Raw genomic sequence first — 57,671 nt, forward strand, 5'->3', positions numbered from 1 at the left:
CCGCATTCTGTTCAAAGGCCCGACTCTGACGTTCGAAGGAAAATCCTTTAATATGAATCTTCTGCTTCAGCACAAAACAGATCGACGTGATCCCGCTAAGACGTTTGGATAATTGGTACGTCTCTTCCTGGTACACATTCCAAATGGACTCTTTGTCATAAACCACATCTGCGATCATCGTACTTCCTTCTTCATCCGGCATACCTTCCCAGATCTGAATGAAGTAGTCCTCAGTGGATAGCGTGAAAATAGGAATCGTTATGGTATCGGAGCCGTACGGTCCGAAGTCAATATTACGGAAGCCTACATGCGTCTCTCCATCCCGACTTGTCGCTACCCCGCGCTCATTACCGTTACCTACCTCACCTTTGGTGTAATCGTACAGTCCGCCCGTGATGAAGCCGTATGGATCTTTGTAGGCTGTGCCGAGACCGTCCGCCTTGAACTCCAGCTGGGAGATGAGTTTCGTTTTATCCGTACCATTGGTACTGGTTGCGCGAAGCCGGAACTCCCCGTCACCTATAGCCGATACCTTCACCGCATGTTGATGCTCACCGTTATCGCCCGTTTCTGCTTGAACAGCTTCCACTTTGGCAATGTTGGATTCAATTCCTGCATCGTTCACAACAGCCCACTCTATGTCGCGGTAGGAGGTGTTCTCCGGATACAGCTTGGCGGTTACGACCAGCTCCGGGTTGGACGGATCGAGCAACTGTCCTGCACTACTGATGATCTCGATTTTCCGCAAAGGAATCTCCTGAGCATTTCCCGTAAGCACCGGACGTTCTTCATTGTTCATGAAGACAGGTTGTACTTGTTTCACGTCATTAAGTTCAGCCGTCACAACTAGAGATTCAAATTCAGCCGTTGCTCCTTCCAACCCTTCGGAAGAAACTTCAATCCGTACCGTTCCAGCTTCATTTGTCGCTCCGATGATGGCCATCAGTTTACCGCTGAACAGTCTTCTGCTCAATCCTTTGTATGGATCATAGTCCGTGCTGTCCCCGTTATCCAGACCCAGCAATCTTCCTGCACCCGTCACCTGAACTTGTACGCGGTTGTTTGCATTGTGAACTGGATTACCCGTTTCATCTTCAACATCAATTTCTACAAAAATCAGGTCTGTGCCATTCGCTTGTAACTGCTCCCGATCCGCTTGAAGACGAATTTTCTTCGCATCCGTATAGGATCTTTGTGCATCGGTTGCAATGATTTGACCGTTCTCATCGTAAGCGATCGCTTTCAGCTCGCCCTCTTCATAAGGCACTTTCCACCAGCCCGACAACTGTGTTCCATTGGCATGATCAATATCGTACGTACCAATGGTTTTACCATTAAGTTGCAGCTCAATCTTCGGCGCGTTGCTGCACACGCGTACATCAATGATTTGCCCCGGGCTGAAATCCCAGTAAGGGAACAGGTGAACCATCGGACTTTTCTTATAATCCGTCCAAGCCGCTTGGTAGATATAATAAGAGTCTTTCGGGAACGTTGCCGTATCCAACTGTCCAAAATACGAATTCTTCGTATGATACGGTGTCGGTTCTCCAATATAATCGAATCCAGTCCACAGGAACTGTCCCAGTGAATACGGTGTATCCCGTTCTGCCAAGATGCAGTATTCTGCCGACTTCGCGCCCCAGCTGGTCGTACTGTTACCCAAAGCCGAGCACTGCTCGTCGTCATCTGCCAGAATCGGCTGTTCGAACGGGAAGTGATAAATGCCCCGACTCTGCACCACAGAAGACGTCTCACTACCATAGATGATCCAGTCCGGATGTTCTTCATGATGTTTGTCGTAATATTTTTCCGCGTAGTTGTAACCTGCCAGTTTCACGATATCTGCGCATTTTTGTGCATTTTCCCAAGGCATATAGTTCGAACCAATCGTCACGCCAGCATTACCTTTTGGATCAAATTCCAGCACATAGTCCATTAACATGCGAGTTACTTCCTGTCCACGCTCATCCGCATGGGTATCGTAAATTTCGTTCCCGATACTCCACATGATCAGACTGGCATGGTTACGGTCACGCTTCACCCAACTCTTCACATCCGTATGCACCCACTCCGGGAAAAATCTCGCATAATCGTATGGCGTTTTGGCACGTTCCCACATATCAAAGGCTTCAGACACAACCAGCATACCCATCTCATCCGCGAGTTCCATGAACTCTTTGGCAGGCATATTATGCGCGGTGCGGATAGCGTTAACGCCCATTTCTTTGAGCAAAACGAATCTTCTGCGCAGTGCCGTCAGGTTAAACGCAGCCCCCAGCGCCCCGAGATCATGGTGTTCACACACACCGTTCAGCTTCATCTTGACCCCGTTCAGGTGGAACCCTTCATTGGCATCCAGCTTGATATCCCGGAATCCAATACCCTGTGATACCGATTCAACTGTCCTATGTTCCTGATCATCCGAGATCAATCGCAACTCTGTCACCAGTTCATACAGATGCGGTGCATCTGGGCTCCACAGGTTTGGATTCTCCACTATGATCTGTTGGCTATCTGTCGATGCGGCCGCATTCTCATCCACCGAAGCCGTAACATTCGCTTGGCTGGATGCCACCACCTGACCTTCATACCGGATCGTATGCATCAGTTCTGCTTGCTGATTCTGTTCCAGGTTCAGCTCCGTATCCACTTCCACCTGCCAGCCATCCGTCTGTTGCTTGATGGATACATAGATCCCATCCGTAACAATATGGTTGCGGTCTCTTTTTTTCAGCCACACATGGCGATAGATTCCGGCCCCGGAATACCATCTGCTGTTCGGGCTCTGATGCACCACTTTGACCACAATCTCATTGTCGCCTTCCACCAGTGCATTCGTGATCTCATGTTCAAAAGCAGAATATCCATACTTCCACTCCCCAACCAGCTGCCCGTTCACATACACCGAAGAGTCCATGTATACGCCATCAAAACAAAGCAAAAGTTGCTGCTCATCCTTCGTGTAATGGAACGTCTTGCGGTACCATCCAATGCTGTCCTCATACAGTTCAAGCGTATTATATATCAGCCAATCATGGGGAAGCTCCACAGGTTCATACACCAGACCCTCAGGTTCCGTAACGTCCAGCTTGCTTTTCGCAAATTGCCATCCATCATTAAATAGTCTCTTCTGATTCATGTTAGTTTCTCACTTTCTTGAAGTAAATTATGATTGCGATTACAACAGTAAATGTCGCTTTCTCCGAAAACCTTTTCGGTAATACACAAGTATGACTATAACACATAACCCGATTATACCATCAGTCTCTTTCCTGTAACTCCTTTTCATAAGATTTTTAGCCATAATGATGAACGTTTTATTCCCTCCAAGCATTGTAACTTTCGATGACAACAAGCCAAAAAGGCAACCCGTCAACCGGGTCACCTTCTCTGTTCTATAAAGGCCAATATATCTTCTTTAGGGGCATTAATGATTTAGCCTCTGAATCAAATGCATCATAATGCTGATTAATCAGCTCTACCAGAAGATCTGCATCTACCAAAGAAACTGGAATGTTAGAACGTTCTGCTTCATACTTAGCCTCTCTGGTGAATCCCCCAGTTGAAACATAAACTCCTTGATCACCGGGTCTTAACCCTCCGATAAAACTTCGAATCTCATTGGATCCCATCGCGTTTTTCCTATGTTTAACTTCCACCATAATTCTAGGCTGTTGCAGCCCCAAACCATCTGGTGATGCAATAATATCTCTTCCGCGATCAGGTCCTTTTACAGATATTCTTGTTTTGTATCCCATGCCTCTTAAGACACCAGCTACCAGACTCTGCATTTCTTCCCAATCTAAATGATTGAATTTGTCCTTTATAAATTCATGTGCTCTCTCAATTACATCCTCTTTAATCGCGTCTAGTTCCGCCTGCTCTTTTTCTGTTTCTTCTGGATGTAGATCAAGGGGTTCAGATCTTTTGGATTTCAAAAAGTGAGTAAGTTCCTTCACTGTTTCAGGCTGTAATGCAAAAAGTGTAATCTTCGATCCTAAGGTACTGCGTGTATTTGCAGTTAAAACATCCCGATCTACTTGTCCCGTCCACGTCACCTTTCTATAATGTTTTTTGTCTGAGATCATACCTTCACCGTACTGATAATCGGAAATGATTTCTCCAATTAGATACTCGCGTGTTTGAGGGTCATATGTAACTACCAGATCTCCTACTTTCATATCATTAGCAAATCTGAATAACTGACCTGCTGTAATATTTACTTTACCATCCTTATAATCAGGATACTCGTTACGAAGTCTTTTCTTTACATCGTCGGTATGTCTTACTTGTGTCAATGAACCTACTTCATTCCAACCAATAGCTATCACTTGTGTTTCTTTAAACTCTTCAAAGAGGTAGGCACTCTCACCGGCTCTAATGAACCAATTATTTTTACTCATAAGTTCCTCCATAACTTGCTTATTTCTAACTTAATTAGAAGTTTCGGCATGGAAATGACATTCCCTGCATGAAGACTGTATATAGTTCAGTAATTTATTACACTTCGAACTGCATGATTATTGTTAACCAAATCTAAAAGGTGACTTGAATTATCTCAAGTCACCTCTTCTTTGAATATGTCTTATGCACCTTTAAACTCACCTAAATCTCTATCCCTTGTAAAAAGGGTTCCACCCTATGCCTTTGCCCGATGGCATCGCGCCAGGCACTCCGTCTGCTTCAAGCAGCGGACGGACAACTAACTTCACGGGCCACTCCCTGCTCTCGAATATCGCATGAGCGAGCGCGGCCCGGTCGGATTCGGGAAGCTGCACATGTTGCAGCGCTTCCTTCCAAGCCTGCTCCGTGATCTCCCATAACTTCGTTTCGGGAATGTGATACACCTCGCTAAGTGCATCCATGATCGCAGCCAGATTCACCTGCGTCCCCAAAGACTGCACATAAAAGATCAGCTTCTGGATCGTCTCGTTATACAGGCTGTTCGAGTAGCCAGGTCGAATCTGGTAGGCAGGGTCTGCAATGCCATGTTTGTCCAGATAAGGCTGATGCAAACGCACCGAATCATGATCGCGGAACAATAGACCTTTTACCTCATTATCCTTCAACACCAGACAGCAGTTCTGACCATGAATCTCGGGTACAACGCCCACCTTGAACAGACGCATCACGATGTCATAAAACGTCGTAGCTATGCCGGCATAAAAGTCGAGAACATTCGTGCTGCTCAGATGATCCCCCAGAATGTCCTTTAATAGATGATGCCCTTCCAGATTCACACCGAGTGCGGCCATTGGAATGACTCTGTAGGCTTCATTAAGCAATTCAGTGGGATACACACGAATCTGTGCAGCCAGATGGCGGGGATGATCATCGAACAGTCCCATGGATTCCGGCATGAAGCCCCACCAGTTCTGCTCTTCGCACATATACACCTTGTCCTTCAACGTCTCGTCACAAGCAACGGCCTGTCGTAGCATCCGTTCACCAGCAAGACCATTCAGAAGTTTGACCACCGGAAGATAACGAGCAGCCCCCAACGACAGCACACTAACCGGTAGCTTGAGCATTAGGGTGGATTCAGTTGACGGAGCCATCGAGCGCAGAGAGGATGTGGCCTGTACGTCGCCCACTTCTATGTCCAATACGATAATGCTACCCTCTTCGATCTCTCCCGTGAAGCGAGGCAGAATCACATGCTGCAATTGCCATGGATGAACAGGCATCGGCAGATATTCGTACAACGTAATCCCTTTTCGGGCAAACTCGGCTTCCATCACTCCGCGCTGAACATCGTCTAACACATCCAAAATGGACAATCCATCTTCACACCCTTGCTGCACGGCATCCAGCCGTATAGCCACCCAGCGCAGCGAAATCGCCTTCCCGAATTCTGCTGCATACCGAGTTACATCTTCTGCGTTGAATCCCACCTTGGCTTTGGACGATGGGTGAAATGGACGATCCCGCAATGCCGCAACGCGCTCACCTTTGATAAACCATTCATACGCAGAAGCCGGGACATTAGCGGACAGATACTGGACTTGTTCCCAGCCCAAAGCATACTGCTCCACAGCAATGTCCAGACTAACCAGGAATTCCGCCACCCCAGGCTGCGCATAGGCCTTATCCGACAAAGCCCTCTGTAACACCGCACGTCCAACTTCTGTCGGAGTATCAAGGAGAACCCAGCTTCCATCAGTTTTCTCCTCGTAGATCGGTGAACCCTGAACCCACTGAGTCCCCTGTCTTACTCCTGTTTCAACCAGACACAGCACGCCTTGAGTGTGCAATCTATAGCGAGAAGCTACATTCTGATTATGCTCTTCGCTGTCATATCCCTTGTACAATCGACGGAACGGTGCAGGTGCTTCGGCAAAATCAATGAATGGGTGATCCTTCATTGGAAGCAATTGCTCCGCCAAGAAAGAATTCATCAGATCCGCCATAATCCGGCGTTCAGCGGCTTGCAGACTGGAACGCTTCATCATTGTTGACATGATTATTGTCCTCCGTTAGATAATGGAATGCCGGGTGCGGATGCCCCAGAAAATCATGATGCGAGATGGTCCAGCAATAAGCCCCTGACTTTTCAAACAAAACAATATCTCCCACGCGCAGCAGTGCTACCTCCGCATCAGAATGCATGCGATCCTTGGGTGTGCATAGCTCACCTACGATATGGACTCGACGATCTCTTACCTCTGGCCGGGCAAACGAGTGTTTCCAACGATCCGTTGCCATAATCTGAAACGGGTGGTTATGCCCCCATGAAGCAGGCAGACGATTGTGGTGCGTACCTCCCCTTAACACGGCAAAATACTGATCATGAGAAGTTTTGATATCCGTAACCTCTGCTGCGTAATACCCGTGGTCTGCCACCAGCAGTCGACCCGATTCAAAATACAGCTGGCCTCCGCGTGAAACAAGGCGCTGTCTGGCTTCACTTTGCTCCAACAGGGAAGTGAATAATGGCCAGTCAAATCCGGGGCTGCCATCATACGTAACACCGAACCCACCTCCTGCATTCACCACTTCCACAGGAAGATCATACTGTTGCTGCCACTGTTCCACCTTTTGCAAATACAACTCGATCATCTCGGCGTGCAGCCTTGCATCCATATTGTTGGACAAGGAGTGAAAATGGAACCCGCTTAACCGAACCACACCCGCGCCTTCCACACGAATGAGTTCAATGGCTTCTTCCACCACCTCTTCATCGATTCCAAAAGGACTCGGCCCACCGCCCATGACAATCTTCGTCCGAGGTAACGTACTGCTCCGCAGATTGATTCGAAGAAGAATGCGAACCTCCTGCGCTAGACCCTGTTGTTGTTTATGTTTCGGCTCATGTTCCTGCTTCTGTCCTTGATCCTGTTTTTGCTTCTGCTCTTGCATCAGTTCCTCGCCGTATGCTTGCGTATATCTCTGCTCCGGCTTCAGTTCCCACTCTTGCTTCTGCCTGCTCCCCTGCACCTGCTCCTGCTCCATCGCTCTCTCTTTCGCAATCGCAATAATGCGCCGCAGCTCCAGCAAACTTTCCACATGAATGTAACTCACGCCATTCTCGATGGCTAGCCTCAGTTCGCTCTCCTTTTTACCCGGACCTCCAAACAGAATCGGAACCTCGCGACTTACCGCTCTAACCTTGAGTAGCTCTCCAATCGAAGCCACTTCAAATCCCTTCACCAATGGAAGCAACGCCTCAATGATGCGCAGATCTGGATTCGCCTTGATGGCGTAGAACAATCCTGTGTTTCCGGGCATACAGCCTAACATCTGACGTACCTGTTGCTGAATGCCAGCCAGATCGTATACATACGCACATACCGGATCTTCCATCCCTCGTTGCAGTTCATCTATCGCATGCCATACACTAGCTTTCATATCTGCCCACCCGCATTCTTGTAGTCATTCCGTTTTTGGGCAAATGCTCGAAACGCCGTATTCCGATCATCACCAAGCACGTATATATGTACTCCCCGCTCAGCCCAGAGCGACATATCATCCACACCTCTGGTGACCGTTGCATAAGGTACTTCGCACTGTTGGGCGGTAGCATGTAATTCATCCAGCGCACGTCTCACATCCGGGTGCTCCGTCTGCCATGGCACACCGAGGGATTGCGACAGATCCGCCGCGCCTTCCAATACAAAGCTCACCTGAGCGTGAGACAGAATCTGTGCACTTTGCCGCACGCCCTCCGCACTTTCGATCATGGGTACAACCATCACTTGTTCATTAGCTTCCTCGATATATCCCGTGAGCGGATATTTTCCGAATACACCGGGACGACCACTATTCAAGCTCCGCATACCAACCGGATGATAGTAGGCGTGACGAACCGCTTCCTCCACCTGCTCCAGTTGCTCGACATGCGGAATGACGATGCCTTGAGCGCCACAGTCCAGCACTTTAAGAATCTCCGCTCGCTCTACCTTCGAAATTCGAACCAACGGGGTTAGGCCGACCAGTTCCGCCGCCCTGATCAACTCTTCCACCGATTCCATCGATGTTGCGGCATGTTCCAGATCAATAATGACAAAATCATATTCCGCATGTCCGATCATCTCGACGATCACCGGGTGTGGTATGGATACAAAAAGGCCGTATACGGGCTGTTTGCGTGCAATTTTTTCCTTCAGCGTGTTAATCCTCATTCGACGATTCCCTTTAATTCGGGTGTTCCATTTGATTCAAGTACATCCTTTGATATCTTGAGCGGATTGCTCGCTTTGCGGAAATATAACTCTCCATCCCCATACAGACGGCGCTTGGTCATCTCTTCGATCAGTGCATCTTCGGCAAAAAGGTCAAATGCAACGAACCGTTCCGTGTACTCCGGGTGCTGCTTCTGATAATCCACAATTACACCTGCGCACAGCTGCCAGAGCGCTTCCTCCGACAGACCAAACTTCTCCAAAGCCAGCGCAATATCCGTCATACAGATAAAAAAGAATGCGTCATACGTATAGTCACGAACTTCCGACACATCTCCCGCATAGATGAAGGAATACCGATTGAACTTGCGATGGGTTTCAGGCTCGGGGTTCAGCTTCGGTGCCCGTTCCGGATACATCAGTTGATCCGGTACGTAGCGGACACCATCATGCAGATCCTTGATAATGATTCGTTTGGGCAGATCATCTTCCAGTACCAAAATGATATTCTGGGCATGAGATTCCAGCGCAATCCCGTGTGCATAGAGCAGATGGATAATCGGCAATGTAACTGTGCGAACAAGGGCCTCACTCCACTTTTCCACACCATGTCGCTCTACAGCATCTTGGATAAATGGAACACCATCCGGCTGCACCAACATCAATGCATTCAGAGGCCATGCGGTCTCGCCTTCCTTAAGATGAACCGATACATTCTCCCGCCAGATGGCACCGAGTGTACCGTAGGCACGTCCATACTGGGTTGCAGGCAACTGCTCATAACGGAACGACAATCCCATGATTTCTTTTAAAATGCCAAACTGCGCCTGCTGCAACAGCTCATCTTCACGAACAAGTTCATCCAGCCAATCGCTGATCAGCGGTGCGTTCTGGGTCGTATGCTGTGCCAGAATACGTGTGCTCGACGTGTTGGTGATGCTAAGGGCCAGCTTGATGTAAGGGGCTTCCGGATTCACCCGATTCGACAGCGAACGGATCGACTGCTGCGCACGATAGGGCGAAGACGATGGACCAAGATACACGATGTCTCCATCCATCAGTTGACGGGCATATACCGATTCCAACTGGTGCTCCCACTGCCACGGATGAACCGGAATGAACACATATGAATCATCAGTGCCAGAACCTATTCCTATGCCAACCTTGCTGTCTTCCCTACCCGAGCTACGGACTGTTTCGCCTTTTTCACGAACTCCCCCATGAAGCTTCGCTTGGATTGTCTCTCCAACGCTCTCACCAACCTCGGCACTGCTCCCAAGCTGATCTGCACTCGCCACATATGCGTTAAGGTTCTCACCCATGTCCGTTCGACCTTGTTGTTGCAGAATCTGTTGAAATCGCTGCATATCCTCTGCGGTCAGATGTTGCCCTACCAGTTTTTCAGAGCTATACCCTGCGGATACAGCGGTCTGAGCAAATTCTTTTTTCACAGCAACCCAGACTAATGCAACCTTTGAGTTAAATTCAGGGCCATAAGCCAGATTGTCTTTCAAAGAAAATCCCAGCCTCGACTTATAGCTCGGGTGGTACAGATGACCGTCGGTCATGTGACTTTCGAGCGCATCATAATGCCGATCTTCATTCGGAATGTTCAAGGGTAATATTGCCCGGCACTGGCTGTCCTTTGCCATCGTTTCGAGTAGTTCCTGGATAAAAGCCGTCACATTTGCACACTTCAAAGCGTTCAGCACAATTTCCTCCAAAAACAGATCCAGATCGGTGCACGGTACGCCTTCTCTTTGGATCGAACCCTTCTTCACTTTCACCCGGCCAAATGAAAACTTTCGCTCCGCTTCACATGTGTACGCCACAGAATGACCGGAAGATGTAAGTCCCTCGGTTCGCCATTCGCTCCCACTTACATGACTGTCCAGAATGCCTTCGAACCACATTGCCTCCAGTGTCTGCCGCATGATCCGTTCCTGTACACCCACGTAGACTGCTTCTGTCCTGCCGCCTGCTTCAGCCCTGTATCCCACGACTCCCATGCACTTCACTCCCTATTCGTTTCATTACATTGCTCACCGGCACGTAATCCGGGGTCTGGCTAATCCCTCTTACACAACTCACCAAGTTTTGTTTGGCCAGAAATGCATCCGTCATCAGCAGATGTTGCACATATGCATTGCCCGTTCGTTCCAGTTCCTCCACAAGTACCCCACGTACCTGCTTCCAGAAATGCTCCTCCGGGACGTTCACATCTCGCGCCATGGCATGAATCAAAGACCCCAGATGATTGACGATAAAATAGTACGATGTCCGCGCCCAGGCTTTCTCTCGCGAATAAAATAATAAATCCGACGCAGCACGATCCTGCTCACTTATAAGTTCCTCATCCACACTGACCCCTTCCAGATCGCGGACGATAAAATCAACAGGCAACCCATCCTTTAAGGTCACAAGGGTATTCTGCAAATGAGCTTCAAAATGAATACCTTTCTCTCCCGCAGCCCGTACAATCGGCAGCAGCGAACATTTCAGATAACGTTCCAGCCAACGCTCGGCAATGTCACGTCCACCACCCAGCATCGCCATCAGTCTCGACCGCATCCCGGGAAGCGGTGCTTCAACCAGACTGGATAAGACATACGTATTCTCAACATCAAACTCAATGGGCCGATAAGCTATCGTAAACAGACTGGTTAACTCTTCATCTTCAAAAGCACAAGTCGCTACGCCTGTCTCATACGCAATATGCGTGTTCGGTTCAGCACCGAAGCAGTCATGCTGCCTGACGTACTTGGAGGCATCCAGTGTTCTGCGCATCTGCTCAGCACTGTTAGTGCGAATCATGTTGGTGATCTGCATATTCAGTGACAGCTTGATATTGCAGTTCCATCCGGGAACATAGACCGTACGGACCGAAGAAGTTGGATAGACGATAGGCCCCGCACTACCGAGTAGGATTAATTTTTCATCTCGAATATAGTGCTGTACCTCGGACAATCGTGATATGTATGCGTATTGCCATGGATGGACAGGCAGCAGCCCATACATTTCACTCTTTTCTTTTAAAATAGGCTCCACATGGCTCCACAGGAGGTCCTGCAAATCCATTGCCGCCTCGTCATCGACCCATTCCTGCACGTAGACATCCTGCCTCACGGCGATATAACAGAGTTGAAATGATGTCCGTAACTCCGGACTGTACTTCTGCACATCATCCTCGCTGAAGCCTTTGGAGTTCTTCGGAAACGGATGGAACGGATGACCATACAACAGTGACTGTTCAGATGTGCGATAGTCATGGATGTCGAGACCGGCCGCTTGTTCGATATACAACGTAAGGTTACCGACACTGTTATCTACCTTTTGTGCAAAATCTTTGGCATACGTCGCATCTACACGATTCGTATTCTCGCCCTTTGGATGTGCACTATCCACCTCAAGTGAACGCTTCATTTCCATCACACTTTTCATCATTCCATGTTGAACCGAACTCGCTCCCTGTTCCCCATTCCCGCTTAGCTCAGATGTGATCCAGCGAACCAGGTCGCGATAATGCACGGTTTCCCCGCCAGATTCCATGCTGATGTATTCATGCTCCCCCATGGCAGAGTAATAAGACAAGCGTCCTGTCACCTTCACCCTACTAGCTTGAAAAGTAACAGTGTACGACAGCGTGTTCGGATTGATCCGAATATCGCTTTCCTTCTCTAGCGCAAGCTCACGGATGTAACAGTTCAACAGCAGTTTGCACGAATGTTCATGGGCCTGCTGCTCAGCCTCAGACCGGAGCTTGTTTTCCATCTCGAACAATGATGCCAACCTTCTTTCGGGTTATAAGTAAGACCAGGGGAAGTGTAAGCAGTATGGCGCAGCCAAGTCCGATACAGATCTCTTTGAGTGCTCCCCATTTTGCCATCTCCATGGACGTTCCTGCCCCGGCAAGCCATTGCCAACGCATATCGTAATACAGGGTCAAGCCCATCACCGCAAACGAAGAAGCCAGACGCTCAATCGTGGTTGATAACACCGACCCTTCGTGCATGTCTTCGTCTGCTAATGCTTGCAGACCAATCGCAGAGATGCTCATACCTGACAGGCCAACGCCAATTCCCCGGCATGCCATGAGCATCCCTATGATCCAGATCGATGCTCCCAGGGGCAGAACCGCAAACGACAAGATCGATATCGACACCAGCAACGTCCCCCATGCGATAAAATGTATGGACCGACCGCGATCCAGCAAGCTGCCGCCAATCCACATGAACAGACTTGTACAGATCGATAAGGGAATGAACAGTGCACCGGACAGGGCCGGTGACAGGTGGAAGACGTCCTGGAACAATAGTGGCAATGCAAAGATCACGCCAAACATGACACAATCCTGAATGGTCGAGATCAGCACGGTCAGCGGAAAGACGGCATTACGCCGCAGCAACTGGTACCGGATCAGCGGTTCCTTGCGACCGTTCTCTGTCTGGACAAAACGAATGAGCAGCACCACACCGAGCGCAATCAGCATCCATGGTACCCATACTGCCACGACAGGACTTGCGTACAACTGTACCCCCAGACTAAGGGCACCTACAGCGCAGATCAGCATCATGACACTGGTTGGATGCCATTTTTTCCTACGAGCAGGGATATAGGTCTGAATGACTCGACCGCACCCGATCAACGAGAATATAGCCAGTGGCACGTTAAGCCAGAACAACATTTCAAGCCGTCCATACTGAATGATGAAGCCCCCCAGTGTTGGTCCGGCAGCCGGAGCGAGCATAAGCAGCAAGCCCCACGCTCCGGTAATTCGCCCTCGTACCTCCGGTCCGTATACATCAAACAACAGCACAAGTGATAACGGAATCATCAGCCCCGCGGCAACGCCATGCATGAAACGAACCAGCAAGAGTACTTCAATAGAGTGATAAAACAACGCACCTGCCACCGAGAACAGTCCATAGATGCTGATGCCCAACATATACGTCTGCTTACGCCCCAGTCGGTCTACAATCAGGGAAGCCAGCGGCATTGTTAACGTCATAGCCAGCATGTACAAGGCAATGATCCATCCGCCTGCTGTCGTAGAGATCTGATAATATTGCACAAAATAAGGCAGCAGCAGGTTAAATGCACTGTTGGTCAGTACCAGCGAAAAGGCACCGATCAGAATCGCGAGTAATACTGCATGCCTCTTCATCAGGGAAAGCTTCAGCATGCGGCTGTTGCTAAGGCAATCGCTTCAGCTACCGATTTCTCAAAGATCGCAAGGATTGCACCCGATTCTTGCTCCGTAATATTCAGCGGCGGCAGAAAACGAACAACAGCTGAATGACGCCCGCCCAGTTCTACAATTAATCCATTCTTGAAACATTCGCGCTGAATAGACTCAGCCAGCGCACCATTAGGCAGATAATGTCCCAGACGATCCTTCCGTCCTGTTGGATCCACCACTTCAACGCCGATCATCAGTCCTCTGCCTCGCACGTCACCAATCTCTGCATACCGCTCTTTCATTGCATTCAGTTGATTCATGAACTGCTCACTGCGCAGATGTACGTTGTGTAAAACATCCTGTTCCCGAATATAACGAAGTGTCGCAAGTCCCGCTGCCATGGCGAGCTGATTGCCACGGAACGTGCCTGTATGTGCACCAGGTTGCCATTTGTCCAGCTCTTCTTTGTAGATGACAACAGACATCGGCAAACTTCCGCCAACTGCTTTGGAGCAGACAATTGCATCGGGTATGATTCCGGCATGTTCAAATGAAAACATCCGGCCTGTCCGTCCAATGCCTGTCTGCACTTCGTCGATGATGAGCGGAATATTTCGCTCTGCTGTGATTCGACGCAGCTCCCTCAGCCATTCAATGTCTGCCGGAATCGCCCCGCCTTCGCCCTGAACCGTCTCCACAATGACTCCGCACGGTGCGGCAATCCCACTCTCGCAATCATCGAGCAAGTTCTCGATATACTGTGCACTTAACCGGGCCGTCATGCCTTCACCAACACCAAATGGGCAGCGGTATTCATAAGGAAACGGCAGGAAATGTACATCGGGCAGCAGGCTTTGCAGATGTTGTTTCTTGCTCAGGTTGCCACTCATCGACATCGTCGCTTGGGTCGAACCGTGATAACCTCCCTGAAAGGCAAGAATAGACTTGCCACCTGTTGCATGTTTGACCAGCTTAATGGCTGCTTCTACGGCATCCGCTCCGGTTGGACCACAGAACTGGATTTTGGCTTTGTCTCGCATCTCTGCCGGAAGAATGGAGAATAGTTCTTGCATATATGAAAGCTTCAGCGGTGTTGCCAGATCCAGTGTATGAAGAGGAATCTGCTGATCCAGAACATCGCGAATGGCGTTGACCACCGTGTCATGGTTATGCCCCAGCGCCAATGTTCCTGCCCCAGCCAGGCAGTCGTAGAATACGCGGCCTTCCGTATCGGTAATCTTCACCCCATGGGCCTTGTTAATGACAAGCGGGAAATGTCTCGGGTACGATCTTGCATTGGATTCCTTCTCATTTTGCATCTTCAGATATTCCGTCTGCACCTCTACTGACATAGCCCTCTAACGCTCCTTATAATCGATTCAGGCTGAACCTGCTGCCTGTGATTCTTGTTCTACTTTTGCATATGACATGGTATTGGTTCAAAATCATGGTGAGGTCCGAATTAAATGATGGTATCCGTTATCTGTTATCCGTTATCCGTCATATATTGTCATCTATACGTTGTTATAAGCTATATTTATTTATATTCAAGTTGCTCCTGACACAGGTATTCCAGGTATAACCGAACCACATCACGAGTTGTTCCACCATGGGGAAAGACGTGGTGTGTCAGATCTGGCAAGGCGTTCACTTCCAGGATGCCTCCCTGATCTCTGGAGATGGGGGTGCGGATATCACGACAACGAACATCGACTCCTGCTACATCGATCTGAAGAGTCTTTGCCGCCTGAATGATCATCCGGGCATTTTCGGGATGAATGATTTCGGTACAATCCTTGTAGAATTCACTGATTTTTCCGGCGGCAGAATTGCGGAGATTGTATAACTCGATTTCTTTTCCCACGGCAGGAACTTCATCCAGTGTTGTCCCTTGTGCATGTAATACCTCCAGCAGTCGTTCCGTTTCTGCATTAACCTGGGGAAACGCTTCATACTCCCCAATGTGCGTCATCTCGATTCGTTCCTGATTCAACTGCTCAATTAACGCCCGAACGGTTGAAGTTCCGTCTCCCTCGACATAGACAGGCCGATACTGGTTCACAGCCGCCACTTCTCCGTTGATGATCAGCACTCTGTAATCAATCCCGGTCACATATTGCTGTAACATAATGCTGCTGCCGTGGACACTCGCAAGCTGAATGGCTGTCTCCAGTTCTTCTTCAGTACGCACATCCAGCGTCACGCCCATACTGCTGCTCGCATCCAGCGGTTTCACTACAATGGAGCCATGCCTTTCCAGAAAATCTGCTGCTTCGCTTCCCATCTCCGGGATCACGATAAATGACGGTACAGGCATGCCCTGTTCATGCAATAACATATTACATGCCTGCTTGTTCTTCGCGAGCAGTCCAGCGATTAACGGCAGACGATGAGATCTGGTTTTGTTAATGATGATCTCTTGGTCCCCTACAGACAGCTTCAGGAAATCTTCGCATCCCTCAAGAAGTGGCTCACAGGTGATGCCCATTTCTCTCGCTTTGCTTATAATGAGTCGGTTTTGCAGATTATGAATCCCTTTCGGAAACACTGAAAATCCTCCTCGATCGAATGAAGGTACTCGCTCCTATATAAGTTGAATTAAAGATTATTTACGCTGACACTACGATGACAGAACAACCTTCCAATCGCTGTTATCCCCAGATTTTTTTTAATTCCTTATACAAAGGGAAAATCCGGTGATAGCGTATGCTTTCGATGCCAGCTTTCTTTTAGAAAGCTTGTAGGCGCAGCTTATGCTTACGAAGCAGCTTTCTTTCGGAAAGCTTTTAGGCAAGTGTATTCTTTCGTGGTAGCTTTCTTGCAGAAAGCTTATAGCTCCGATTTTTCAGGTTTTTTCTGTCCTCTCCGTTGTATGTAAATGATTAATTCAACTTATATTGCTCATACGTTCATCAATTTTTATTGTAATTCAATATTGATAATGATTATCAATATCATATAAAATCTATTTTATGGCAATTCGAGCTATATTGTCAATAATAAACTTTTAAGGAAAAATAAGATCGAATTTAGTGTGGGTTTAAGTCGATGCAGGTATGCTTTTATCGAATAATAGGCACAACAAACCGGGCAAGCCTGGGACATGGTTTTACCAACGGCTTGCCTAATTTGTCATCTGCATGATCATACAATGGAGTTGATGTGGAGTTTTGAATAACTATTAATCGAATCAAAAGCGGACTTGTTGATCCTCAAGCCAGTTGTGTATAACGCTGTTCTCCCTTCAGCTTCCTTCCTCTTCCATGTGGGATGCAGGTTGGTGTGCCAAACAGTGGATCGACCGCAATCTCACACTCCATCTGGAAAACCTTACGAACCATCTCCTGTGTAACAATATCTTCCGGTTTGCCTTCTGCGTAGATCGACTTGTTGTGAACAGCCACAATGTGATGCGCATAACGACATGCCAGATTCAGATCATGAAGTACCATAACAATCGTGCGTCCTTCCCGTTCGTTCAACTCAAACATCAGATCGAGGATATCAATCTGATGTGTCATATCCAGATAGGTTGTAGGTTCATCCAATAGTAGCGTTTCGGTACCCTGCGCAAGTGTCATCGCAATCCAGGCACGCTGACGCTGTCCACCGGACAATGCATCCACAGGTCGATCCGCGAGTTCTGTCAGATGTGTTGATTCCAGTGCCAGCTTGACCATGCGCTCATCCTCTCGTGACCATTGCTTCAGCCATGTTTGATGTGGATAACGTCCTTGCTTCACCAGTTGGTTCACCGTCAGGCCCTCCGGAGCGGTGGGACCTTGCGGCAGGATGGACATGCGTCTTGAAATCTCCTTGGTCGGCAGCTTTGCAATCTCTTCGCCATCCAGCAGCACCGAACCAGAGCTCGATTTCAGCAACCGGGCCATCGTACGCAGTAGCGTAGATTTACCACAGCCGTTGCTGCCAATCAGGACAGTAATCTGGCCCTTGGGAATGGTCAGGTTTAAATTTTCAATAATGGGATCTGCTCCATAGGAGATCGTAAGCTCCTTGGCTTCCAGAATACTCACAGCTCTCTCCTCCTCAAAACTGATTTCGATTCTTGAACAACAAATACAGGAAAAATGGTGCGCCTACGCCTGCGGTGAATACCCCTGCGGGAACATCCAGCGGTAGAAAGGCAGTGCGGGCAATCAGATCTGCCGCAAATACAAGCAGAGCACCAACCAGTCCAGACACAATCAGCATACTGCCAAACATCCGTCCAACCAGCTTTCGGGCAATATGTGGAGCGATAAGGCCTACAAAACCAATGGTTCCGGCAACCGCAACGGCGATTCCCGCCAGCAGTACACTGCATAACAACAACGCTGAACGATGCCGCTGTACAGTTACACCCAGCCCTGTGGCCAGATCATCCCCGAACTCCTGTGCATTCAGGCTGCGAGCGAACCAAATCGCCAGCGGTATAACAATTACGATAACCGGTAAAATCGTTCGGACATCGGTCCACGATGCTCCGTATACACTTCCTGTCAGCCAGATATAGGCTTGACCTGCCGTGTAGAACGGACTCAGGATCAGCATAAAGGTCGTCCCGGCTCCGGTAATGGCCGATACCCCAATGCCGATCAGCACCAGACGGATCGGACTGACTCCCTTTTTCCAGGCAAGCACATAGATGATCAAAGCCGTCACAATTGCGCCAGCGATGGCGAACAATGGCAACAACTTGATACTTACCGCTCCACCTAACAGCGTAACAAAACCTACAGCTGCAACGGCCGCGCCGCCGGTGATGCCGATGACATCCGGTGAGGCCAGCGGATTACGGATAATGCCTTGCAGAAGTGCGCCTGACATACCGAGGGCTGCTCCTACGAGCAGAGATAATAACACCCGTGGCAGTCTTAAGGTCAGCACGACGAAGTCATGCTCTCCTGCATTCAGACCAAATATCGTTCTGAGCACATCCAGCGGAGAAATAAAGTCACTGCCTACACTGGTACCGACCACTCCTGCCATCAGGAACAAGAGGATACATACACCGATGACAACCAATGATTTTCGTTCCATTTGCACCGAAACGGTGTCTTTTTTGTTGCGGAAAGTCAACAGTTTCCTCATATCTTCGTCACCCCCTTACGGGCAATGTACACGAAGAAGGGTCCGCCAATCAGTGCAGTCATGACACCAAGTGGAACTTCCTGCGGCATAATCACCAGCCTTGCCACCACATCCGCAGACAACAGCAGAATCGCTCCCCCCACAATAGAGTAAGGAACGAGCCAGCGGTAATCGTTTCCTACAAGTGCACGCATGATATGCGGGACAACCAGACCGACGAGACCGATCGAACCGGCTACGGCAACCGAACCACCCGCCAGCAATACCGTAACAATTCCCATGAGCACCTTGACCAGAAGTACATTCTGTCCCATGCCTTTGGCGATATCATCACCCGTCAAGAGCAGATTGATGGCTCTGCCCATGAACAAAGAGACAATAGCTGCGGCTGTCATGTACGGCAGAACAGGATATAACATATCCAATGTCCGACCACTTACTGAACCGGCAAGCCAGAACAGTACATCCTGCAATCCGGTTCCATCCAGCACCAGAATGGCCTGTGTGAACGAGGCAAATAACGCGGAAATTGCCGTCCCCGCCAGTACAATCTTGATCGGTGTCAGGCCATCACGACCGAGGGAACCTAGCCCATATACAATTGCCGCGGCTACAGCAGCCCCTGCAAAACCAAACCACATCATGGTGGTGAGCGAAGATACGGACAATACAACAATGGCAATAACAATAAAAAAGATCGCACCTGCATTGATTCCGAACACACTTGGTGATGCCAGCGGGTTACGTGTCAATGCCTGCATCAGCCCACCCGCCACGGCCAAACTTGCTCCTACAACAGCAGCAATAACTGTACGTGGCAACCGTTCCGTCAGCAGAACCACATGTTCCACAGAACTCTCGTCATAGAATTGCAGTGCTTCCCATGCCATCTGAAACGTGATATGCGTACGTCCCAGAATCATACTGGCTAGGCAAGCAAGTAGAAGTAATATGAATAAACCAACCAGTCCATAGATCTTGGCGCTTGCCTTTGTAAAAAGGGGAAACATACTCTCACTCTTTCATCTGTAAAATGATAAAAGACCTGCCTGCCCATACACTTCGTTAACGAATGTTCTGGTGCATGGCAGGTCCTGCTCCTGTTAGTTAGTTCAGGTTGAACTGCTTATATAGATCGTCCAGCATCATGTTGGCCGATGTGTATCCACCTGCCATGTTCCAGGCCACTTCATCGACCTGAACCAGTTGGTTGTTCTTGACTGCATCAAGGTTTTTCCACAGTGGACTGCTGGTCCAATCATCATAATTTTTCTGAATGGCATCTGTTTCTGTGCCTGAATTGAAGTTGAAGATCATGTCTGCATTCATATCTGGAATGTTTTCTTTGGAAGTCAATTCAACTCCCCATGTGTCTGCGTCATGTCCGGCAGGTCTGGTGAACCCAAGTTCATTCAGAATCTTACCTGCATATCCCATGTAGAAAATACGAACCTGATCGGCTCTAAAGTTCGTGATGGTTGCTTCAATTGGCAGACGATCCCCCATTTTCTCTTTGAAATCAGCTACACGGCCATCCCAATCAGACAACAATTTATCCGATTGCTCAACCCTATTCATCGCTTCCCCAACAGTTTTCACCGTTTCTTTCCAGTCAAAAAGCGTCTCCGTCACTACCGTTGGTGCGATCTGCGACAGTTGCTCATAGATCTCTTCATGTCTGATCTTCGTAGCAATAATCAAGTCGGGTTTCAACTTGTTGATCTCTTCCAGATTGGGTTGCGATTCCTGTCCTACTTGTGGAACTCCGTCCAGATCTGCTCTCAGATATTCATAGACTGGCTGCTGAACCCAGGATTCCACCACGCCTGTCGGTTTCACGCCAAGTGCAACAACGACATCATTCGCACCCTGGAACAGTGTCACGATCTTTTGCGGGGTTCCCTTGATTGTGGTTTCGCCCATGGCATGTTTGATCACTCGGGTCTGATCTTCAGTCGCACTGGCAGTTGTATCACTTTCATTATTGCTCTCATTGCTGCTTGCAGCTTGGCTGGACGTATTTGTTGTCTCGGCACTTCCACCCGAAGCACAACCAGCAAGTAGTGAAATCATCAGAATAAGTGCTGCATAAATGTATAGATTTTTCTTTACTTTATACATGAAATCCGTCTCCCCTTTTTTATCTAAATGATATTGAATCTCATTATCAATTGTATTGTAATGGAGATGAAATCATTATACAAGCATTTTATTTGGAAAAACTTCTCACTCCCTGTCGAACTCTGTAACTTCATAAAACAACAGTAAATAAAGATAAATTAACTAAACCAATACAATATATATCGATACAATACGCCTCCACATAAACCATATATGTAATTTTTTTCTTACCTGCTAAATATACAAATCTCTCTTCTTACTTTTAGCTTCATCTAATACATGTCCTTTTTGCTAGTGACTCATTATTCATTCATATGCGTTTGACTGATGAATTTACTGTAAAACAATTCCTGTAATTTCTTGTTGTACTATGTTAGATTATCCATTGGAATAAAATCACATCTATAGATAGGGGATATTAACACGTGAAGAAATCATGGGTACTATCAATCATTATGAGTTTTGTCTTGCTCGGCGGGGTGTTCGCACCTGTAGGGTCCTATGCCGCTGCTGCGGATGACTCAACCAATACATATTCGGAAGACGAATACTATGAAGAAATTGACACGTCAGAACAAGAACCGATCCCTACAGTCGAAGAAGAAGATTTCCTGGGCTACCTTGATCAGTTGGATATGGCATCGGTATATGAGGAGAGAGCCTTCAATGCTTTGGGAGGTGGATTTTACATCACATCATCCAATCGCAAGTCCGTTTTCCTGAAACTGACCAATACAGCGATTCCTAACTACACCAAATATGTATCAAAGCTGAAGATGATCAAACCGCAAAATGCGGAATTGCAAAAAATCCATGCCAACTTGATCAAAGGTAGCTATACACAGCTGGAAGGATTCCAACTCGCTAAAAAATCTGTCTCCAAAACAACGGTAAACAGCGCTGTCCTGAAACAAGCCAATGCCAAAATTGCTACCGGCAAGAAAAATATCGAGAAATTTCACAAAGAATTCTCTGCATACGCCAATAAACTTGGATTTGATTTATAAAAAAAAGTAATTGCAGATATGCGTCCTACATTTCGAATAAAACAATTTGAAATTTAAGGAAAAAAAGTGTTTTCTTTTGCTGAGTTAGTTCGTATAATAGCACTATAATCAAAAGGCTATGCTGCCGAAAGGTACAACCTCGTGAACAATTGAGGTTGTGCCTTTTTTTGCGTTTAATGGCCACTTTTATCTGAATTTCATCATCTGACGAGGAGTGATTTACATGATTCTTGAAGCCGTTTACCATCGCCCCAAACTCAATTGGTCCTATGCGTATGACCGCTCGACCATGCACCTCCGACTTCGGTCCAAACGTGGGGACCTGGATGCGGTGATTGCGATTACGGGAGACAAATATGCCTGGGATCGGACGATCACACACATCCCCATGCACATCTTTGCCCGGGATGAAATGTTCGATTATTGGGAAGCTGAGACTTCACCTCCCTATCGCCGATTACGGTATGGTTTCCAACTGATTCAAGGAGAGGTATCGGTCTGGATGACGGAGCGCGGATTCGAGCAGGCGCTGCCTGATCATCCGCTCGAATTCTTTGATTTTCCATTTATGAATCCAGTCGACATTTTTGAACCGCCTGCCTGGGTTAAGGACGCTGTGTTTTATCAGATTTTCCCTGAACGTTATGCCAATGGCGATCCATCCCTCAGTCCCAAAAATGCTGAACCCTGGGGAGGAGAGCCTACACCGGTGAACTTCTTCGGCGGCGATCTCCAAGGTGTGCTGGATCATCTGGATCATATAAGTCAGCTCGGCATCAATGCCATTTACTTCTGTCCGCTGTTCGAAGCCACGACGAATCACAAATACAATACAGGCGATTACATGAAGGTTGATCCTCACTTTGGTACCAATGAACAGTTCAAAGCGTTCGTGGACGCCTGTCATCAGCGCGGTATACGCGTTGTTCTGGATGCGGTATTCAATCATTCCGGTAGAGAGTTCCCTCCTTTTGTCGATGTCATGAAGAATGGTCCCTCTTCCCCCTACGCAGATTGGTTCTATATCAAGGACTGGCCGCCACGTGTGGAGAATGGCATACCGACTTATGACACCTTTGCCTTTGAACCGCTCATGCCGAAACTGAACACGGAACACCCTGAAGTGAAGGCATACCTGCTAGAGGTAGGTCGTTTCTGGATTGAGGAGATGGACATTGACGGCTGGAGGCTTGATGTAGCCAACGAGGTAGATCATCAGTTCTGGCGCGAATTCCGTCAGACGGTAAAAGCCATTAAACCTGACGCCTATCTGCTCGGTGAGATCTGGCATGATTCGCTCATGTGGCTTCAGGGAGACCAGTTCGATGCCGTGATGAATTATCCGTTTACCAATTCGGTATTGGACTATACGGTGCATGGCAAGCTCGATGGACTTGGATTCGCAAATGAGATCGGCAAACTGCTCGCAGCCTATTCACAACCTGTGACCGAAGCGGCCTTCAATCTGCTCGGAAGTCATGATACACCCAGACTGCTGACCTTGTGTGATGGAGACGAACGCAAGATGAAACTTGCCGTTACGTTGCTGCTTACGTATCCAGGTGTCCCATGTATCTATTATGGAGACGAAGTGGGACTTGATGGGGGATATGATCCGGGTTGCCGCAAGTGTATGGAGTGGGATGAGAGCAAGCAGAATCGCGAGCTTCTGGAATTTTTCACCCGTACGATTGCCCTTCGCAAACAGCACCCTGCCCTGCGCAGCACAGAACTGAAGATTGTATATGCAAAAGCCGGAGACCCTTGTCTTGCCATCGAACGATTGGATTCGCATACGGGAGAGCGCATGCTTCTTGTTCTTAATGCTGGTGATGAACCATGCACCCTTGAACTCCCCTTGGGAGATCGTAACATCTGGCGAAATCTATTCACATCCAACACCGTGGAAGCACGGCAAAATAAACTGACCCTCGATCTGGAAGCATACGGATTCTCCCTGATGCAACTTGAGGTTAAACAACCAGCTGAGGCCTGAGATAAATACAGCTAACAAGGGAAAATAACTTCAAAGGGCTGTCCTCCAGGTCATATTTACGACCAAGGACAGCCTCTTCTGCATCTTGTACGTCATATTCTAACGAACCCAGCACACCTTATTCGCTTCATTATACGCGGGTTAAATGCCTAACGAATCAGAGAGACCTTATTTCGTCCAATACGTCGATTTTCGAGACCCGAAGCCGTATTTTTGAAGCAATAACGTTACTGAGATTCGTTAGGTTTTACTTTTCTTGATTATCCCCTCAATACGATGTTTGAGGTTCGTTAGCGATACCGATTCAAGCAAGGTGAAACTCTTCGAGGCAGCGACCTATTTCCCAGCCGAGGCGAAGGGTGTCGAAGTCATTGGTTTTCGTATTTTCTTCATTCTTGAACTTACGAGCGCTCCCTGTGTAATTACGATTTTCTGCGGAATCTTGTATGAAGGCAGCTTGTCCTGACAATATTCCCAGATGGATCGCCGCAGATCGGTGAGAGTACATTCTGTAGCCAGCCGGATCGTCACCTTCACCCTCTGACCCGTGATACCACTCTGTTCTCCCGAAACTACGGCCGCTTCAATACATTCCATCTCTTCCAGAACACCCTCGACCTCGGCAGGATACACTTTCCGTCCCCCTACGTTAATGATCTCGGAACGACGTCCCAGAATACGAATGTAACCCTGCTCCAGCACAACTTCATCCCCAGTACGTAGCCACCCGTCCTCTGTAAAAGGTGAAGGTGCATTCAAATATCCGATCATCGCAGTTTCGGTATGGATCTGTAATTCTCCTTCCACCACCCGGCACTTGACCCCTTCATCTTGAATGGAAAACAGCAGCGAGCCTGGCTCTTTGGAGCGGGTTGGCAGAATGCCAAGTTCAGACATGCCATAGGCTTGTATCGTCCTTAGTTGTGGAAATCTCCGGTTCCAGGCTGCCAGTACGGATTCAGGCATCACTTCCGATCCGTATGACACAACTTCGAGACTCGACAGATCATACCCCTCATCATTTCTACCCAGCAGCAACAGATTCATAAATGTTGGAGAGACCGGAAGAGCCTGCACACGAAACTTCTCAATCGTTCGGCACACTTCTTCGGGAGATCGATCTGCAATGATACAGAGACAGCCCCCACTGGACAGGGATTGCAGCATTGTATTCACACCGCCGATATGATCAAACATCATGAATGGAATCGTTCGCAAAGGCCGAACCTGCCGCCGAAAACCATGTAACAGCCGATCTGCACGATGGACAGTCGCTTTGCTTACTCCAGTTGATCCAGATGAAAAGAGTACAAGTCCGCCTACGCCTTCTTGTGCCAGCGAGGATAACAACACAGGAACCTCTCCCGATAATTCACACGTTTGCCGAATGCACAACTTGCCTTCTTCAACGCCCAAACGCCACTTCACCTGTGCCAGCTGGATATATTCCTCTCGTTTGGCTTCAACCAGGTTCCGATCCATGGGGAGCACGATACACCCTTGTCCGAGCAAAGCAACCAATGCTGCCGCTGCATAGGGGGAATAGTCTTCCTCCAGCGTTACAAGTTGCCCAGTCAGCCCTTCTGCTGTAATCCACTTACTCATGATGCCAACCTGTTCCAGCAGCCACCGATAGCTGTACTCCTGATCTCTCCAGATCAGCGCAGGTTGCTGTCCCTGTTCCGCGAATCGTTCAAGCAAGAATTGGTTCAACATCTTGCATCCTCCTTACCGGCAGGCGCCCATTGCTGTGCGAGATAATCAACAAGTGAATCCACGGTCTGATATGGGCTTTCCGGCATGGAAGCGGCAGCCATCTCCGCCAGTGCGGCTCCCATCCCCGTTCCCCATCGATCTTCGATTCCCTGCTCTACCACTGCAAGCAATGACACGAGTTCCAGCGAATCCAGTTGCCCACTTCGTCCGTACAGTGGAGCGTTACCACCCTCACCAAGTGGAATCGTTGTATTATGGTACGCGTTTAACTCCCGACAGCTATCCAATACGATACGGAGTAAATCCTCCCTGTGTTCTTGTCCAATCATCGACACAGTCTGACGTGGGAAGCAATCTGCCTGAGGTATGGACTGTCGAAGTGACTCATACCATTGCCATTCATCGGTGACCAACATTTTAATTACACTTGTTAGCTGTACTTTCCACTGCTCACGCTGCTTTATCCGACTGACCTGAAGCATATTGTAGGCCTTCTCCCAACGTACAATGATCTCGCTGAATTCTCTCGCATATTGATCAAATGGAGAACCGAGCCATAAGACAGACTCCTGAAGAAGATCTCGAAGAAAATATCGACTCCATCGCATATCAAACAGCAGACCCGATATTAACATTTCATTGGCCTGATCCCCTTCATTCGCCCCACGCAGTGCATCTAAGAGTCGCAGAGACACCACATGTCCAAAATGAAAATTCCGCTCTCCTTGCGTAATCGTCCGGCCTGTCAGAAATTCTTCAATCTGCGTTGTTAACGCCTGGATCAACATGTCTCGGTAACCGTCAGAGTCCAGCTTCACAGTCGCCCGAATGTCCATGGTTCCATACGTTCGGAGTTCTTCTTTGCGTTTGGCCTGCGCAAGCTCAGGTATGCTTTGGTTACCTTTCCAGAAGTCATGAAAGGCCTTTTGAGTAACCTTTCCCTTATACTTGGAGGGCACGGGATCGTAGACGTGAACATGCTCATCTTCCAAACCATATACAGCAATCCAATGGTCTACCAGATGTAGTCGGGAGCCCTGCTTCACATGTTTGCGAATGTACTCGGGATTCTGATAATCCTCACAGTAAGGCAGGTGATAACTGGTTCCTGTAGCCAAAAAAAGCCCACCTTCGCCAATATACTGCCGGATCTGCGTCTTGCCTTCCTCGAAGCTTTCCAGCTGTCGCTGACCATACATCTCCCAGATTGGCTCTACATAATCCAGTTTGTGAAAATAAGGCTTCACCAGTCCGTTATCCCCGCACGAAGGAAGGCTGTACAACCGACTTGCCGCCAGCAGTGCAAGACTTGTGATGGATCCTTGTCGATGGAGCACTTCATGAATCAGAGGAAAATTGCAGGGATAATAATAAGGAATGTCCAGCACTGGAGCGAATGAAGGAATGATCATTTTGGGCCTCCTGTTCCCGTTTTGGCTGACGTACTGCCCCAGGATTGGATTAGGTAATGCACAGACATATCATCTGTCGCTCGAAATACCCGATTGGCAATAGGTTTGCCATCCACATCGGTCTCGAAACGGCGGAAACCACGTGTAAACCGGAAGGAGAACCCACTATCACGCGGGACTCGGTAACTACCTTCATATCGACCTTTACCAGAACGGACAAGCTTCATACCCATCCCACCATATATCGTTTCCTCCGAGTCTTCGTCGGGAGCTACCTCTGCACGAATGCAGACCTCTACGTGAGTTGACAATTCAGGAACGACGGTATAGATGCGTGTAGCAGACAGTTCCCCCACAGTCAGCGTGATGGATGCACTTCCAATACCGACAGGAACCAACTCTCCACTCGCTTGAACCTGAAGCACATTCGAGTCACTCGAAGTATAATTCGCGTGCAGCAGACTCCGAACTAACCCACTCTCGTAGTGCATTTGTGCATTGATATACACGGTCATTCCACCCTGTAGCCCGATGACATCCCTTCCAAGCAGTTCAAGCGAGGAGGGCTTACCCACGTGGCCGAACATGTACAGTAACGGGAGGTGAATGCGTGCTCCCCAGTCACCTTCCTGATGACAGGCACCTTGCTGTTCCAGAAATGCCAACTCCTCACCCGATCTGACTCCGCGTTCAAGTAATTGATGAGCTACCCTTCTGACCTGAGAAGGCAGAAACAGACCTTCCGTATCTCCAATATCCACCCACATTCGAACGTCGGGTACCTCTTCTGGCAAGCGATACATGTTTTCTTCCAACAGCCCGCTCTCCGATGTTTCGTCCAGCTGCACATCCACATAAAATGGCGACATCATGATCAGTTTTCCAAAAACCTCCGGATTTCGCATCCCCATGTGCAATGTACAAAGTGCTGCGGCAGATGAACCCAACAGCCCGGTATTCTGCTTGTCCGGCAGCGTCCGATAACGATGATCAATGATTGGCTTAAGCTCATGAATGATGAAATGCTCATAGGCGATGCCTGAACACCCCACACTCACGGCCTCTCTCTCCGGAGCGACGAAGTGATAGAATTCGTTGTGCGTGACTGGACGGACATGCGTAATGCCCACAATAATCAGTGATTCAATCTGCCCGGAGGAAATAAGACCGTCTGCTGCCTGATCCATATTCCATGTTTCATTACCTGGCCCGGATAGACCAAAAGCCCGCTGCCCCGCATGAACGTACAGAACCGGATAATGCCGAGCTGCCTGCTCATGGTAACCGGGCGGGAGGTACACATAAATGTTGCGGATATTGCCCAGCCGCGACGCCTGAATGCCTTCCAAACATTCGATGACAGAATGGGTACTCAACGATCATCAACCGCCTCTCTTCTCCCGATTCGACTGCATAATACAAATAACCCCGCCTCAGAAGAGACGGGGTTGTCCCAGAACACACGTAAGTGTTCCGGGATACATAGCCCTTATATTGTGAATCTGCGAATAGTTTAAATCCCCGGACGTGCTTTTGTAAACATAAAAATAGAAAATAAATGCTCCCAAAAAAGTTATTGACATAAGATCCAATATTTCTTACGATAACGTTGTGATCATAACTCGAGGGCCATGCTTTTAAACCTGAGCGGTTTAGGACAACCCCGGTAACTCCCGAAGGAGATGCCGGGGTTGTTGGCGTGTCAAAAGGAGGGAAGTCTTCAATCCACTGCGTAACACTTCGCTGTATTGAAAGCGCTATTATTCAAGAGCCAGGTTGGTTGTTTATCTAAACTACTACATTCACGAGAAGGGTGGATTACTATGTTTCAAATGGCCAAACGTGTACTCCTCAGCACAACACTGACACTCAGTTTACTTGCAGGGGGCGCACTTCCCTATCTGCCTGCTTCAGCGATCTATGCCGATGCGGATACCGCGGTTACAAACAAGCAGAACTTTAGTACAGACGTCATCTATCAGATCTTTACGGACCGCTTCCTGGACGGCAATCCTTCCAACAATCCTACCGGAGCTGCCTACGATGCCACTTGTAGTAATCTGAAGTTGTACTGCGGAGGCGACTGGCAGGGTTTGATCAACAAAATCAACGATAACTATTTTAGCGATCTGGGCGTTACGGCATTGTGGATCTCCCAACCGGTCGAAAATATCTTTGCCACGATCAACTACGGCGGCGTAATCAACACAGCGTATCATGGCTACTGGGCACGTGATTTCAAGAAGACCAATCCGTATTTCGGAACGATGGCTGATTTTCAAAATCTGATTACAACCGCTCATGCCAAAGGTATCAAGATCGTCATTGACTTTGCACCGAACCATACGTCTCCTGCCATGGAAACCGATACATCCTTTGCTGAGAATGGCAAGTTGTACGATAACGGTAATCTTGTTGGCGGATACACAAATGATACAAATGGATATTTCCATCACAACGGCGGCTCCGATTTTTCCTCCCTGGAGAATGGTATCTACAAAAACCTCTATGACCTCGCTGACCTGAATCACAATAACAGTACCATTGATCAATATTTCAAAGATGCAATCAAGCTATGGCTGGATATGGGCGTGGATGGCATTCGTGTTGATGCGGTGAAACATATGCCTCTCGGCTGGCAAAAGAGCTGGATGTCTTCCATCTATGCACATAAACCTGTATTCACCTTTGGTGAATGGTTCCTGGGATCCGCTGCATCGGATGCGGATAACACGGAATTTGCCAATGAATCCGGGATGAGCCTGCTCGATTTTCGCTTTAATTCTGCCGTGCGTGACGTCTTCCGGGATAACACATCCAACATGTATGCTCTGGATTCGATGATTACAGGCACAGCGGCAGATTACAATCAGGTGAATGACCAGGTCACGTTCATCGACAACCATGATATGGATCGGTTCAAAACAAGTGCCGTGAACAACCGTCGTCTGGAACAGGCGTTGGCCTTTACGCTGACTTCACGCGGCGTACCTGCCATCTATTATGGTACCGAGCAGTATCTGACTGGAAACGGAGACCCTGATAATCGGGCCAAAATGCCTTCCTTCTCCAAAACAACCACTGCTTTTAACGTGATCAGCAAACTGGCCCCTCTGCGCAAATCCAATCCAGCAATCGCCTATGGCTCTACTCAGCAACGCTGGATCAATAATGATGTGTACGTCTATGAACGCAAATTTGGCAAAAGTGTAGCTGTTGTTGCGGTGAACCGTAATCTCTCCACACCAGCAAGCATTGCGAATCTAAGCACTTCACTGCCAACAGGCAACTACACCGATGTACTGGGCGGTGCACTGAACGGTAATAACATCACTTCCACCAATGGCAACGTCTCTTCCTTCACATTGGCAGCCGGAGCAACCGCGGTCTGGCAGTATACAACGAGCGAAACAACACCAACCATCGGGCATGTGGGTCCGGTGATGGGCAAACCGGGTAATGTCGTTACCATTAGCGGACGTGGATTCGGCTCCACCAAAGGTACCGTATACTTCGGTACAACATCTGTTACCGGTGCTGCGATCACATCCTGGGAAGATACGCAGATCAAAGTAACGATCCCAGCGGTAGCCGCAGGCAATTATGCTGTGAAAGTAGCTGCGAACGGCGTTAACAGCAATGCGTATAACAACTTTACCATTCTTACGGGTGATCAGGTCACTGTACGATTTGTCATTAATAATGCGTCCACCACACTGGGTCAGAACATCTATCTGACAGGTAACGTGGCAGAACTGGGCAATTGGAGTACGGGCACAACAGCTATCGGCCCTGCTTTCAATCAGGTCATCCACGCCTACCCAACTTGGTACTATGATGTGAGCGTGCCAGCCGGGAAACAACTGGAGTTCAAATTTTTCAAGAAAAATGGTGCAATCATTACATGGGAAGGTGGTTCCAACCACACGTTCACCACACCAACCAGCGGTACAGCCACAGTTAATGTAAACTGGCAATAGAACATTCAGTCCACAAGGTAACCCGGAGTTACGCTAACGCAGCGTATGCTCCGGGTTTTGCTATTGGATTATGCTATATAAATTGAACAAATGATCGTGTAAATGTTTATAGTTCAACTAATATAGAATGGATCTATATCTCACATTTCTAATGATAGGTTCGAATCGACTTCAATGTTGTAGTGGCCAGAATACCTGTCGCCAGCAGTAATATGCCCACGCCTTGCAGCACAGAAGCTGCCCCCCACTGATCTGCCAATACGGAGACAACAGTCAATCCCAGAATAGGCGCTGTACTGGTGATTGTTCCTACTACGCCATAGACCCTTCCTTGCAGCTCGTCTGGAACGGCTGTCCTCAGCATAATCTGGGTGAGCATCGTACAGCACGCGAACATCGCACCTCCGCCCACGATTAACGGCAACACCATGATTGGAGAGGATACATTCGCCAAAAAAATATAAATCGGACCTAATACAATCAGACCGATAAACACCCATCTCCCTCTTCGCTTCAATCGTTTTCCCGAAGCAATCAACAATGCAGAGCCAATCATGTATCCGAGTGGAATACAGGTTTCAATTAATCCAAACTGCACCGGATTCGCCTCCCATACCTTGACCGCCATCACTTGAACCAGCATCATGGCTGACATGAAAAATAATATCAGCAACGGATTGAGCAATACGATGGATCGGATCAAAGGATTCCGATAGATGTAGGCAAACGAACTACGCCATTCCTGAGCAAACGTGGTCTGCTGACTAACGGATCGCTGTACCTCAGGAAAGCGGCCCGCCATCAGCACACAGACTGCGGACAACAGAAAGGTTGCCCCTGTAATTAATATGGCAACGAATCCACCAAATGCAGCAACAGCAACTCCCGCCGTCGCTAGTCCACTGATTCGGGCAAGATTATCCACCATATGAATGGTTCCAGTTGCTTGTTGAATATGCTCCCTGCCCACCATACTTGCTACAGAGGCGTGGAATGCAGGGGCCTGAAACAGGCTTGAAAACATGGAGAGTGAGAGCAACAGCAGCACCACCGGAAACGGAGCATGCCAGCCGAACAAGCTAACTGCAATCAGCACAGCCATCACACCGCGGAATACATCCGAGGCCAGCATCAGCTTCCTGCGATCCAATCGGTCTGCAACCGTACCCGCCACCGATCCAAACAGAAAACTGACGGCCATATTGCAGATCTGTACGGCCGCCATGCTCTTTGCACTGCCTGTGGTCTGTAACACCCACAGGCTGATCGCAATCCCATTGAAGCAATCCCCAAAAACCGAGATGCCGTAGCCGTACAAAATCCTGCGAAAGGTAACATTACGCCAAAGTGCTGGGGGAGCTTTAGTATTATGCAATACAGCTTGTCCATCTTGGTATCCGATAATCTCGGGCTCACTGGACGGGTTCATGCCCATACATCACGTTCCTCCCTAATCATGATTCGAGCCCATACAGAATCAGGCACTTCCGCAGCAGTGCCAGTCGACAAAGACATGACATCACGGAAGTGCCTGAGTTAAGTGAGTGTTACGCTATCGAGACTAATCATGCCGTCGTTAGCTTAGCTGATGATATTGTCTCTAGACCTATAATGTTTCTTGCTGAGTCTGCGTTTACCCTTTCGAAGCTCCTGCCGTCAGACCCTGAACAAGGAATCGCTGCAGGAAAACGAACAGCAGTGTAATTGGAATGGCGATCAGAACCGCCCCCGCAGCAAACATCGTAAAGTTACTGTCCTGGTACCGGTTGACCAGATCCCACATGCCTACCGCAAGCGTCCAGTTCTCCTTCGTCCGCAGTACCAGCCGGGCGAAGATAAAGTCCATCCATGCCCCCGTAAAGCTGGTCAGCGCCACGTAGGTCAGCATTGGCTTGGATAAGGGCAGGATGATGCTGGTGAATACCCGCAGATGACTTGCACCATCCATGCGCGCCGCTTCGTCCAGGCTGCGCGGGATGGTGTCAAAGAAACCTTTGACGATAAATCCGCCCAGTACCGCTCCTGATGAATAAACCAGGATGAGCGCAGCGTGGGTGTCGAGCAATTTAATTTGCAGCAAAATGATATAGATTGCAATCATGCTCATGAAACTCGGGAACATGCCGAGAATCAGCATGGTGGAGAGAATGGTTTTACGTCCACGGAAGCGGAAACGGGACAAGGCATACATCCCAAGTGTCACCATCAACGTGGAGAAGATCATCGTGAAAAAGGCAATTTTCAGCGTATTCATATACCATCTGCCGTACATAAAAGACGGGTTATTAAACAGCTCCCCGTAATGGGTCAACGTGAATGCTTCCGGCCATAACCGTTCACTGAACAATGCCGCGCCGGGTCTCAGGGAAGAGAGAACGATCCAGAGCACCGGATAGATGGAGACAACGGCGATGATCAGCAACAGCACATAACTCAGAGCCAGACGCAGCGGATTATTACGTGTCTTCATTGAATCATGTCCTCCTCCTTGAATGATTTGGAGCGGCGGAAGTTCCAGATAGAGAATGAAGCGATAATGAGGAAGATGATGATACCTACCGCTGAAGCCATGTTGAATTTGTTATTGTCGAGTGTGAGCTTGTAGAGCCAGGTTACCAGCAGGTCCGTTGCCCCTGCGTACTGGTAGTCTCCCCGTAATGGATTCCCGTTGGTCAGTAGGAAGATGACATTGAAGTTGTTGAAGTTTCCGGCGAACTGCATGATAAGTACCGGAGTTGTGGCAAAAAGAATGAACGGCATCGTAATGATCCGAAACTTCTGAAACGCGGATGCTCCGTCCACTTCGGCAGCCTCGTAGAGATCACGAGGGATGGCCGTCAATACACCCAGAATCAACACCATACTGACCGGAATACCAATCCACATGTTGACGACAATAACGGTGACCTTGGCCCAGAACGGATCTGTCAGCCAGGGTAATCCCTCCAGCCCAAATGCTCTCATGTACGTATTGATCGGACCAAACTGACCATTGAACAAATTACGCATAAGCAGCAAGGAGATGATCTGTGGGATCGCATAAGGCAAAATAAAGATCGTCCGCCACAGCTTTTTGAAGCGTATGCCCCGCTGTTCAATTAACAGTGCTACTAACACGCCGCCAAAATAGGTGGTGACTGTAGCCAGAATGGCCCAGATGACCGTCCAAGTGAGCACGCCGTAAAATGTCTGGCTCCAGGATTTCAATTGAATCAGATCACTGAACGTCTTGAAGCCCACCCAGTCCACAAGTTTGGCTGGCGGAATATGATCCGGGGCCGAATAGTTGGTAAACGCGATCGTGATCGTAAACAGGATGGGCATAACGGTGAAGAAAAGAATACCTAGTGCCGGGATGGACAGGAACAGATACGGAAAGTTTTTGTCCATCATGTTTCGAAGCGATGCCGCTGCGCCCAAGGTCTGTTTCCCTTCCTCCCTGGCGAGTCCCGTGACGTACGCATCCCGAATATTCAGAATGTAGATCAGGATAAACACAAAAAACACCAGCAATACGATAATGCCATCAAGCAGCAAAAAGATGGAATGGTCTCCCCTTTGAAGTACGGTGGACCCATTCACTTTGACAAAACGCTGTGTATTTTCCCCCAGTGTCCATATGCCCCATACAGCCTGTGACAGGCGAGGAAGCAGGTACGCAAGCCCTGCTCCCTCCAGTAACAGTAGACAAATTCCCTTAATCCATTGTCGATTGTACAGCTGTCCAAGACCTTGCAGTATGATGGAACATATGGCCGCTGTCATCCGGTGCTGTCTTTCCCTGTTCGGTCCAACAGGCACCGGGACATGCAGCTGTTGCATTCGCTCTCTCCTCCCTGCCTATTGCTAACCTGTATACATTGAACAAAAGTGTACTTACACTGACCACTCCGATGACAGAACAAGCTTCCGATCGGTGATAAAGGCGAGCCTATGCTTCCGAAGTAGCTTTCTTTCAGAAAGCTTTTAGCTTCACTTCTTCAGCTTCCTTCTGTCCTCTCCGTTTTTGTGTAAATATGAAGTTCAATTTATGCAGCTCTTATGCATATCTTCGGATTCGCCGTTCGTCCTTATTGGACGGTTGCGAGGCTTTCCTGGATCTGTTTCACAGCATTGTCCAGCGATGCCTTTACGTCCTTATCGGTATCCCATATATCCGTAATAGCCGAAGTGATTGGTCCCCATACGCTGTCCATGGCAGGAAGCGAAGGCATTGGTGTTGAGTTATTGAACTGTTCCAGGAATGCCTTATTGATTGAGTCCTCTTGCAACTTCGGATCAGCAGCTACGTTTTTGTTCGCAGGAAGTGTACCGTTCAGGTCAAAGTTCTCCATCTGAGCTTCTTCATTGGAAAGGAACGCTGCCAAGAGCTTCGACGCATTCGGGTATTGTGTAAATGCATTCACATAATAGGCTTTAACACCTGAGAAGGAGGTCATCGGTTTACCATCGATTGCCGGAAGCGGAGCAACGCCAAAATCAATACCTGCATTGCGATAATCGGCAATGGTCCACGGACCGTTAATGTCCATAGCCAGCTTGCCGCTGGAGAATAATCCTTTTTTGATATCATAGTTCACGTCACCCATCTTAAGCGGCAGCACTTCCGACTTCAGCGTCTGCAAGAACTGTCCGCCCTTCTGGGCACCTTCGTTATTCAGACCGAGATCCGCGCTATCCATCCCGTTGTCTCCAAAAATATAACCGCCCTGTGAAGCCAGGAACGCATAGTTATAGTAAAATTGCTGCAATTCCCACATCAGCGCATACTGATTGGACTTCACATTATTGAACGTCTTAGCGAAACTGATAATCTCATCAAAGTTTTTCGGAGCTTCTGGATAGAGTGCCTTGTTATAGAAAAGGGCGTAGGTCTCCACGCTGTACGGATAGCCGTACAGGATATCCTTGAACGTCACTGCCTTCAGCGCGTTGTCGCTGGTGTTCCCTACGGTCTCTGCTTCAAATATGTCATTGGGCAGAATAAGTCCCGCCTCTGAAGCGCTACCAATCTTATCATGTGGGAAAACAACGACATCTGCCGCCAGACCCGCTGGGCCATCCGTCGTCAGCTTGGTTACCTGATCGGTTGGAGGCAACTCCTCCATTTTGACCGTTACCCCATATTTTTCTTCGAATTTTTTGGCTCTTTGTTCAATAAAGCTGCTTTGATTTTTATCCTCCCAGATCACCAGCGTTGCACCTTCTTCAGGCTGAAGGTTCTCGGCTGTCAGCTCTACAACTTCCTCCGGATTCTCACCTGCCGTAGTTGGAGATGGACTTCCGCCTCCAGCCCCGCACGCAGCCAGTGTAAAAGCCATCATGACGGACAATGTTGCCCCTTGCCATTTTCTCATGTAAAATGTCCCCTTCCCTCTGCTTGGTCCAACAAAGTTCGCGCTTTTCACCCTTTTGTCTGCGTATGTTGTCAGGTTTTGCATCCCATATTCCATTTTGTACAAACGTTTGCTCAAATGGGAGACAAGATGACCTCTCCGTTCAATATGTAGGGGTAAACAAGTCAAGAAGTATGTAATTCCACTGATGTAAGCGCTACAATAACAATCACATCATACAATAACGATCTTTATTTGCACAAACGTTTGCACAAGCCATATTTGCTCAATTTTAACCAATTTCCTTCTTCTACCTACAGTAATTTCCTGTTTCCTTGTTCTGACTCTTTCTTCCTTAATTTCACTTCACGTGCATCCCTTACTCGGCAGTTAGCAATTGATTTCTCGTATCCTTTGGATTACCATAGGAGAATATTTATACGATTGTTCAGAAGGGATTTTTTTACATGATTACGATCAAGGATATTGCCAAATTGGCGGGTGTTTCCCCTTCTACAGTGTCACGGGTGATTTCCAACCATCCTAGAATCAGCACCAAAACGTCTCTCAAAGTGAAGCAAATTATGAAAGAATTGAACTACCATCCCAACATCATCGCGAAAAGCCTGGTTTCCAAAACAACACATACCCTTGGGATTATGCTTCCGCGTCCTGCAGAAGAGTTGTTTCAAAATTACTTTTTCGGGGAACTGCTCCGAGGTATTATTACACATGCCACCCGTATGAATTATGAATTGCTGCTAACAACCGAAACATCATCAGACAATGAATTGCATGCGATATCCCGCCTTGTGCATGGCCGTAGAGTTGATGGTATTTTGCTGCTTGGGTCCAAGCGAGACGATCCCATCATTTCATTTTTGGAAGCGGAAAAGTTTCCTTTTGTGTTAATCGGTCGCAGTGAAGCTCATCCAAATGCCCCCATGGTGGATAACGATAATGTGCAGACCGCTTATGATGCGACTCATCATCTAATCGCTCAGGGACATACTCGAATCGGATTTGTCAGCGGTCCTCCGGACATTACGTTATCGCATGATCGTATGTTAGGATACCAAAAAGCGCTTGCCCAAGCCGGGCTGGATGCGGATAGTGATTGGATTGTGGAAGGCGAATTTCTGCAGGAAAGTGGATTCAGAGCGATGTCGCTGTTCATGTCCTTGCCGGACAGACCCACCGCAATTGTTGTCATCGATGACAACGTGGCCTTTGGGGTATTGAGAGCTCTTGCCGAGCTTCATTATCTGGTGCCTGAAGATATCAGTGTGGTCAGTTTTAACAATATTGCATTATCGGAACTGGCTTCTCCACCCCTAAGCTCTATCGACATCGGGACTTATCAGCTTGGTTATACAGCCGTTCAGGTATTGTTAAAAATTCTTAGTGGGGAACCACAGCTTCATAATCCGGTCATTATCCCCCATCGTCTGATCGTGCGTGAATCCTCACTCTTTTCCAAACCAAGGCCACCCTCAGATTGATTCATTTCGGGTTTCCGTGTAGTAATGCAAACGTTTGTCCTACACGGAATATGATGCTGTTATCCACCGTGCATAGGTGCAAAAAAAGAAGCCGCATATACTCATGCGGCTTCCTTAATTCACACACTATTTCCGTACTCCATGCTTGTCTGCACTTGAATGGATTAATAAGAGCTCCAGCCAGCATCTGCTGTAACGACAGTTCCGTTCACGAAGCTGGACTCGTCAGATCCAAGGAACAAAGCCACTTTGGCAATCTCTTCGCTTGTCCCGATGCGTGGGTTGATTGCCATCCCAAGCTGTTGCCGCCCTGCACCGAAATGACTAATACCGGTCATGGATGTGCTGATATTGGTTGCCACAGCGCCTGGAGCGATCGCATTACAGCGAATGCCTTGCTCAGCATACATATACCCTGTATTTTTGGTGAAGCCCACGACCGCATGTTTGGACGCCGTATAAGCTGCTCCCGCACGTCCACCGTGCAATCCACCTGCCGAAGCAATGTTCACGATGACACCTTTTTGTTTTTCCAGGAAAATCGGCAATACTTTACGTGTTGTCCGCATCACACTGGTTGTGTTCACAGCAAACAATCTTTCCCACTTCTCATCCGTTATATCAGCTGCAGGCTCCATGCCATCCATAATGCCCGCATTGTTAATTAGAATATCTACTGTACCGTATGTGCTCACCGTCGTATCGATCAGATTTTGCACATCTTCTTCTTTGGCTACATTGGCCAGAACGACAATCGCTTCTCCGCCCTGTGCCTTAATATCATTCACTACCGCTTGTGCCGATTCTTCGTTAATATCCGATACAACGACTTTCGCGCCTTCTTGAGCATACAACGTGGCAATTGCTTTCCCCATACCTGAACCAGCACCTGTAACAACTGCAACTTTATCTTGAAGTTTCATTCCATGTATCCTCCTTTGTGTATTCGTTTACAATAAGTTAACAAACAAATGTTCATTAACTCTTATCCTTAGTATAATAAGTCATAGCGTTTCACTTCAATCAGTAAAAGCTTGTCCAATTGTACGTTAAACAACACTACTAAGCCTGAATGTACTTTAACTAATAAAGTGAACTCGCGAGGAGGTAAATAGATGTCTGAAACTCTGAATTCGATGGACCGAAGAATTAAGAAATCAAAAGTTGCACTGAAGGATGCACTCATCCATTTGATGCAAAAACATCCCTTTAAAGAAATATCGATTACGGATATTGTGCAGCGAGCCGACCTGAATCGGGGAACTTTCTACAGGCATTATCAGTACAAAGAAGACCTGTTCAACGAAATTATCGATGATGTGATTCAGGATCTGGTAACTTCTTTCCGTAAACCCTATCAGGATGAGGAAGAGTTCCAAGTCAATCTGATGCCCTCTTCGGCGATCACTATATTTGAGCATGTACACCAGCACGCACAATTCTACACATTGGTTGTGAAATCTGAGGCCTCCTCCAACTTCCAGCGTATGATCTGTGATGTTCTTCGGGATCTGGCTTTACAGGATCTGAACCACATCTTCCCTCCGCACATCAACCATGAAATATTGGCAAGCTACCAATCTCATGCGATATTTGGCATGATTATGGAGTGGATCAGACAAGATTTCAAGCATAGCCCCGCCTACATGGCTGAAGAGTTGTTCAAGATCATCCATTACAAGCCTGACAATGTCGTGTTATAAAACTGAAATTTTGAATCATCTTACTTCCCTTTATTAGGGTGATTGAGATTAATTTCAAGAAAGCTTCCCACCAAAATTATGTAAATGTATTCCTGTAATTTCTGGTAATGATATGTTAGGTTATCCAATGGAATACAAACAAAAGGAGGATGACATTACATTTGAAGAAGTCGTGGATTATATCATTGATTACCAGTTTTGTTTTGCTTGGCGGAGTGCTTCTCTCTCCAGCCACTTCTGCTGATGCAGCCAAAGTAGCAACCTCTACATATTCAGATTTAGATCAGAGTTATGCAGAATTTAAAGAGTACACTAATCAGTTATTTGCTCTCGAAACTTATGAGGCCAAAGCCTTCACAGCTTTGGAAAGCATCGACACCCAGGTAACTTCAACCAATCGCAAGTCCATGTATCTTAAACTTACGAATACGGTGATCCCCAATTATACAAAATTGGTATCCAAGGCAAAACAAATCAAGCCTACCAACCCGCAAATCAAGAAAATCCACGCTACATTTGTTAAGGCAAGTTACACTCAGCTCGAAGGATACCTGTTGTACCAAAAGGCAGTATCCAAGAACAAAGTGAATTACACGTTACTAAAACAAGGTAATGCCAAAGTAAACACCGCTAGTGTTCTAATGGATCAATGCGAACAACAGTTATACGCCTATGCAAGAAGCTTGGGGTATGACAGTTAGTACCTATCTTCATAGAAGCCCAAAAAGCGACCGTTCCTCATGTTTAATGAGGAACGGTCGCTTCTTTTTCTAATTATAAATAAAGAGGACAATCAAATAGGTATTTATTTCTCTCTCTCCTTATCACAGCCCCAGCTTTTGCCCTTTCTCCAACCGCTGAATCTGTTGCTCGCCGGTATCCGCAAGTTCACGGAACTGGTTAATCGTCTCACGCATTCTTGGCAGAGCTTCCTGCTTATAAAGACTAATCGAATCGAGCGCCGACAGCACATCGGTGAACGCCTGTTTCATCGTATCCACGGAGATGCTGGCTTCATACGCCTGCTTCTGAATGGCAATTCCCTGATCCTTGAGCATCTTGGATGTTCCGGCGATCAGATCGTTGGTTGTCTGGTTCAGCAACTCAATTTTCTGCAATACAATCTTCTGATTATACAAAGCACTTGCTACTGTAACGGCAATTTTCAATGCCGAGATCGTTACATTCTTCGCACGGTCTACGCCTCGGATCAGTTCCTTGTTGTTGCGAATCACCACTTCAATCGCCATGATACCCTGCTGGTTCACGACTAACATCTGCTGCAGATCCATCACCCGCTGACGGAGTGGGAACAACACTTCTTCCGTAATAAACCGGACTTTCTCGGGGTCCTCATTGCGGACCTTGGCGGCTTCAATCTGCGCGTCGATGGACTCATCCATGAGCACGCCAAGCTGGATTTCCTTTTGCAATCGCTTTGTGAGTTCTCGCAGGTTCTGTTGTTCGATCTCCAGCGTTGTATTATCGTTACGCAGGGTGGATCTGCCTTTATCCAAAGAGGTTACGATGTCAGCGATGACTGCGTCAGCCTTCTGGTATTTCAGGAAATAGGCGCGAAGCGGATTGAACAATTTCCCAAGGAAACCGGTCTTGGCAAAGTCGACCACACTCGGGTCGAGATCCTTCAGTTGCATATGCAGCTCGGTCAAACCTTTGGCGACCTGACCGCCCTCGTCTCCCGTCTTGGACAGATGTCCAACGGAGACTTGAAGCAAGGCGTTTTTCTCAGAAGAGGATCTCATCGTGTTCATGCCAAAGCCGTCAATGGATTGTAAAATCTCTTTGCGCTTCTCTAGGGATTCGAGATCCAGTGTCATGATCATCTCTACGTTGGCATTTGCCACTTGTTGAAGCTCCGCGACCTCGGCGGGCACGGGTTTCACCTCTTCTTCAATCACCTTCTGAATTTCCTTCTGGCTCGGTATTTCCATTGAAAATGACATCTACAGTTCCCCCTTTAAATACGTGCTGTAAAATGATTGATATTCCACGCGAGTGACTCCGATTGCAGTACCATCCTCCGATCGCTGTTATCCCCATATTTCTTCATTTTCCTCATTAATCGGTTGAAATCTGGTGATAGCGTATGCTTCCGAAGCAGCTTTCTTTCAGAAAGCTTTTAGGCGAACGCTACGCTTCTTCAGATCGGTTCTGCACTCTACGTCTTCGTGTTATAAATTTACATCTGTACGTTAAACAGGTTTCCAATCTTGTATACGACATCGTCGGTATCGGCATTGATGCTTGCGGCTTCGTTAATGCTGGAGATGCTCTCCAAAGCCTTGATGTCCGCGTTGTACCCAATCGTATAGATTGGCACTTTGTACGTTTCGACCAGATCCCGGATATCCTTGAGGGTATGACCTTCGTTGGTCTCGCCATCACTCAGGACAAAGATCAGCGGCTTCACGTTTGGATCAGCAGCCATATAATCTTCCAGCATCTTCATCGCCACCACGATCCCGTCAAAGGTCGCCGTACCACCGCCAGCTTGCAGACTATCAACTGTTCCGACAAACATGGACTGCTGGTTCGTATCATACTTGGCAATCGGCAGATTCACGGTTACCCCACTGGAGTAAGAAACTAATCCAATACTGTTCTCGGTGCCCAGGTACTTCTGACCTTTGCGCAAAGACTCCTTCAGTCGGTTAAGCGGCTCGCCATCCATGCTTCCGGACACGTCTGTCACGAACACGGCGGCAATTGGTTTACTGCCGTTCTTCTTCTCTTTCCATACTTTCTGTGCAGACAGCAACGTGCCGCCATCCACAGTGGCCAGCTCGGATTTGTAATCCTGTAACCCATTGAAACCGAACTCCTCCGCCGATTGTTGGTACTTCGCCTGGGTTACGAATTCCGCAAACTTCTGGATAATCTCTTGTTTGTTCTGTGGCAATTGTCCCAATGCATACAGCGGGCTATCATGTCTCACGCCAAATGGTGTAAAGACGTAACCACTCTTCAGATCAGCGGTATTCACATACGTCTGGTATTCGAGTACAAAGGCATCCAGTCTGCCTGACTTGGCAGCCTCCCGCATCTGAATGGTTGTCGACGCCGTAAACGGCACATTCGTCTGGAATTTCTCAAACCCCTCAATGGCCTTCTCGCCGAGTGGATTGGCACTGTCATACGTATTCAGTGCGGTCACCAGGAAATTCAGTCCTGTGGAGCTGGCAAATGGATCGGTATATCCCATCGCGAGTTCATTGTTGGCAATCGCTTCGGTTACGGTTTTTACATTAACGGAGCCGTACGTATCAACCAGTGCATCATATTTGGCTTTGGAGATGACAATACCCGGAACATTCCCGACCAATCGCTCGGACACCATCTCGGTCTTCACCCCACTGGCCTCAACCATTTCGCCCCACAATTCGTTAGAAGGGGTGAATGCATCCGGCATATACTTACCAGACTTGATATAATCGGTGGCCGTACCGGAGGCAATGTTGCGGATTTTGACCGATACCTGTTTCCCACCAACGGTAATGTTTGCTTTGTTGAATTCCTCCCCTACCTCAGTTAACCAGCCATCTATCCCACTGCCAGACTTCTCTGGGGAAGAGAAAATTTCGACGTAATCATTCGTTGTATTCTCTACAGCAATCGGAAATTTCGAGATATCCGGTAGTGATTCTGCTACGTCGACCGGATCAAGATCAATCTGTCCTTTGACCGGTTCCGCCGTCGCTGGCGCAATGTCCGCGTACAGTTTTCCCAGTTCCTTACCTGCATTCTCTGTGCTCACCTGTGTGGTTGACTTGCCAAAGTTCGACGTCAGTGTAATCCCTGCATAGACCAGACCAAATACGAGTACCAGCATTACAATCGATATGAAAAAAAACTTTCCCTTCTTGGCCATACGAGCAACCCCTCACTATCTGTATAATTTGGTGTGCTTGATTAACTGATCAATCTCCTGCATACAAGGCATCTGTTCAATATCTCCGGCTTCAAAGCTGTCGAGGCGTGAAATCTCGAGTAACAACTGATCGAGCTTGAGCAAAATTTCCTCATTGGTGTGTAATGCATTTTTTACATAAGACAGATAATCGTTGTATACCTTGGTTTTTTCTTGAAAAAGTTTCTGGGGAAGTGTGGAGGATTTGGATTTCATCATGTTGGCATAGTCAGCTTCATCGAATACATTCAACCGGTTTAGCACACTGCGAATGTTCAGGTATAACAACTTCTCCACTTCCAATGTGACCGAAGCAAATTTCTTGTAGCTCAGTTCCCCGGGATCAAACCGTTGATGAAGCACATTCAGGAGGGTTTCTTTTTTCTTTTTCATCCGGCTAAGTTGGGACAGCCCCAGTGTAATATCTTCTTCGAGCACTTTGATGCGTCTATAAAAAGATAGTGCTTCCACATAATCTTCATGCGTTTCGATATGCTTCACGGGCAGGACTACCGGTTGTCTGAACAGCAAGGTGTAACTTCCATATAAGAGTGCCATTGCACTGCCAAACAGAAGGGTAACGGATAGCGCAGTTGTGAATGCGCCCTCCCCAAAATTCAGCCCGATAAAGCCGGGTGAGAATGCGAGAACATTCACAGCCACAATACCGAGGATTAATCCCAACAATTTTATGTACTTGATCATGTTCAATCATCCGACCTCCTTTCATGTTATATATTGGTGCTTCATGTCGTAATTTTCCTATTCAGCTTATTCTTATTGTACATGATGTTAACGCTCTCAGGTGGATATGATTGGATATTTGAATACTCATAATATACGTGGTTTGGGCTTATCCCATTTCATATTTTCAGGGACAACGTGGAACTTGGCAGGAAATTTTGTGGTCAATCCATAAAAAGTGAGTTTTACGAGACAGCAGATTGTGGAGAAGAAATGTTATCAGGTAATACGTGGAAAATAGCTATGCGTGTCATTTTTTATATAAGACTTGTCTGATAAAAAGAGCAATGCAAAAAGGACGAATCGGAGATCATCCGGTTTCGTCCCTTATGCGTTGGCTCATTATTTTTCGTGTTCTTATTAAAATTTTGATGCTGTGTTCTACATCTAACGAACTGAGGTGAGGTTATTTGGTGCATTTCAGCTCATCTGAAAATGTAATGAACCTGAGACCCGTTATATTCGCGTATTAGGTGTAAAAACGTTGTTTATCGCTTATTTCGAATGAAATAGCATCGCTGAGATTCGTTACATTTTCCACCACATCAATATTGCCCATATAAGACGTGTACGGTTCGTTAGAATAAAAAAATGGCCGCCTTATTGCTTCGTCTGTAGCAGACAGATTGACGCTTCGCACTACCTGAACTTGAACAGCGAATCCAACGGAATTACCAATTCAGGATATATAACCGATTGAATCGTTTCCTGCTCTGTATACAGATGACGGGTCTGGTAGCTGCCATCCTCCAGCGTGTACACATGGACGGTTTGATTCCCCGGGTCAACAATCCAGTATTCGTTCACACCATATTTCTGATACAAGTTAAATTTTTCGTTAAAATCCTTTAACGCAGTCGAAGGCGATAACACCTCGACAATTAAAGAAGGTGCGCCGTGGCAGCCACTTTTGGATATCTGGTCTTTGGCGCACACCACCGATAAATCAGGCTGTACAACTTGATCAGGCATATCATATTGTTCATTTTCGCTAAAATACACATCAAAAGGGGCAACAAACACAAAACATTTCCGATTCTGAAAAAAAGTCCGTAAAGAGAAGTGCAGCTCACCCACAATAAACTGGTGCAATGAAGTGGGTGCTGGAGACATATTAAAAGCTTTGCCGTTAATTAATTCCCATGCCCCCTCCCAAGTTAACCAATCCTGAAAGTTATAAGTACCTTTATTATCGGGTTTTGCCACACTTCCAACCTCCTCTTCACTAACCGTAATTTATTTTCATTATAACATTGTGTTTGCGCCTTTTCACACCATGCCTCTTATTATGAAAAGATGGATTCCGGTTTGCTTCGGGTGGTGCGCACCTCTACAACTTTCCCGGCACATCCATTGTCGCCCTTCGCCTGGAACATTACCGTAACGCTGTCTTTGCCTGATGTAACCGCCTCCGGAATATCGTAGGTAACATAGAACACGTCGCCAATTTTATTCATGTGAATTCTCTGCTCACCAATGAGTGTTCCATCCACGGTAATGGCGAATTGTCTGTCATATAACGTACCTTCCCGTTTAAACGCGGAATGATCTCCGCCCCAATAAGCTACGCAAAGATAATTGGTTGCCGCGCGATCCACTGCCAGTTGGTAACTGAAGTAAGCCCCACTGACGCCAAAAGCCTCTCGCCACATATGCAACTTCTTACGGCCATCTGTGGTTGAACCGTTGTGGTGCTCCCCACGGCAGTTGCTATCCAGTTGATGTCCAATCTCATCCTGCTGACCGTCAGCCTGAACCCTGTCGATCGTGATATCGTTCAACTCTTTCTCCAGCGCATCTCCTTCATCGTTAAACGGCCAGTACACGGTATAAAATTCGTGATGCACATCATAGAACGGAATGAGCTTCACGGCTTCGGCTGTGGAAGTAACATCTTTGCTAAGTTCAAATGTTAACGTGTCTGCATCCACAACCTTGATCCACTCTCGTACGTCATCCTGCTCCGTCCAGATCACAGGTACAGGTGCAGTCTTGGGATTCAGCGCTGTTTCGTCCACAATCGTATCCTCCGGAAGACCCTCGTTTCCTAGTGCACCAGCGAGTACTATCGGGCCGTACAGGAATGCCACTTTGTGAGCATCATCCCGGGAAGTGTACTGGCGGAGTGACATCGGCAGTGTGATGGTGATGACATCGCCCGCTGTCCATGTGCGGTCGATGGAAAGATAGCCGGGTTCCATCCGTGTATACGGATGTTCCGTATCCCCGTTAACTGTTGCCGTCATTGGCTGTTGCAGCCATGAGGGCACGCGTAATCTTAGATGGGCCGAGGCGTTGCCTCCGGTGATCGTCAGGGTTACCTTTTCCGAATAAGGAAATTCGGTTTCAAGCTTCAGGGATAATCCCTGTGACGCCCAATCCAATTGGGAAGCGATATACAGGTTGACGTACAGGTCCTGTTCATCCTCAAAATAGATGGCCTCGGCATATTTGCCCGGGTTCTCCATGCCTGATCCTGTGCAGCACCACCAAGCGGTATCGTGAGTACCATAGATTTTGTAGTGGCCTTGCAGCGTTGATGCAAAATACGTTTTGTTCCCCGTATCGGGGTCCTGCGTGCCGAGGATGTGATTATAGATGGCGTTTTCATAATAGTCCATGTAGGCGCTATCGTGATTCCAGGCGAAGAGTTGCTTCGTTAGATGTAACATGTTGTGAGTACAACAGCTCTCTCCTGTTTTGATGCCAAGACTCTCCATACCCTTTGCTTCGTAATGCTCCGAAATACTCGTCGCACCAAATACATAAGAACGATGATGCACCGTGGTGTCCCAGAAAAATTCTGCCGCTGTCCGATAACTCTCATGAGTATGGTCCTGATTGTAGATTTCGGCTGCACCGATCACTTTGGGAATCTGCGTATTGGCGTGTTTGCCTTGAAGATCGTCCTGCTTGTGCTCCAAGGGTCTCAGGATCAATTGATGGGTGAACTTATTAGCGATCTCAAGATATAAGGCTTTACCGGTAATCCCATACAAGTGTGCGAATACTTCATTCATGCCCCCGTGTTCACTTTGAAGCATCGTCTGCATCTGTTCTTCTGTCATCGGGAGCAATCCTTCGACCGCCCAGTCTGCAAATCGAGTAACCACCTCAAGTGCCTGTCCGTTGCCAGTCAGTTTATAGGCGTCAATCAGGCCGCGATAGATTTTGTGCACACTGTACCAGGGAACCCAGTATTCACCGATATTGAATCCACCGATATTCTCTGCTCGAAAAGCCATGTGGAAAGGTTCTTCGGACAAACCACCGATATATCCGCTTCCCGTGGTCTGCTGGATTCTCGCCAGTTCGGTGACCGCATAATTCAGTCTTTCTTTTAACGTGATATTCCCGGTTGCCTGATACGTCACAGCCAGGGCAGACAGATAATGTCCGAGGGAATGTCCGCTGATGGTACGTGCCTCCCAACCCGCGTAGCGCTCTTTTCGGGCAGGTAAACCATGCGCTTCGAAGCATGGAGCCAGGAATCGATCAATATCCAGCGATAACAGGTAACGCTCCCCCACCTCTTGTGATGTTTGGAACACACCATTTAACAGATCTACTTGTTCCGGTCCCAGAAATCCTTTTTTCGTATCAATCATGACACTCACTCCTTCTCGGGATGTAATAGATATCCATTCATTCTTAAGGGGTAAAATCCGTGTTCTGTTCCATATGACTAATACTCATCAATCTACTGTAGAGCTTGAATATCCCCATACTATCAAATAAAATACAATTACATCAGACTCATAATCCAAGAAAAGGTGGATAAATCCGTCCTATGCAAAAGCCACTGGAACATTACCTGTGCGGCAAGTTCATATCCGAAGGCAACTGGAGCCACATGAGACGCAGCATGCCTGTGCATGAGATCATTTTGATGCTGGAAGGTGAGATGTACATTGCGGAAGAAGAGGAACAATATGTAGTTCGTGCCAACGATCTGTTGTTTCTGCGCGCCGGTCGCACCCATTACGGCTACCAGATTAGCGACACACCCGTCAGTTTCTACTGGGTTCACTATGATGCCATTTCGGCAGAATTCAACCAGTTTAGAACACATGCCACCATTCAGGTGCCTTCCATGGCCAATCAGTTATTCAAGCAGTTGCTGCATGTGTCATCCTTCTCACCAGAAGAAGCCGACGCTGCTTTGTTACTGTTGTTCAAGGAGCTGGAGCGCAATATAGAGGCGGATTATCGCCCGCACAATGCAATTGTGGACCATATCTGCAAGTGGGTCGATATTCATCTGCATACAAACATCACGGTGAGTCAGATTGCGGAAAATTTTAATTTTAACAAAGACTATATCTCCAAAATGGTGAAGCGCGAGAAAGGTACTGGACTCAAAACCTATATCCTCACAGAACGTATTCGCCGGGCAAAACAATTGTTGCTGAACACCAATGCCAGTGTAAAAGAAATTGCCGGACAGTGCGGCTTCTCCGACTACAAGCTGTTCCTGCGCATGTTCAAGCAATACGAAGGCAATACGCCAACTGAATATCGCAATCATCTGTATTCCACACAGCTCAATCGCTGATGCGCTACGATCTATAGAAATGACTGAGTTACCTATAGAAAATTTGAATGAATCGGATTGAATCCGTTATGGTAAAATGCAAGAAAACTATATTCCATACTTAACCCATAAGAGAAGAGGAATTATAAGATGACAACGGCTGCCGTTACGATTCACCCTGCCACAGAAGCAGACCATCCAGAGATTGTAGATATCCTTGTTGCAAGTTATGCCGAGTATCGGGAGACTTTTGAGCAAAATGAACGCTGGGAAGCCTACCTAAAAGATATTCGAGAGTCTGTGGTTAATCCGTACCTGACACAATTATGGATCGCGAAGATTGATGATCAGATTGTCGGTACAGTCCAATTATTCGAAACAGCACACAAGGCTTATCCAAACTTTGAATTGCCGATCGATTATCCGTTTATTCGGCTGTTGGGTGTTGATCCAAAATGGAGAGGTCACGGGATTGCCAGAGTATTGCTCCAGCAATGCGTAGATTCTGCCAAGGAGATGGGCAAAAATACGGTGTATTTATATACGGGCGGTCAGATGGTCAATGCCATCCGTTTATATGAGCGTTTTGGATTTACAGAGGATGAGGAATTCAGCTCCGAGAGTAGCGGGGGCAAGGCAATATGTTACCGTTATGATTCCTAGTGTTGGGTAACAGCAACACTGGATCAGCGAACAGAGAATGAAATGTAGAAAAGACCAATCATCTTCATGACGGTCTTTTCTACGTTTATAAATGATCAATCAACATTTGAAATGATACATCGCTATTGATTTTTTAGCCGCCAATCTCTACCAAAATCTTCGCATGGCTCTTGTCGCTCATTAACAGCTCAAGTCCTTCCTGCACGATGTCGTCCAGTTTGATTTTCTTGGTGATGACCTGTTTCACATCGAGCGACCCTTCAGCAATTAATGAAATCACTTCAGGGAAAATGTGGCGATATGCCAGCGTTGCCGTTAGATTCGCTTCTTTGACCAAAAGATCGAAGAAGTTCACTTGAAGCGGATTTGGAATCGCTGCGATGACAACAACTTCTCCGCCTTTTTTGACAACCGCAATGGCGCTATCCATCGTTGGTTGTACACCTGCTGCTTCATAAGCCACATCAATACCGCCCGATTGTTGCAAGATCACCTCTGTTGCATTGACTTTGGCACTGTTCACCGGAATGGCTCCCAGTTTGGCTGCCAGGTCCAGACGTTCCTCAAATACATCGACTGCATAGATTTCAGAGGCTCCTGCTGCTTTGGCAGACAGAATGGTCAATAATCCAATTGGACCTGCTCCATATACGGCTACTTTGTTCCCCACTTTCAGCTTGCTGTGACGAACCGCGTGAAAGGCTACGGCTGTAGGCTCTACAAGTGCACCTTCTTCGAAAGTTACGTTATCCGGGATGGGATGAACCATGTATGCTTCAACAACAACATGCTCTGCAAAACCACCATCACCATTCAGTCCAACGAATCCAAATTGAGTACATTGGTTATAGCGACCCTGGATACAGTACTCACATTTTCCACAATGGTACAACGGCTCTACCACAACTCGATCCCCTACACTGATACCGCTTACATTACTTCCCAATTCACTTACAGTTCCTGCAAATTCATGACCCAATGTCAACGGTGCTTTCTGTCCTGAGAGCGGATGATTCTCGCCTTCTTGAATTCCTACACCATGATGATAGGCATGCAAGTCACTGCCGCAGATCCCTGCATATTCCACTTTGATTTTGACTTGACCCGCTTGAGCAACCGGAACCTCCCGCTCTTCCACACGCACGTCTTTATGGGCATACCATACTGCTGCTTTCATGAAGTTCATCCCCTTTGTATGATTGTCTATATATTATATCGCTGTTCATGTATTATTCATATTTATAGATACTAATGTTAACATTAGTTGTATTAATGTTAAACGGAGATGAAATCATGAATCTGGAACAGCTCGAATATGTCGTTGAAATTGCGAAAACGAAATCATTCTCCGCCGCCTCGGAGCATCTACATGTCACACAATCGGCGATCAGCCAATCGGTTCATCGTCTGGAGAAAGAATTGGGTATCATCCTATTCGAACGCTCTCGGCAGGGAACTCATCCCACTCCCGAAGGCAAACAATTCATTGCCAAGGCACTGGATATTTTACAGCGGATTGATGAATTAAAATCCCTGAACGCAGAAGCCTCCTCACTTAGCGGAGAGCTTCATGTGGCAACTTTTCCAAGTGTTATGCCCTATCTTGTCCAGTCTGCTGCGGATATGAAGCGTGAGCACCCGCAACTTAACATCTCCATTGAAGAGAAAGGGTCCATGGAAATTATCGAGGATATTCGCAACAACAAAACCCATCTTGGCTTTATCGCGATCTACGCCAAACAATTGCGGGAATTCGATGGACTTCACTTCAGTCCCATGTACTCGGGCAAGCTGGTAGTTGGTACTCATCACCTGTCTGAACTTGCCAAGCACAGCCGTGTTACACCGGATCAATTAAAAGAACACAAGCTGGCACTGTATCGAGATGGTTTCATCGAAGACTTCATCAAGGAATTCACCTATGATCATGGACCTCTGTCCATTCTGTTTAAAACAAATAATTCAGAAGCCATCAACATGGTGTTAAGAAACGATATTGCCGCCACGATTGGTCACGACTTTTCCTTTCACCAAAATCCCTTATGGAAAGAAGGTCTGGTGAAGATGGTAGAGATCGCTGGAATCGATCAACCCAAAATGCAGATTGGCTTCGTACAGACGGAGTCCAAGGAGTCCGCCGTAGCTGCAGAGCGATTCGCCCAACGCTTCAGACAGGCGATAGAGCTGGATCATTTAAAAGTTTAAATCTAAAAAAGTGCTCCACCCTTTGAAGGAAGTTTGGGATGAACACCAACTTCTCCAAAAGTGGAACACTTTTCTGACTATCTCTTGCGTTACTATTACTACACCTTACTCAAACTATACTTTAACTTTACGTACAGCTTCACTCATCTCGTTCGTCTGCTGCTCCAGCATGGTGGAGGTCTGTGCCACCCTGTTGAACATGGCCGACTGTTCACGCATTAAGTGATAGATTTCATCTGAATGATCCGACACCCCGGCTGAGATCTGCGAGATCGTATTGACGGAGGCAGCGGCCTCTTCCGAACCTGCCGAGATTTCCTCTGCCGCAGCGGAGACTTCCTGAATGCGACTGGTTACCAGTTGGAACGCGTCAACTACATGAGCGAAAGCTTGCTCCGCTTCTGCGGTAATTGTAACCCCTTGTCCAATCTCGGTTGCAGTAACCCCCATCTGTGAGCCAATCTGCTGTGATTCTTGTTGAATACGAAGCAGCAAGTCGGAGATCCGTTCCATGGATGTGCTTGAGGCCTCAGCAAGCTTCCGAACTTCATCCGCCACAACCGCAAAACCTTTGCCGTGTTCTCCTGCATGTGCTGCCTCTATGGATGCATTAAGCGCAAGTAACTTCGTCTGACTCGCAAAGTCACGAACCGTGTGCAGGGCACCACCAATTTCCTGGGAGTAGTTGTTCAGCACCTGAACCATCGCTACAACTTCACTTGAGACATTTGAGATGCTCTCCATCTGTGTTTTCATCAGTGTCATGCTCTGTTTACCGGACTCCGCCGTAGAAAGCGCACTTGATGCCGCATCCGATACAACCATCGAGGATTCGGATATATCCGTTATGCCTTTTGCGATCTCTTCCATCGCATGCGCGCTATCGCTTGCACCCTGCTTCTGCGTATGTGCACCCTGCCTAATCTGTTCGACAGATTGATCAACCGTCTTGCCCATCTCAAGCATCTCTTCGGTACTGCGATTAAATTCCTTCGTTGATTCCGATAAAATATCTGTGGTTACTGCTACGCCTTCAACCATGTTACTCACAATCTTATTCAAGTTACCAGACATATGTATCATCGCTTGATATGTTGTTCCAATCTCATCTTGGCTGCGCAAACGATACGACGTCAAAATTTGGTTCGCTTCTGCAAGCTCACCCTGTGCCATTTTTTCCACACTCGCCTTCAGCGGTTGAAGTGGCCGCAGTCCTCTTACGATAAACCACGTGACAACAGCAATGCCTATAAGTGTAATTAGTAGCAACAAGGCATAGAAAGGGATACTCGATTTCATAATATCCGATTCAATGCTTCCGATCACCGATACCGCCGTATCGATCCCAATTACACCTGTTACAGCGCCGTTACTATCCAGCATGGGAGCGTATGAGGAAATATAGTCGCCATACTCCTCATTGTTAATGATCGAAGAACTGGCTGTTTGCCCCTGCAACAGCTTCTGCACAGCCTCCTGAGGGACATCCGTAACTTCATTAATCGGCGAGGCTTTATTTACATCCTTCATGCCATCCACCATAATAAGTGGCGTACCTTTGTCATCTATTTTGACGAAATACACATACATTGCACCAATGCTTACGCGAAAGTCATCCAGTTCATCACGAATCTTCAAGAATTCGTCATTCTCCTTGGGGTCCTTGGCAAACTCGGCATAAGATGCTGTATCCAGCTGATTCACATAACTCTGAGCAATCTGGATGTTGTAACTCGAAATGGCCTCCTGCGCAGCTAGTTTCATATTGGCCACCTGTAACAGCATGCTACCAACGGCTATAATCGTAATGACCAGTGTAACTACTGCAACAATGCGCACAACCAAACGTTTTCTAAAAAAACCAATCATCCGCTCCTCTTCCTCTCCCGTGAACCCAAGCCTTTTTGACTAGGCGCTACCCAAAAAACGCATGCTTGAAGCACTATGTATGGGAAAATAGTAAACGAATATGTCGAATTAGGCAAGAAAATATTGGGTTTACATAAAAACGCTATCATGGCCGTGGTAGCTTTGTTCATTGGAACAGTATTAGGAGTTTTGTGTATACACTATTGAGTTAATAGGGATCTCAGATTGGCTTATTGATTTACCAACGCATATACCAATGCTTTTTTTATTCATTAACGAACTTGAGATTTGTATTGAAACCACTTCTATTGAAAATTCTTTATTGTCAGGTGTTCGTACAAAAATATAATCATTTATTCGCTTTTTAATTTGATCATGGCTCAAATTATCAAGATCAGGATTGATTCCCACTAAAATAGTGCCATGTTCTGACGATTCAAAAATATCTCCAACATTCATTAATTTATACATAATTACAATCCCTTCTCCTTCTATCTATGTTGAATATAAAGTTCGTTTTTTACATCCTTTACACGGAGATCTGCATTTTTCAATCTCGTAATCGCATCTCTGAGTAGTGTCATTCTCTCTACAGAAGTTAACTCTGGGGCAAATCTCGCTGCTCTTATACTGGCTTGTGCTTCGTCCAACGCAAAATTTCGCGCATAGGTTGCATCATCAAGATTATATAATTCGAAAGCTTTTCCGCTTTTAAACGCTTCATAATGCCCAATAATCTCATGGGCTATAGTAGCTCTACCCGAAACACGTGTATTCGCACTTAATGTGCCTATTCCAAGAGACTCTGCTGGTAAAACATCTGTATTGATATACAGTCTGTCATACATCATACCGGTATTCCAATGTTCTCGAAATACTATATTCTCTTCCGGAAAACCTAATCTTACAGAGTAACTAACCAATTCAGTTTTCTGAGCATCTGTTAGTTCTATTTCATTTCTTAAACCATCTGATGAAATTTGTCGATAATCCCCTGTCCCCGCCTCTTTTTCCTTCTCCAGATACTCGGAAAACTTAGAGGATTCTCTCGCCTTTTTACTCTCAGCAACGTTATCCAGAATTCGAAGGCGTTGATCTTGAAGTCCATTAAAGCCACCTGTTAACTGCCCTGTACCAGGCGGACGATTGAATGAATTAATCTTCGCGCCCCCTCCCGAAGAAGTCAGAAGATTATGCGGCTTGATCATCGTGGAAGCATAACCCCCACCAACCATTAGACCTCCCAATCCAATCATATTCGCCCAGTGTTCACTGGACCAGGCATTGGTCGGAAAGGTGGCTTCCCGTATCGTTCCATGGATACCAAACGTGAGCCAGTTGGCAGCATCATTCGGGGAGTTGAATGCTTTATCCGCCCTGTCTACATACCCCTGAACAAGACCACTTGGAATACCAAATGTCCAATAATCCAGAAAACCACCTACACTATCATAACGCTTTTGATATCGATCATCCGCAGATTGCATAAAGGCTTGTCTCAGTTCGACTAAACTATCAGCAGACTTCTGAAAAGCATTACGGGTGTCGGTTGCTGGTGCCCTCCATTCATCTGGCGGTAGTGGTACGCAACTCGCATCATAGGATTGTACAGCTTGCTGATCAGCAAGTCTGAATTTCTCCGCATGCCCTTCAAGCTCCTTGGCGATGGATAAAGATAGTGAGACAAAGTCATCCATTACTCGCTGCGCAACCATAAAATCAACATAAAACCTTTCCTTCGTACTACCATCCCACTGTCTTTCGATTTCGAATAACTGTTGTTTCAAGATGTTATTCATCTGAAAAACCTGATTCTGAGCTGCTGCAAATTGCTTCGAGACAGATATCAACTGTTCAGGAGTTACTTTTATCGTTGTCATGCGAGACCTCGTTCTAAATATATTTCGTTGTTATACGAACATTTGTTGTTTAGAATGCTATAAGTTTTATATGTACAGATGGGATTTTATTATAAAGTGAACACAAATCATTTCGTAGAGACTGTTGGTTTATTTATCTAGTTCGTATTACCCCTAATTTGTCCTAGATATAACAAAAACAGATCTTCCAGTTCCGAAATAAAATCGTTCCCTTAGTGCATACAAAAAAAACACCCCGGCGCAAGCGCCGAGATGTCATTTTGTTCTACTACCCAACCATATTAAACTGTTCGTCCATTCGTCTTCCTGAATCGAATCAGGGACCATATAATCAGCAACGCGAGCACGGCAAGACAGATGCTAATGCTGAACCGATTACCTTCATCAAACACAAACATCACCGCAATTACACTAAGACATAGTACAACAACTCCGGTTATATAAGGGAATCCCCAAACTTTGAAGGTCGGTTGAACCGGATATTTCTTCCGCAGTTTCAACTGTGATGAGGCAATACAGATCCACACAAGAATTACGACAAACCCCGGAACTGCGAGCAATACGCGGAACAGTTGATCCTGCGCGAACAGGCCAAGCAAGGAACCTCCGAGCAAAACTACTGAGCACACCAGAAGTGTGTTAACAGGGCTACCATTGCGATTCGTCTGTGACAATGCCTTCGGAGCTTCCCCACCCACTGCCATGGAGTGCATCATCCGGGATGCACCATAGATCCCTGAATTCGCAGCAGACAGAACGGCAGTCACCAAAATAAAGTTCATTATGTGTGCTGCTCCCGGCAGTCCCGTGGATGCAAGCACCTGAACAAATGGACTGCTCTCCGGCCCGATCTCATTCCATGGGATAAGACCACAGATGATGAGAATCGGCAAGGTGAAGAACAGAATAATTCTGAGCATGAAATTGCCCACGATTTTGGGCATAACCTTTTCTGCATTTTCCGTCTCGGTCAGGGTCAGACCAATCAGCTCCGATCCCCCATAGGAGAACATGACCACAAGCAGTGCCGAGAAGATCGATGACCATCCGTTCGGGAAGAATCCGCCTGCTTGCGTATAATTTTGCAGATATGGCGTGTTATCACTCGGGATAATGCCAAAGATCAATCCTGCACCCAGGAAGATAAAAATAATGATCATGGCAATTTTGATCCCGGCCAGCCAAAACTCAAATTCCCCAAACACACCTACACTTAACAGATTAACCAGTATAATGAACGCCGCACAAGCCAGACTCAGCATCCACAGCGGTACTTCACTGAACCAATACTGCAAAAAGCTCCCGGCGGCAATCACCTCAATGACACACACCGATAACCATAGAAAGCAGTACATCCATCCCATAACAAAGGATACTCTGCTACCAAATGCCTCCTGCACGAAGTCTTTCATATTTTTGTTCTTGTACACCGTAGCCATCTCCGCCATCGCGGCCATAACAACCAGCAGCAATAATCCGGCAAAAATGTACGTGACAATAACGCCCGGACCTGCGAGTCCAATCGTCTCTGCACTGCCTTTAAAAATTCCCGTTCCAATGACACCACCCATAGCCATAAAACTGATGTGTCTTGGTTTAAGCTTCTTCTGTAGTGTTCCTTCTGTCTGAGCCAATTCAAGTCCTCCTGATGTAAAAAACGTCTGTAATGCTGTCTTGTTTCATAGACATAATGTCCAGTATACCCTATTGTCCATCAATCAGCCCAGAAGTTCCTCATGGCCAATTCATCCCAAACATATATGGACATAACCTATGTTTTATACCCCACAATGGCACGAAGCAATCTGTGTACAATCCAGGTTAGCAAAATGTACCCTGCCCCATAGATGAACCAAGCGCCTATGTTACTACCCCATGTTGAAAGATCACTCGCGATATACAACAAAGGCAGCATAAAAGATATAACCAGCGCTACCCAGAGTCTAAACCAATTGGCAAAATAACTGCATACTCCAAGCATCACAGCAATGATGGGACATAACACCAAGACAGCAAACAGCGGATTCATATGATCGAACCACCAGTAAATCATGTACGACTCCCTCCACATTCTTCGTCACAAGGCCACGTTGTTTTAATGCGTATTATTGAGTTTATTCTACTCTTTTTCCATCTCTTAAAATGTACGATATGTTGCAAAATTAAAAAACCAGCGTCCTGTAA

Annotated in this window: 42 protein-coding genes (1 of these 42 cut by a window edge); 9 read left to right on the forward strand and 33 right to left on the reverse strand. The window is 47.2% G+C overall.

The annotated features are described in order from the left end of the window. The 14 genes from C161_RS21265 to C161_RS21330 form a co-directional block, all read right to left on the reverse strand. Positions 1-3,139 carry the 5' portion of a glycoside hydrolase family 2 TIM barrel-domain containing protein gene (locus tag C161_RS21265; protein WP_036606218.1) on the reverse strand. Its footprint begins 344 nt before the window's first position, so 3,139 of the gene's 3,483 nt are visible here — the first part of the coding sequence; it begins with the start codon at positions 3,137-3,139; its stop codon lies off the left edge, out of view. 256 nt (positions 3,140-3,395) lie between these two features. After that, the gene (locus tag C161_RS21270) at positions 3,396-4,403 is read right to left on the reverse strand and encodes a restriction endonuclease (RefSeq protein ID WP_036606217.1); all 1,008 of its coding nucleotides are present in this window, start codon (positions 4,401-4,403) and stop codon (positions 3,396-3,398) included. A gap of 210 nt (positions 4,404-4,613) precedes the next feature. Beyond that, positions 4,614-6,461, reverse strand: coding sequence for an IucA/IucC family protein (locus C161_RS21275; RefSeq protein WP_036606216.1), 1,848 nt, complete (start codon positions 6,459-6,461; stop codon positions 4,614-4,616). Continuing rightward, positions 6,421-7,848: a type III PLP-dependent enzyme gene (locus tag C161_RS21280; RefSeq protein ID WP_051446969.1), complete on the reverse strand. Its 1,428-nt coding sequence runs from the start codon at positions 7,846-7,848 to the stop codon at positions 6,421-6,423. Before C161_RS21280 ends, C161_RS21275 begins: the two co-directional genes overlap by 41 nt. After that, positions 7,845-8,621, reverse strand: coding sequence for an HpcH/HpaI aldolase family protein (locus C161_RS21285; RefSeq protein WP_036606215.1), 777 nt, complete (start codon positions 8,619-8,621; stop codon positions 7,845-7,847). The genes C161_RS21280 and C161_RS21285 overlap by 4 nt, the downstream gene beginning before the upstream one ends. Further along, complete coding sequence (locus tag C161_RS21290; protein ID WP_036606214.1) at positions 8,618-10,630, reverse strand: IucA/IucC family protein; 2,013 nt, start codon at positions 10,628-10,630, stop codon at positions 8,618-8,620. Before C161_RS21290 ends, C161_RS21285 begins: the two co-directional genes overlap by 4 nt. Continuing rightward, the gene (locus tag C161_RS21295; protein WP_235193880.1) at positions 10,605-12,392 is read right to left on the reverse strand and encodes an IucA/IucC family protein; all 1,788 of its coding nucleotides are present in this window, start codon (positions 12,390-12,392) and stop codon (positions 10,605-10,607) included. Before C161_RS21295 ends, C161_RS21290 begins: the two co-directional genes overlap by 26 nt. Next, complete coding sequence (locus C161_RS21300) at positions 12,370-13,803, reverse strand: MFS transporter (RefSeq protein WP_076319376.1); 1,434 nt, start codon at positions 13,801-13,803, stop codon at positions 12,370-12,372. Before C161_RS21300 ends, C161_RS21295 begins: the two co-directional genes overlap by 23 nt. Next, positions 13,797-15,152: a diaminobutyrate--2-oxoglutarate transaminase gene (locus C161_RS21305; RefSeq protein WP_036672588.1), complete on the reverse strand. Its 1,356-nt coding sequence runs from the start codon at positions 15,150-15,152 to the stop codon at positions 13,797-13,799. Before C161_RS21305 ends, C161_RS21300 begins: the two co-directional genes overlap by 7 nt. 185 nt (positions 15,153-15,337) lie before the next feature. Continuing rightward, on the reverse strand, positions 15,338-16,348 hold the full coding sequence (locus tag C161_RS21310) for a hypothetical protein (protein WP_036672590.1): 1,011 nt from the start codon (positions 16,346-16,348) through the stop codon (positions 15,338-15,340). A 664-nt stretch (positions 16,349-17,012) separates the two neighbouring features. Continuing rightward, complete coding sequence (locus C161_RS21315) at positions 17,013-17,834, reverse strand: ABC transporter ATP-binding protein (RefSeq protein WP_036672591.1); 822 nt, start codon at positions 17,832-17,834, stop codon at positions 17,013-17,015. A gap of 13 nt (positions 17,835-17,847) precedes the next feature. Beyond that, positions 17,848-18,891: a FecCD family ABC transporter permease gene (locus tag C161_RS21320; RefSeq protein WP_036672592.1), complete on the reverse strand. Its 1,044-nt coding sequence runs from the start codon at positions 18,889-18,891 to the stop codon at positions 17,848-17,850. Then, a complete protein-coding gene (locus C161_RS21325; protein ID WP_036672593.1) occupies positions 18,888-19,901 on the reverse strand; it encodes a FecCD family ABC transporter permease in 1,014 nt (337 codons plus the stop codon). Before C161_RS21325 ends, C161_RS21320 begins: the two co-directional genes overlap by 4 nt. A gap of 97 nt (positions 19,902-19,998) precedes the next feature. Next, entirely contained in the window at positions 19,999-21,012 is a 1,014-nt protein-coding gene (locus C161_RS21330) for an ABC transporter substrate-binding protein (protein WP_036672595.1), read from the reverse strand. A 425-nt stretch (positions 21,013-21,437) separates the two neighbouring features. Between C161_RS21330 and C161_RS21335 the strand changes: the two genes are divergently transcribed. Further along, positions 21,438-22,019: a hypothetical protein gene (locus C161_RS21335; protein ID WP_036606205.1), complete on the forward strand. Its 582-nt coding sequence runs from the start codon at positions 21,438-21,440 to the stop codon at positions 22,017-22,019. Positions 22,020-22,242: 223 nt separating this feature from the next. Next, positions 22,243-24,015, forward strand: coding sequence for an alpha-glycosidase (locus tag C161_RS21340; protein ID WP_036672597.1), 1,773 nt, complete (start codon positions 22,243-22,245; stop codon positions 24,013-24,015). A 336-nt stretch (positions 24,016-24,351) separates the two neighbouring features. Here the strand turns inward: C161_RS21340 and C161_RS21345 are convergent, their stop codons facing one another. Genes C161_RS21345 through C161_RS21355 form a run of 3 tightly spaced genes read right to left on the reverse strand, consistent with a single transcriptional unit; the run spans position 24,352 to position 28,519 of the window. Further along, positions 24,352-25,731 carry an ANL family adenylate-forming protein gene (locus C161_RS21345; protein ID WP_036672599.1) on the reverse strand — a complete coding sequence of 460 codons (1,380 nt, stop codon included), beginning with the start codon at positions 25,729-25,731 and terminating at the stop codon, positions 24,352-24,354. After that, complete coding sequence (locus C161_RS21350) at positions 25,725-27,143, reverse strand: hypothetical protein (protein ID WP_036672602.1); 1,419 nt, start codon at positions 27,141-27,143, stop codon at positions 25,725-25,727. The genes C161_RS21345 and C161_RS21350 overlap by 7 nt, the downstream gene beginning before the upstream one ends. Beyond that, the gene (locus C161_RS21355) at positions 27,140-28,519 is read right to left on the reverse strand and encodes an alpha/beta hydrolase (protein ID WP_051449852.1); all 1,380 of its coding nucleotides are present in this window, start codon (positions 28,517-28,519) and stop codon (positions 27,140-27,142) included. The genes C161_RS21350 and C161_RS21355 overlap by 4 nt, the downstream gene beginning before the upstream one ends. Before the next feature lie 447 nt (positions 28,520-28,966). Here C161_RS21355 and C161_RS21360 point away from each other — a divergent pair, with 447 nt between their 5' ends. Further along, the gene (locus C161_RS21360; RefSeq protein ID WP_156946145.1) at positions 28,967-31,123 is read left to right on the forward strand and encodes an alpha-amylase family glycosyl hydrolase; all 2,157 of its coding nucleotides are present in this window, start codon (positions 28,967-28,969) and stop codon (positions 31,121-31,123) included. A 148-nt stretch (positions 31,124-31,271) separates the two neighbouring features. Here C161_RS21360 and C161_RS21365 read toward each other — a convergent pair whose 3' ends face one another. The 4 genes from C161_RS21365 to C161_RS21380 all read right to left on the reverse strand — a co-directional run bounded on the left by C161_RS21365 (position 31,272) and on the right by C161_RS21380 (position 36,480). Beyond that, positions 31,272-32,558 (reverse strand): MFS transporter, encoded by a 1,287-nt coding sequence (locus C161_RS21365; protein WP_051449853.1) that lies wholly within the window; start codon positions 32,556-32,558, stop codon positions 31,272-31,274. A gap of 198 nt (positions 32,559-32,756) precedes the next feature. Further along, positions 32,757-33,593 (reverse strand): sugar ABC transporter permease, encoded by an 837-nt coding sequence (locus C161_RS21370; RefSeq protein WP_036672604.1) that lies wholly within the window; start codon positions 33,591-33,593, stop codon positions 32,757-32,759. Next, positions 33,590-34,945, reverse strand: a complete 1,356-nt coding sequence (locus C161_RS21375) for a sugar ABC transporter permease (RefSeq protein ID WP_051449854.1) — start codon at positions 34,943-34,945, stop codon at positions 33,590-33,592. Before C161_RS21375 ends, C161_RS21370 begins: the two co-directional genes overlap by 4 nt. 248 nt (positions 34,946-35,193) lie before the next feature. Next, complete coding sequence (locus C161_RS21380) at positions 35,194-36,480, reverse strand: sugar ABC transporter substrate-binding protein (protein ID WP_051449855.1); 1,287 nt, start codon at positions 36,478-36,480, stop codon at positions 35,194-35,196. Between the two features lie 446 nt (positions 36,481-36,926). Between C161_RS21380 and C161_RS21385 the strand changes: the two genes are divergently transcribed. Then, positions 36,927-37,961, forward strand: coding sequence for a LacI family DNA-binding transcriptional regulator (locus C161_RS21385; protein WP_036672606.1), 1,035 nt, complete (start codon positions 36,927-36,929; stop codon positions 37,959-37,961). A 164-nt stretch (positions 37,962-38,125) separates the two neighbouring features. Here the strand turns inward: C161_RS21385 and C161_RS21390 are convergent, their stop codons facing one another. Beyond that, positions 38,126-38,884, reverse strand: a complete 759-nt coding sequence (locus tag C161_RS21390) for an SDR family oxidoreductase (RefSeq protein WP_036672609.1) — start codon at positions 38,882-38,884, stop codon at positions 38,126-38,128. Between the two features lie 192 nt (positions 38,885-39,076). Between C161_RS21390 and C161_RS21395 the strand changes: the two genes are divergently transcribed. Together C161_RS21395 and C161_RS21400 are read left to right on the forward strand one after the other, a co-directional pair. Continuing rightward, a complete protein-coding gene (locus C161_RS21395) occupies positions 39,077-39,664 on the forward strand; it encodes a TetR/AcrR family transcriptional regulator (protein WP_036672611.1) in 588 nt (195 codons plus the stop codon). Positions 39,665-39,813: 149 nt separating this feature from the next. Next, complete coding sequence (locus C161_RS21400; RefSeq protein WP_133120430.1) at positions 39,814-40,365, forward strand: hypothetical protein; 552 nt, start codon at positions 39,814-39,816, stop codon at positions 40,363-40,365. Between the two features lie 123 nt (positions 40,366-40,488). Here the strand turns inward: C161_RS21400 and C161_RS21405 are convergent, their stop codons facing one another. The 5 genes from C161_RS21405 to C161_RS21425 form a co-directional block, all read right to left on the reverse strand. Next, on the reverse strand, positions 40,489-41,628 hold the full coding sequence (locus C161_RS21405; RefSeq protein WP_017690481.1) for a toxic anion resistance protein: 1,140 nt from the start codon (positions 41,626-41,628) through the stop codon (positions 40,489-40,491). A gap of 236 nt (positions 41,629-41,864) precedes the next feature. Further along, complete coding sequence (locus C161_RS21410) at positions 41,865-43,553, reverse strand: vWA domain-containing protein (RefSeq protein ID WP_036672616.1); 1,689 nt, start codon at positions 43,551-43,553, stop codon at positions 41,865-41,867. Positions 43,554-43,568: 15 nt separating this feature from the next. Then, positions 43,569-44,297 (reverse strand): hypothetical protein, encoded by a 729-nt coding sequence (locus tag C161_RS21415; protein ID WP_156946148.1) that lies wholly within the window; start codon positions 44,295-44,297, stop codon positions 43,569-43,571. A 678-nt stretch (positions 44,298-44,975) separates the two neighbouring features. Then, the gene (locus C161_RS21420; protein ID WP_036672619.1) at positions 44,976-45,542 is read right to left on the reverse strand and encodes a Uma2 family endonuclease; all 567 of its coding nucleotides are present in this window, start codon (positions 45,540-45,542) and stop codon (positions 44,976-44,978) included. Positions 45,543-45,622: 80 nt separating this feature from the next. Further along, a complete protein-coding gene (locus C161_RS21425) occupies positions 45,623-47,944 on the reverse strand; it encodes a beta-L-arabinofuranosidase domain-containing protein (RefSeq protein WP_036672620.1) in 2,322 nt (773 codons plus the stop codon). Positions 47,945-48,126: 182 nt separating this feature from the next. On the opposite strand from C161_RS21425, the gene C161_RS21430 reads away from it, so the two are divergent. After that, the gene (locus C161_RS21430) at positions 48,127-48,891 is read left to right on the forward strand and encodes a helix-turn-helix transcriptional regulator (protein ID WP_156946146.1); all 765 of its coding nucleotides are present in this window, start codon (positions 48,127-48,129) and stop codon (positions 48,889-48,891) included. A gap of 129 nt (positions 48,892-49,020) precedes the next feature. Further along, positions 49,021-49,533, forward strand: coding sequence for a GNAT family N-acetyltransferase (locus C161_RS21435; protein WP_036672621.1), 513 nt, complete (start codon positions 49,021-49,023; stop codon positions 49,531-49,533). A gap of 133 nt (positions 49,534-49,666) precedes the next feature. Here C161_RS21435 and C161_RS21440 read toward each other — a convergent pair whose 3' ends face one another. Beyond that, complete coding sequence (locus C161_RS21440) at positions 49,667-50,710, reverse strand: 2,3-butanediol dehydrogenase (protein WP_036672622.1); 1,044 nt, start codon at positions 50,708-50,710, stop codon at positions 49,667-49,669. Between the two features lie 116 nt (positions 50,711-50,826). Between C161_RS21440 and C161_RS21445 the strand changes: the two genes are divergently transcribed. Continuing rightward, a complete protein-coding gene (locus C161_RS21445) occupies positions 50,827-51,738 on the forward strand; it encodes a LysR family transcriptional regulator (protein ID WP_036606191.1) in 912 nt (303 codons plus the stop codon). Positions 51,739-51,852: 114 nt separating this feature from the next. Here the strand turns inward: C161_RS21445 and C161_RS21450 are convergent, their stop codons facing one another. The 5 genes from C161_RS21450 to C161_RS21470 all read right to left on the reverse strand — a co-directional run bounded on the left by C161_RS21450 (position 51,853) and on the right by C161_RS21470 (position 57,540). Next, positions 51,853-53,607 (reverse strand): methyl-accepting chemotaxis protein, encoded by a 1,755-nt coding sequence (locus tag C161_RS21450; RefSeq protein WP_036672623.1) that lies wholly within the window; start codon positions 53,605-53,607, stop codon positions 51,853-51,855. 180 nt (positions 53,608-53,787) lie between these two features. Continuing rightward, a complete protein-coding gene (locus tag C161_RS21455) occupies positions 53,788-54,078 on the reverse strand; it encodes a hypothetical protein (RefSeq protein WP_036672624.1) in 291 nt (96 codons plus the stop codon). A gap of 20 nt (positions 54,079-54,098) precedes the next feature. Further along, a complete protein-coding gene (locus C161_RS21460; RefSeq protein ID WP_036672626.1) occupies positions 54,099-55,487 on the reverse strand; it encodes a WXG100 family type VII secretion target in 1,389 nt (462 codons plus the stop codon). Between the two features lie 281 nt (positions 55,488-55,768). Next, entirely contained in the window at positions 55,769-57,121 is a 1,353-nt protein-coding gene (locus C161_RS21465; RefSeq protein WP_036672627.1) for an amino acid permease, read from the reverse strand. A 137-nt stretch (positions 57,122-57,258) separates the two neighbouring features. After that, complete coding sequence (locus C161_RS21470) at positions 57,259-57,540, reverse strand: hypothetical protein (protein ID WP_036606188.1); 282 nt, start codon at positions 57,538-57,540, stop codon at positions 57,259-57,261. Positions 57,541-57,671 lie beyond the last annotated feature (131 nt).

Origin of the sequence: Paenibacillus sp. FSL R5-192 (assembly GCF_000517845.1) — a bacterium.
Classification (GTDB): Bacteria; Bacillota; Bacilli; order Paenibacillales; family Paenibacillaceae; genus Paenibacillus; species Paenibacillus amylolyticus.

What these genes read in the sequence shown, in the direction of transcription:
- C161_RS21270 (WP_036606217.1), bottom strand. Translation starts at nt 4,403, where the DNA reads ATGAGTAAAAATAATTGGTTCATTAGAGCCGGTGAGAGTGCCTACCTC.
- C161_RS21275 (WP_036606216.1), bottom strand. Translation starts at nt 6,461, where the DNA reads ATGTCAACAATGATGAAGCGTTCCAGTCTGCAAGCCGCTGAACGCCGG.
- C161_RS21280 (WP_051446969.1), bottom strand. Translation starts at nt 7,848, where the DNA reads ATGAAAGCTAGTGTATGGCATGCGATAGATGAACTGCAACGAGGGATG.
- C161_RS21285 (WP_036606215.1), bottom strand. Translation starts at nt 8,621, where the DNA reads ATGAGGATTAACACGCTGAAGGAAAAAATTGCACGCAAACAGCCCGTA.
- C161_RS21290 (WP_036606214.1), bottom strand. Translation starts at nt 10,630, where the DNA reads ATGGGAGTCGTGGGATACAGGGCTGAAGCAGGCGGCAGGACAGAAGCA.
- C161_RS21295 (WP_235193880.1), bottom strand. Translation starts at nt 12,392, where the DNA reads ATGGAAAACAAGCTCCGGTCTGAGGCTGAGCAGCAGGCCCATGAACAT.
- C161_RS21300 (WP_076319376.1), bottom strand. Translation starts at nt 13,803, where the DNA reads ATGCTGAAGCTTTCCCTGATGAAGAGGCATGCAGTATTACTCGCGATT.
- C161_RS21305 (WP_036672588.1), bottom strand. Translation starts at nt 15,152, where the DNA reads ATGTCAGTAGAGGTGCAGACGGAATATCTGAAGATGCAAAATGAGAAG.
- C161_RS21320 (WP_036672592.1), bottom strand. Translation starts at nt 18,891, where the DNA reads ATGAGGAAACTGTTGACTTTCCGCAACAAAAAAGACACCGTTTCGGTG.
- C161_RS21325 (WP_036672593.1), bottom strand. Translation starts at nt 19,901, where the DNA reads ATGTTTCCCCTTTTTACAAAGGCAAGCGCCAAGATCTATGGACTGGTT.
- C161_RS21330 (WP_036672595.1), bottom strand. Translation starts at nt 21,012, where the DNA reads ATGTATAAAGTAAAGAAAAATCTATACATTTATGCAGCACTTATTCTG.
- C161_RS21340 (WP_036672597.1), top strand. Translation starts at nt 22,243, where the DNA reads ATGATTCTTGAAGCCGTTTACCATCGCCCCAAACTCAATTGGTCCTAT.
- C161_RS21345 (WP_036672599.1), bottom strand. Translation starts at nt 25,731, where the DNA reads ATGTTGAACCAATTCTTGCTTGAACGATTCGCGGAACAGGGACAGCAA.
- C161_RS21350 (WP_036672602.1), bottom strand. Translation starts at nt 27,143, where the DNA reads ATGATCATTCCTTCATTCGCTCCAGTGCTGGACATTCCTTATTATTAT.
- C161_RS21360 (WP_156946145.1), top strand. Translation starts at nt 28,967, where the DNA reads ATGTTTCAAATGGCCAAACGTGTACTCCTCAGCACAACACTGACACTC.
- C161_RS21365 (WP_051449853.1), bottom strand. Translation starts at nt 32,558, where the DNA reads ATGGGCATGAACCCGTCCAGTGAGCCCGAGATTATCGGATACCAAGAT.
- C161_RS21370 (WP_036672604.1), bottom strand. Translation starts at nt 33,593, where the DNA reads ATGAAGACACGTAATAATCCGCTGCGTCTGGCTCTGAGTTATGTGCTG.
- C161_RS21375 (WP_051449854.1), bottom strand. Translation starts at nt 34,945, where the DNA reads ATGCAACAGCTGCATGTCCCGGTGCCTGTTGGACCGAACAGGGAAAGA.
- C161_RS21380 (WP_051449855.1), bottom strand. Translation starts at nt 36,480, where the DNA reads ATGAGAAAATGGCAAGGGGCAACATTGTCCGTCATGATGGCTTTTACA.
- C161_RS21385 (WP_036672606.1), top strand. Translation starts at nt 36,927, where the DNA reads ATGATTACGATCAAGGATATTGCCAAATTGGCGGGTGTTTCCCCTTCT.
- C161_RS21390 (WP_036672609.1), bottom strand. Translation starts at nt 38,884, where the DNA reads ATGAAACTTCAAGATAAAGTTGCAGTTGTTACAGGTGCTGGTTCAGGT.
- C161_RS21395 (WP_036672611.1), top strand. Translation starts at nt 39,077, where the DNA reads ATGTCTGAAACTCTGAATTCGATGGACCGAAGAATTAAGAAATCAAAA.
- C161_RS21400 (WP_133120430.1), top strand. Translation starts at nt 39,814, where the DNA reads ATGACATTACATTTGAAGAAGTCGTGGATTATATCATTGATTACCAGT.
- C161_RS21405 (WP_017690481.1), bottom strand. Translation starts at nt 41,628, where the DNA reads ATGTCATTTTCAATGGAAATACCGAGCCAGAAGGAAATTCAGAAGGTG.
- C161_RS21410 (WP_036672616.1), bottom strand. Translation starts at nt 43,553, where the DNA reads ATGGCCAAGAAGGGAAAGTTTTTTTTCATATCGATTGTAATGCTGGTA.
- C161_RS21415 (WP_156946148.1), bottom strand. Translation starts at nt 44,297, where the DNA reads ATGATCAAGTACATAAAATTGTTGGGATTAATCCTCGGTATTGTGGCT.
- C161_RS21425 (WP_036672620.1), bottom strand. Translation starts at nt 47,944, where the DNA reads ATGATTGATACGAAAAAAGGATTTCTGGGACCGGAACAAGTAGATCTG.
- C161_RS21430 (WP_156946146.1), top strand. Translation starts at nt 48,127, where the DNA reads ATGCAAAAGCCACTGGAACATTACCTGTGCGGCAAGTTCATATCCGAA.
- C161_RS21435 (WP_036672621.1), top strand. Translation starts at nt 49,021, where the DNA reads ATGACAACGGCTGCCGTTACGATTCACCCTGCCACAGAAGCAGACCAT.
- C161_RS21440 (WP_036672622.1), bottom strand. Translation starts at nt 50,710, where the DNA reads ATGAAAGCAGCAGTATGGTATGCCCATAAAGACGTGCGTGTGGAAGAG.
- C161_RS21445 (WP_036606191.1), top strand. Translation starts at nt 50,827, where the DNA reads ATGAATCTGGAACAGCTCGAATATGTCGTTGAAATTGCGAAAACGAAA.
- C161_RS21450 (WP_036672623.1), bottom strand. Translation starts at nt 53,607, where the DNA reads ATGATTGGTTTTTTTAGAAAACGTTTGGTTGTGCGCATTGTTGCAGTA.
- C161_RS21455 (WP_036672624.1), bottom strand. Translation starts at nt 54,078, where the DNA reads ATGTATAAATTAATGAATGTTGGAGATATTTTTGAATCGTCAGAACAT.
- C161_RS21460 (WP_036672626.1), bottom strand. Translation starts at nt 55,487, where the DNA reads ATGACAACGATAAAAGTAACTCCTGAACAGTTGATATCTGTCTCGAAG.
- C161_RS21470 (WP_036606188.1), bottom strand. Translation starts at nt 57,540, where the DNA reads ATGATTTACTGGTGGTTCGATCATATGAATCCGCTGTTTGCTGTCTTG.